The organism is Paraburkholderia polaris (assembly GCF_012927345.1).
In the GTDB taxonomy this organism is placed as follows: Bacteria; Pseudomonadota; Gammaproteobacteria; order Burkholderiales; family Burkholderiaceae; genus Paraburkholderia; species Paraburkholderia polaris.
Window position 1 is genome coordinate 1 of sequence record NZ_JABBGJ010000047.1, and the last position, 57,671, is coordinate 57,671.

Annotated in this window: 46 protein-coding genes and 8 pseudogenes (1 of these 54 running past the window's edge); 28 read left to right on the top strand and 26 right to left on the bottom strand. The window is 58.9% G+C overall.

Features of this window, described 5'->3' with window-relative positions; all coding sequences use genetic code 11:
* Positions 1–402 precede the first annotated feature (402 nt).
* Both HHL24_RS34360 and HHL24_RS34365 read right to left on the bottom strand, forming a co-directional pair.
* Positions 403–753, bottom strand: coding sequence for a hypothetical protein (locus tag HHL24_RS34360; RefSeq protein WP_169489743.1), 351 nt, complete (start codon positions 751–753; stop codon positions 403–405).
* Positions 754–779: 26 nt separating this feature from the next.
* Entirely contained in the window at positions 780–1,064 is a 285-nt protein-coding gene (locus HHL24_RS34365) for a hypothetical protein (protein WP_169489744.1), read from the bottom strand.
* Positions 1,065–1,940: 876 nt separating this feature from the next.
* Between HHL24_RS34365 and HHL24_RS34370 the strand changes: the two genes are divergently transcribed.
* The 7 genes from HHL24_RS34370 to HHL24_RS34400 all read left to right on the top strand — a co-directional run bounded on the left by HHL24_RS34370 (position 1,941) and on the right by HHL24_RS34400 (position 11,467).
* Positions 1,941–3,314: an MFS transporter gene (locus tag HHL24_RS34370; protein WP_169489745.1), complete on the top strand. Its 1,374-nt coding sequence runs from the start codon at positions 1,941–1,943 to the stop codon at positions 3,312–3,314.
* Positions 3,315–3,702: 388 nt separating this feature from the next.
* Positions 3,703–4,686 (top strand): LysR substrate-binding domain-containing protein, encoded by a 984-nt coding sequence (locus tag HHL24_RS34375; RefSeq protein WP_169489746.1) that lies wholly within the window; start codon positions 3,703–3,705, stop codon positions 4,684–4,686.
* Positions 4,687–6,436: 1,750 nt separating this feature from the next.
* Entirely contained in the window at positions 6,437–6,859 is a 423-nt protein-coding gene (locus HHL24_RS34380; protein WP_169489747.1) for a MarR family winged helix-turn-helix transcriptional regulator, read from the top strand.
* A gap of 107 nt (positions 6,860–6,966) precedes the next feature.
* Entirely contained in the window at positions 6,967–8,346 is a 1,380-nt protein-coding gene (locus HHL24_RS34385; RefSeq protein WP_169489748.1) for a chloride channel protein, read from the top strand.
* An 86-nt stretch (positions 8,347–8,432) separates the two neighbouring features.
* A complete protein-coding gene (locus HHL24_RS34390; protein WP_169489749.1) occupies positions 8,433–8,666 on the top strand; it encodes a hypothetical protein in 234 nt (77 codons plus the stop codon).
* 586 nt (positions 8,667–9,252) lie between these two features.
* Positions 9,253–11,229 carry a chloride channel protein gene (locus tag HHL24_RS34395; RefSeq protein ID WP_230417680.1) on the top strand — a complete coding sequence of 659 codons (1,977 nt, stop codon included), beginning with the start codon at positions 9,253–9,255 and terminating at the stop codon, positions 11,227–11,229.
* The gene (locus HHL24_RS34400; RefSeq protein ID WP_169489750.1) at positions 11,213–11,467 is read left to right on the top strand and encodes a hypothetical protein; all 255 of its coding nucleotides are present in this window, start codon (positions 11,213–11,215) and stop codon (positions 11,465–11,467) included. Before HHL24_RS34395 ends, HHL24_RS34400 begins: the two co-directional genes overlap by 17 nt.
* A gap of 79 nt (positions 11,468–11,546) precedes the next feature.
* Here HHL24_RS34400 and HHL24_RS34405 read toward each other — a convergent pair.
* Positions 11,547–11,795: pseudogene (locus HHL24_RS34405) on the bottom strand (OmpA family protein); the annotation flags it as partial.
* Between the two features lie 621 nt (positions 11,796–12,416).
* Positions 12,417–12,863, bottom strand: coding sequence for a type II toxin-antitoxin system HicB family antitoxin (locus tag HHL24_RS34410; RefSeq protein ID WP_169489751.1), 447 nt, complete (start codon positions 12,861–12,863; stop codon positions 12,417–12,419).
* Positions 12,864–13,087: 224 nt separating this feature from the next.
* Between HHL24_RS34410 and HHL24_RS34415 the strand changes: the two genes are divergently transcribed.
* Positions 13,088–13,675: a BPSL1445 family SYLF domain-containing lipoprotein gene (locus HHL24_RS34415; RefSeq protein WP_169489752.1), complete on the top strand. Its 588-nt coding sequence runs from the start codon at positions 13,088–13,090 to the stop codon at positions 13,673–13,675.
* A 469-nt stretch (positions 13,676–14,144) separates the two neighbouring features.
* On the opposite strand, the gene ftsH is transcribed toward HHL24_RS34415, so the two are convergent.
* Complete coding sequence (gene ftsH / locus HHL24_RS34420; protein WP_329606784.1) at positions 14,145–16,010, bottom strand: ATP-dependent zinc metalloprotease FtsH; 1,866 nt, start codon at positions 16,008–16,010, stop codon at positions 14,145–14,147.
* A 432-nt stretch (positions 16,011–16,442) separates the two neighbouring features.
* Here ftsH and HHL24_RS34425 point away from each other — a divergent pair, with 432 nt between their 5' ends.
* A complete protein-coding gene (locus HHL24_RS34425; protein ID WP_169489753.1) occupies positions 16,443–17,369 on the top strand; it encodes a PRC-barrel domain-containing protein in 927 nt (308 codons plus the stop codon).
* A gap of 218 nt (positions 17,370–17,587) precedes the next feature.
* Here the strand turns inward: HHL24_RS34425 and HHL24_RS34430 are convergent, their stop codons facing one another.
* Entirely contained in the window at positions 17,588–18,868 is a 1,281-nt protein-coding gene (locus HHL24_RS34430; protein WP_169489754.1) for an Nramp family divalent metal transporter, read from the bottom strand.
* A 334-nt stretch (positions 18,869–19,202) separates the two neighbouring features.
* Positions 19,203–19,361 carry a DUF3309 family protein gene (locus HHL24_RS34435; protein WP_169489755.1) on the bottom strand — a complete coding sequence of 53 codons (159 nt, stop codon included), beginning with the start codon at positions 19,359–19,361 and terminating at the stop codon, positions 19,203–19,205.
* Positions 19,362–20,097: 736 nt separating this feature from the next.
* On the opposite strand from HHL24_RS34435, the gene HHL24_RS34440 reads away from it, so the two are divergent.
* Together HHL24_RS34440 and HHL24_RS34445 are read left to right on the top strand one after the other, a co-directional pair.
* Positions 20,098–20,478 carry a response regulator gene (locus tag HHL24_RS34440; protein WP_329606788.1) on the top strand — a complete coding sequence of 127 codons (381 nt, stop codon included), beginning with the start codon at positions 20,098–20,100 and terminating at the stop codon, positions 20,476–20,478.
* A gap of 339 nt (positions 20,479–20,817) precedes the next feature.
* Positions 20,818–21,813 carry an SDR family oxidoreductase gene (locus HHL24_RS34445; RefSeq protein ID WP_169489756.1) on the top strand — a complete coding sequence of 332 codons (996 nt, stop codon included), beginning with the start codon at positions 20,818–20,820 and terminating at the stop codon, positions 21,811–21,813.
* An 86-nt stretch (positions 21,814–21,899) separates the two neighbouring features.
* Here the strand turns inward: HHL24_RS34445 and HHL24_RS34450 are convergent, their stop codons facing one another.
* From HHL24_RS34450 to HHL24_RS45160, 8 genes and pseudogenes are all read right to left on the bottom strand, one after another.
* A complete protein-coding gene (locus tag HHL24_RS34450) occupies positions 21,900–23,246 on the bottom strand; it encodes a c-type cytochrome (RefSeq protein ID WP_407947539.1) in 1,347 nt (448 codons plus the stop codon).
* 5 nt (positions 23,247–23,251) lie between these two features.
* Positions 23,252–23,752, bottom strand: coding sequence for a hypothetical protein (locus HHL24_RS34455; RefSeq protein ID WP_169489758.1), 501 nt, complete (start codon positions 23,750–23,752; stop codon positions 23,252–23,254).
* A gap of 10 nt (positions 23,753–23,762) precedes the next feature.
* Positions 23,763–24,362 carry a cytochrome c oxidase subunit 3 gene (locus tag HHL24_RS34460; RefSeq protein WP_169489759.1) on the bottom strand — a complete coding sequence of 200 codons (600 nt, stop codon included), beginning with the start codon at positions 24,360–24,362 and terminating at the stop codon, positions 23,763–23,765.
* Positions 24,355–26,346, bottom strand: a complete 1,992-nt coding sequence (gene ctaD / locus HHL24_RS34465; protein WP_169489760.1) for a cytochrome c oxidase subunit I — start codon at positions 26,344–26,346, stop codon at positions 24,355–24,357. Before ctaD ends, HHL24_RS34460 begins: the two co-directional genes overlap by 8 nt.
* Positions 26,347–26,372: 26 nt before the next feature.
* Positions 26,373–27,398, bottom strand: coding sequence for a cytochrome c oxidase subunit II (locus tag HHL24_RS34470; RefSeq protein ID WP_169489761.1), 1,026 nt, complete (start codon positions 27,396–27,398; stop codon positions 26,373–26,375).
* A pseudogene (locus HHL24_RS34475) lies at positions 27,383–27,595 on the bottom strand (GMC family oxidoreductase); the annotation flags it as partial. The pseudogene HHL24_RS34475 and the gene HHL24_RS34470, both read right to left, overlap by 16 nt.
* A 460-nt stretch (positions 27,596–28,055) precedes the next feature.
* Entirely contained in the window at positions 28,056–28,775 is a 720-nt protein-coding gene (locus tag HHL24_RS34480) for a Crp/Fnr family transcriptional regulator (RefSeq protein WP_169489762.1), read from the bottom strand.
* A 346-nt stretch (positions 28,776–29,121) separates the two neighbouring features.
* Complete coding sequence (locus HHL24_RS45160; protein WP_169489763.1) at positions 29,122–29,400, bottom strand: sensor histidine kinase; 279 nt, start codon at positions 29,398–29,400, stop codon at positions 29,122–29,124.
* A gap of 224 nt (positions 29,401–29,624) precedes the next feature.
* Between HHL24_RS45160 and HHL24_RS44670 the strand changes: the two are divergent.
* From HHL24_RS44670 to HHL24_RS45165, 4 genes and pseudogenes are all read left to right on the top strand, one after another.
* Positions 29,625–30,181 (top strand): annotated as a pseudogene (locus tag HHL24_RS44670) (MFS transporter).
* A 10-nt stretch (positions 30,182–30,191) separates the two neighbouring features.
* A complete protein-coding gene (locus HHL24_RS44680) occupies positions 30,192–30,776 on the top strand; it encodes an MFS transporter (RefSeq protein WP_407947540.1) in 585 nt (194 codons plus the stop codon).
* Between the two features lie 43 nt (positions 30,777–30,819).
* Complete coding sequence (locus HHL24_RS34495; protein ID WP_169489764.1) at positions 30,820–32,019, top strand: chloride channel protein; 1,200 nt, start codon at positions 30,820–30,822, stop codon at positions 32,017–32,019.
* Complete coding sequence (locus HHL24_RS45165; protein WP_407947542.1) at positions 32,000–32,167, top strand: hypothetical protein; 168 nt, start codon at positions 32,000–32,002, stop codon at positions 32,165–32,167. The genes HHL24_RS34495 and HHL24_RS45165 overlap by 20 nt, the downstream gene beginning before the upstream one ends.
* Positions 32,168–32,203: 36 nt before the next feature.
* Here HHL24_RS45165 and HHL24_RS34505 read toward each other — a convergent pair whose 3' ends face one another.
* The gene (locus HHL24_RS34505) at positions 32,204–34,420 is read right to left on the bottom strand and encodes an amylo-alpha-1,6-glucosidase (RefSeq protein ID WP_169489766.1); all 2,217 of its coding nucleotides are present in this window, start codon (positions 34,418–34,420) and stop codon (positions 32,204–32,206) included.
* 412 nt (positions 34,421–34,832) lie between these two features.
* On the opposite strand from HHL24_RS34505, the gene HHL24_RS34510 reads away from it, so the two are divergent.
* A complete protein-coding gene (locus HHL24_RS34510) occupies positions 34,833–35,366 on the top strand; it encodes a PRC-barrel domain-containing protein (RefSeq protein ID WP_169489767.1) in 534 nt (177 codons plus the stop codon).
* Positions 35,367–35,368: 2 nt separating this feature from the next.
* Here HHL24_RS34510 and HHL24_RS34515 read toward each other — a convergent pair whose 3' ends face one another.
* Positions 35,369–35,809, bottom strand: a complete 441-nt coding sequence (locus HHL24_RS34515) for an HdeA/HdeB family chaperone (protein WP_169489768.1) — start codon at positions 35,807–35,809, stop codon at positions 35,369–35,371.
* A 394-nt stretch (positions 35,810–36,203) separates the two neighbouring features.
* Positions 36,204–37,994, bottom strand: coding sequence for a glycoside hydrolase family 15 protein (locus tag HHL24_RS34520; RefSeq protein WP_169489769.1), 1,791 nt, complete (start codon positions 37,992–37,994; stop codon positions 36,204–36,206).
* 512 nt (positions 37,995–38,506) lie between these two features.
* On the opposite strand from HHL24_RS34520, the gene HHL24_RS34525 reads away from it, so the two are divergent.
* Genes HHL24_RS34525 through HHL24_RS34540 form a run of 4 tightly spaced genes read left to right on the top strand, consistent with a single transcriptional unit; the run spans position 38,507 to position 42,525 of the window.
* Positions 38,507–40,534: a GMC oxidoreductase gene (locus tag HHL24_RS34525; protein ID WP_230417681.1), complete on the top strand. Its 2,028-nt coding sequence runs from the start codon at positions 38,507–38,509 to the stop codon at positions 40,532–40,534.
* A gap of 12 nt (positions 40,535–40,546) precedes the next feature.
* Complete coding sequence (locus HHL24_RS34530) at positions 40,547–41,008, top strand: DoxX family protein (RefSeq protein ID WP_169489770.1); 462 nt, start codon at positions 40,547–40,549, stop codon at positions 41,006–41,008.
* Positions 41,009–41,068: 60 nt separating this feature from the next.
* Positions 41,069–41,557: a cupin domain-containing protein gene (locus tag HHL24_RS34535; protein WP_169489771.1), complete on the top strand. Its 489-nt coding sequence runs from the start codon at positions 41,069–41,071 to the stop codon at positions 41,555–41,557.
* 38 nt (positions 41,558–41,595) lie between these two features.
* Complete coding sequence (locus HHL24_RS34540) at positions 41,596–42,525, top strand: VOC family protein (RefSeq protein WP_169489772.1); 930 nt, start codon at positions 41,596–41,598, stop codon at positions 42,523–42,525.
* Between the two features lie 743 nt (positions 42,526–43,268).
* On the opposite strand, the gene HHL24_RS34545 is transcribed toward HHL24_RS34540, so the two are convergent.
* A complete protein-coding gene (locus HHL24_RS34545) occupies positions 43,269–43,439 on the bottom strand; it encodes a CsbD family protein (RefSeq protein ID WP_169489773.1) in 171 nt (56 codons plus the stop codon).
* 120 nt (positions 43,440–43,559) lie between these two features.
* Positions 43,560–43,715 carry a DUF3309 family protein gene (locus HHL24_RS34550; protein WP_169489774.1) on the bottom strand — a complete coding sequence of 52 codons (156 nt, stop codon included), beginning with the start codon at positions 43,713–43,715 and terminating at the stop codon, positions 43,560–43,562.
* A 770-nt stretch (positions 43,716–44,485) separates the two neighbouring features.
* On the opposite strand from HHL24_RS34550, the pseudogene HHL24_RS44245 reads away from it, so the two are divergent.
* Positions 44,486–44,662, top strand: a pseudogene (locus HHL24_RS44245) (PRC-barrel domain-containing protein); the annotation flags it as partial.
* A gap of 18 nt (positions 44,663–44,680) precedes the next feature.
* Here HHL24_RS44245 and HHL24_RS34555 read toward each other — a convergent pair.
* Positions 44,681–45,397, bottom strand: a pseudogene (locus HHL24_RS34555) (AAA family ATPase); the annotation flags it as partial.
* Between the two features lie 480 nt (positions 45,398–45,877).
* On the opposite strand from HHL24_RS34555, the gene HHL24_RS34560 reads away from it, so the two are divergent.
* Entirely contained in the window at positions 45,878–46,942 is a 1,065-nt protein-coding gene (locus tag HHL24_RS34560; protein ID WP_169489775.1) for a glycosyltransferase family 4 protein, read from the top strand.
* 566 nt (positions 46,943–47,508) lie between these two features.
* On the opposite strand, the gene HHL24_RS34565 is transcribed toward HHL24_RS34560, so the two are convergent.
* From HHL24_RS34565 to HHL24_RS34575, 3 genes are all read right to left on the bottom strand, one after another.
* The gene (locus tag HHL24_RS34565; RefSeq protein ID WP_169489776.1) at positions 47,509–47,970 is read right to left on the bottom strand and encodes a hypothetical protein; all 462 of its coding nucleotides are present in this window, start codon (positions 47,968–47,970) and stop codon (positions 47,509–47,511) included.
* Positions 47,971–48,454: 484 nt separating this feature from the next.
* Positions 48,455–49,327 carry a slipin family protein gene (locus HHL24_RS34570; RefSeq protein ID WP_169489777.1) on the bottom strand — a complete coding sequence of 291 codons (873 nt, stop codon included), beginning with the start codon at positions 49,325–49,327 and terminating at the stop codon, positions 48,455–48,457.
* Between the two features lie 220 nt (positions 49,328–49,547).
* Entirely contained in the window at positions 49,548–50,372 is an 825-nt protein-coding gene (locus HHL24_RS34575) for a PRC-barrel domain-containing protein (RefSeq protein ID WP_169489778.1), read from the bottom strand.
* Between the two features lie 757 nt (positions 50,373–51,129).
* On the opposite strand from HHL24_RS34575, the gene HHL24_RS34580 reads away from it, so the two are divergent.
* Both HHL24_RS34580 and HHL24_RS34585 read left to right on the top strand, forming a co-directional pair.
* On the top strand, positions 51,130–52,326 hold the full coding sequence (locus HHL24_RS34580; protein WP_169489779.1) for a DesA family fatty acid desaturase: 1,197 nt from the start codon (positions 51,130–51,132) through the stop codon (positions 52,324–52,326).
* A gap of 109 nt (positions 52,327–52,435) precedes the next feature.
* Positions 52,436–53,155 carry a Crp/Fnr family transcriptional regulator gene (locus HHL24_RS34585; RefSeq protein ID WP_169489780.1) on the top strand — a complete coding sequence of 240 codons (720 nt, stop codon included), beginning with the start codon at positions 52,436–52,438 and terminating at the stop codon, positions 53,153–53,155.
* 815 nt (positions 53,156–53,970) lie between these two features.
* On the opposite strand, the gene HHL24_RS44685 is transcribed toward HHL24_RS34585, so the two are convergent.
* Complete coding sequence (locus HHL24_RS44685; protein WP_268966761.1) at positions 53,971–54,105, bottom strand: hypothetical protein; 135 nt, start codon at positions 54,103–54,105, stop codon at positions 53,971–53,973.
* A gap of 545 nt (positions 54,106–54,650) precedes the next feature.
* Here HHL24_RS44685 and HHL24_RS34590 point away from each other — a divergent pair.
* The 4 genes and pseudogenes from HHL24_RS34590 to HHL24_RS34605 all read left to right on the top strand — a co-directional run.
* Positions 54,651–55,618, top strand: a pseudogene (locus HHL24_RS34590) (IS3 family transposase); the annotation flags it as partial.
* A 213-nt stretch (positions 55,619–55,831) separates the two neighbouring features.
* The gene (locus HHL24_RS34595; protein WP_169489781.1) at positions 55,832–56,881 is read left to right on the top strand and encodes an IS110 family RNA-guided transposase; all 1,050 of its coding nucleotides are present in this window, start codon (positions 55,832–55,834) and stop codon (positions 56,879–56,881) included.
* Positions 56,882–56,893: 12 nt separating this feature from the next.
* Positions 56,894–57,100, top strand: a pseudogene (locus HHL24_RS34600) (IS3 family transposase); the annotation flags it as partial.
* Positions 57,101–57,141: 41 nt separating this feature from the next.
* Positions 57,142–57,574 (top strand): annotated as a pseudogene (locus tag HHL24_RS34605) (alpha/beta hydrolase); the annotation flags it as partial.
* 40 nt (positions 57,575–57,614) lie between these two features.
* Here the strand turns inward: HHL24_RS34605 and HHL24_RS34610 are convergent.
* Positions 57,615–57,671: the final stretch of a GlxA family transcriptional regulator gene (locus HHL24_RS34610; RefSeq protein WP_169489782.1), read on the bottom strand. The gene runs 999 nt beyond the window's last position; only the last 57 of its 1,056 coding nucleotides appear in the window; its start codon lies off the right edge, out of view; it ends in the stop codon at positions 57,615–57,617.

A 57,671-nucleotide genomic window follows, 5' to 3' on the forward strand; every position in this document is an offset into this window, starting at 1 on the left:
GAGAATGGCGTGCCCCCAGATGGAGTATCCCTTGTAAATTTCAGCTTGCATGTATTCCGTGCATGAATGAGCAGAGGTTTTCTCAGACGCCTGTGGGCCCGCTACACCTGCGCCAGATTTTGGCAACGACGGTACTAGCATAGTTGACTGTCATCACGTCAGTGAAAAGTTGCTCGGGGCGCGCAGCATCCGTGTCCTTCAATTCTGATTCAAGGACAGCTTTCGCGATTACATGGGCCTCAGTTGAAATCGTCAGGCGCGCAAGCCATATACGCGCCGACTCTACAAGACAATCCGGTATAAGCCAGCGTCCGTCCAATGCATAAGCCGCGAGGTCGCTAACCGCAAGATAGCAGCGCGACGATGCGTCCTGCTCCTTTGTCAGCGGATGGACTTCTTCCATCAACGCACCACCTCGACTGGCACTCCGCCATTGTTCACCCACAGCACATTACCCTCGGGCGTCATGATTCTAGGGATGCTCGTCGGTTGCGGCGTCATAGGTTTCGGAAGGCTGGCTGCCGCGCGTGCACCTGGAAGCGACGTCGCAACGGGGTCTGCCACCCTGCGTGGCGTCACTTTCGGCGTACGGCGCGCGAGGATTGACGCCTTGCCAGGCTTGGGCTTGCCGCTAACCGGCGGCTTCACCTGTCGCGCTTCAGGCGGATTCCAGATTTCAACGTAGTGTTCGCCCGCGACGCCCGTCGAAGCAACTGCAAGCAGGATTACGCCCACACTCAAAAATCGAAACATGTCCTCTCCGTATGCTTTCGTGCCGTTCACGCCCGGCACGATTTCGCGCTGCCCACACATGAACCGTCGCAGCCAGCACAGTAGTGACGGTCGCGTACCGCCCCATCAACACGCCAGACGTTGGTTTGCGCGGCCGTAGGAGTGCCAGCAGTGCGGCCATTTTCGCACGCGTAAAACGTCGGCTCCCCCGCCTTGCTGCGGCGGATCGCTTCATCGATTTCCCGCGCGCCAAACACCGCTTTCATGTCCGCAACAAACGCCGCAATTTCCGGCATCGGACGGCTGACCGGCAAGCGAACGCGTATCTCCATCTCGCCTCCCCCTAAAAAAGTGCCTGTTCACCGCTACGAGTTTCCGTGTACGATACTGTATATCCGTACAGGTATTTTCGCAATTCAATGACCGCTCCGCCATCCATTCGGGAAGCAATACACCCGTCCTTGTGGACCTATACCCTAACGATGCATAGTTTGTGGCTTGCGAGCATGCACGCGTTGCGCGACATGGCTTTCGCGTAACTCCTCATTCGATGTATGTCTACATCGAAATACATCGTTTTGAGCGGGCCTCGGTAGTTTCGTGAAAGATCCGTTTTGGGAAAAGGATGGTTGGGTTCGGCTAGTTTTAGTCATTCGACGTCGTCACCGGGAACGTTGACAATCGATGGCTTAGCCCGAGCTTTGCTCAGCGAGTCGCATCAATCTGACTCTAGGCGGGGGACTACCGGATGATCCTCGCTCCTAGCCTGTTTGTACTTGAGCGGATTCCTGGGGGCAAATCCGGGAACTCCATAAGTAATCAGCTCTTGATCTATTCGAACTGGTGATTGGAATGACAAGGAACACGTCTGTCGTACTTTACGTTGTGGTGTTGATAGCCGTTGTCGTTAGCGTAGATTTATTGTTCTTCAAGAATCGATTCTGGGAGCGGCTGATAGTGAACATCGGCATTGTCCTGGTGTTTGCAGCCTTCTATTTGAGATTCTTAAAGAGCCCGTAAGCTAAGTGCCGCGGCACCGACGGGTTGCCGGATAACCGCATCGAGTCCGACGGCATCGGCGGCCTGCCGAGACGCAACATGCCTGTCGTCGTGACGCGTTCCTTGCCGGCGGCACCTTGCCGCCGCCGGAACCACTCATCGCGAAAATTGTCTATACAGTATGTCGCCCTTTTTGTGGGGGATGTCAAATGGCTGCCACGCACTCGGGGGGGGTGCTGCCCCTCTCCGATGAGGACTCCCGCCGCCAGTTGCGCCGTGCCATCATCGCCAGCACGGTTGGTACCACGATCGAGTGGTATGACTTCTTCCTCTACAGTATTGTCACCGGCCTGGTTTTCGCGAAGCTGTATTTCCCAGGCTCGGACCCACTCGTCGGCACACTGCAGGCTTTTCTGATCTATGCAGTCGGCTTCATGGCGAGGCCGGTTGGTGCCGCCATTTTTGACCATTACGGTGATCGCATCGGTCGCAAGGCCACGCTGATCGTGACGCTATTGCTGATGGGATTGGCCACGTTTGCAGTGGCCTTTGTTCCGACCTATGCGACGATCGGCGTCTGGGGCGCCGTCGCGCTTACGGTGCTGCGCTTCATCCAGGGGGTGGGTGTCGGCGGCGAATGGGGTGGTTCGGTCCTGATGTCGATGGAATGGGCGCGTACCAACGCGCATCGCGGCTTCGTCGCCTCCTGGCCGCAGTTCGGGGTGCCGGCGGGACTGTCCCTGGCCAACCTGGCCGTGCTGGCCATGAGTCAGATCTCCGGCAGCGGTTTCCTCACGTGGGGCTGGCGCGTACCGTTCTTCCTCAGCATCATACTGGTCGCGATTGGCCTCTACATCCGCCTGAATATTCTCGAGACGCCGATCTTCGCGCGGCTCCTGGCTGAGCACAAAATCGAGAAGACGCCGATGCTCGAGGTGTTGCGCCGCCAGCCGAAAGATATCCTTCTCTCGGCCTTTTCACGCATGGCCGAACAGGCACCTTTCTATATTTTCACGGCGTTCGTCTTCACCTATGGCGTCACGACCCTGGGCGTGTCACGCAACCTGTTGCTGATGGCGGTGCTGGCGGCTTCCGTGCTGGAATTCTTCACCATCCCGTTCTTTGGCCACGTGTCCGATCTGATCGGGCGCCGGCGGATGTATATGATCGGCGCGGCCGTCGTGGGCGTATTCGGCTTCCTCTATTTTGCAATGGTCGATACCAGGGATCCGATGTGGATCTTCGCCGCCATCGTGCTCTCGCTGGTACCGCATTCGATGTTGTACGGTCCCCAAGCCGCTTTGATCGCTGAATCCTTCACGGGACGGCTGCGTTACAGCGGTGCATCAATGGGCTACCAGTTGGCTTCGGTCATTGCCGGCGGTCCTGCACCGCTGATTGCGACCGCGCTCTTCGCCTACTACCATTCGGGCTATGCAATCGCGGTCTATATTCTGGCGTGTGCGGCACTCAGCCTTATCGCCGCATCGATGCTTGGTGATTACACGAACAAGGACATCTCGCGCGAATACGACGATGCTCGGGCCATGGGCGATAGGGAAAACGCGAGGCCAGCCGCATGATCGACCCGTTTGCCTCCGCGTACGTCTGAACGCCGAGGTAAGTGGGTGAGGCCGGGTTCAACACACCCGCGTGGTGGCGTTGACGCGGCGGCCCACAAGCATGGCCTTGTTGTGCACGCTGGCGAAGAGATCGGACTCCGCCACGATGTTGTGCGGTCGGATCGTTCTCCGCAAACGCTGGGCTGTGCGCGACTCAATTCACAAAACCATCATACTTACTGTCCTCGTTCCCATCACGCTGGTACCCGCTATCCCTAGTCGGAATAAGGTCACCCATCCCACACCATTATGAACAGACTGGTGGTGCAAGCGTACCCTCGAATTAGCGGCACCGGATGGCCGGCGCAAATACCGGAGATATCCCGAGCCGCACACACTGCTGCGGCCCATGGGCGATCTGGTCGTTACCGGACCCAACATGTTTGGGCGGATGCACGTGCTTCCTGTCGTCACGAGTTTTCTCGCCGCGTACCCGGATGTGTCGGTCGGCCTCATGCTAACGGACAAGGTTACGCATTTTCTGGACGATCAAATCGATGTGGCACTACGAATCGGTTATCTTCCTGACAGCGAGCTGGTTGCTGTCCGATTAGGGGCTGTGCGACGCGTTATCTGTGCAAGCCCCTCGTATCTTTCCACGCGGGGAACACCCGCTACTCCCGACGAGCTTCCTGAGCACAGCGTTGTCTCCTTCGAAAGTGTGTCGTCGACGAGCAACTGGAAATTCTGGTCGGGCGGATCAGATTTCAATGTACCGTTCCGCTCGAGACTAAGCGTGAACACGATTGAAGCTGCGATTGATGCGGGGCTTGCCGGCTCGGGGTTGATTCGCACCATGTCCTATCAGATTGCAGAGTACGTCCGTCGAGGCGACCTGCAGATTGTGTTGAGTGAATTCGAACCGCCAGTTCGGCCGGTCCATCTGGTTTACGATAAGAAAAATCGGCTGCCTCTCAAGTTACGGGCGTTCATCGACTTCGTAGTGCCTCGATTGCGCGATCTATTACATTCGACAACCACACTGATTGAGCACTATCGTCGGTATCCGACGCAGCCGGTGTTGACGGGCCGGGGGACGCTGAGATTTTGTTGTTATCGCGGCACGGTTGCTGGATTGTTTCAATTACAGTGCCAGAAGCGACGATGCACGTCCGCGACGGCAAGTCACGATGCGTTCATTTCGAAAACAGGCGGGGCAATGGACCTTGAGATAGAAGCAATTTGTGGCGACTTTGAGCGTGGGACACATTGCGGCATTTCTCTCGACCTGTACGGGTTCGCTCGATTCTCGCCAGTCACCATCTATCGCAACGACCAGCGGCTCGACACACCGGTGTCCTCGCGATGTTCTTCTGACATAATCCCGCGCTAACGGAGTTCGAGCCAGGAGCTCGTCAATCGTCTCCAACAGGTGTGAAAGCGGGGGAATCGTGATCAAACTTCTGGGACTTTTCGCACGAGTAGTCGGCCTTGCCGGCTGCATCGCCATTTTGCCGCATGGATCCGACTCCGCGTTTGACGACTCGTCTTCATTTGCAGTCGGCTACAAGGCGGCACCCGCAATCGGGATCGGACCTGAGCGCAATGGGCAACGCTGGCACCCCTGACATGTCCTGCCGCGTACCTCAGTTCATGTCATGCCGTGACTAAAACTGAGATCCAGCAACAGATATGGGCTTGAACCATTCCAATCCCGGCGTCGTTCCGCGTAGCGGGGCGCTTTCATGCCAACGAGAACAATGGACAATCGTGCAACGCCGTCAGTGACATATTTGCCACTTGACACGATGAAAGAGGTTGCGCGAGACGTCTGGGTCGTGGACGGTCGAGCGATCCGTTTCGGCGTGCCGTGTTTCAGGATGGCGTTTCCGACCAGGATGACAATTGTGCGGACTGCTGGCCGGAAACTGTTCATTCATTCGCCCACCCGGCTCACGGCTTGCCTCCAAGCCGCGGTTGCGCAGGTTGGCAACCCGCGCTGGCTCATCGGCCCTAATCGATTGCACTCCCGGTGGCTTCAGGATTGGGCAAAGGCGTATCCAGACGCACTGGTATATGCGGCCCCGCTGGCGAGGAGAATATGTGGCGCCCGGGCGTCACCCATCGTCTGCCATTGAACGGAGTCACCGACTACGGATGGGAGCCAGATCTTGCCACCTTGCCGGTTGCAGGTCGCCACTTTACGGAAATCGTGTTCTTTCATCGCATCTCGCGGACCTTGATCCTGACCGACCTGATAGAGAACTTCGAAGTGGAGAGACTTGACTCTCCTGTTGCGCGTGTCTTGACCCTCGTCGGGGGCGTGTGACATCCTGACGGGCAGATGCCGCGCGATATGCGGCTCCTGTTCGCGCTTCAACCGAACAGAAATGCTCTCAAACTCGCCGTGGAAAAGATGATCGGGTGGGACCCGGAGCGTGTCATTCTGGCGCACGGTCACTGGTATGACACAGAAGGTGCAGTTGAGCTGAAACGAGCTTTCCGGTGGCTAATCCGTCAAGCATGAGGATTCACGGTCGCGCCTGGACTGACCATGGCTATCGCGGTTTCACGCTCCAGCCAGTGCCGAAACCGTATCCCTGTAGTCGCTGGTGATCCTGCAACTGCTGGCGTTCGTAGCGTCGCAACGCGGGGAAATAGGTAGGACCGTTGATAACAGTGGGCGAGCGGTATCGTCCCGGACTCACGGCGATGTTTTCAATGTTGCGCCGGCTGGGGGGTGATTCAACTGGAACGCCCCCCGGACCACGAGACTCCAGCATTGCAACCCGCACGGCACGATGCGCGCCTGCGACGGCCGCAACCGGCAGGACTGTTGCCGATGCGACAACGAACGCGCATGCAAAGTAACGAATCATCTACTGCTCCCACACGGACGGGATGTTGAAACTGCCCGAACAGACAAACCGGGCAGCACGTTGACACCAGCCTCCTCGGGTTCAGACGTTTTAAAATTCTGTAAATGCCGGCGGCATACGGGCACAGCAAACGGTTGCTGATTGCCGCATTGGCTGCCGCACGGCAGTACCTCGCGCACCGTATCCGGGCGCGTGAATGTCATCTTAAATTTTAGGCACAAGGTGACATATTTTCAACGGGTTGTCGAATTTTATGGAGGTGGGATGAACCCCCGCAAAGGCGCTATCGTCAAGATACCGGGCAAGCAGGATCTGGAGGCGATGTCCGAATTCCGTTACCAGCTACGGCAGTTTCTCCGGTTCTCGGAGGAGATCACACACGCAGAAGGCGTAACGCCGTTGCAATACCAGCTCCTGCTCCACGTCAGAGGGTTTCCGGAGCGTCAATGGGCAACAGTCGGCGAACTCGCCGAACGCCTACAGGCCGCCCCGAATGGAACTGCGGCACTTGTCTCGCGCTGCGAAGCGGCCGGCCTCGTGATTCGCAAGCCAGACCGGATCGATCGTCGTCAGGTTCAGGTGCATCTCACAGCGAAGGGCGAGCGCTGTCTGCTGAAGCTGGCGGCATTGCATAAGTCAGAGATGGAGTCGTTCGGTTGGGTGTTCCGCGGAGCAGACAGGCAGTAAACACCCTCCTTTACACCGGCGCCGGTAGCTGAGCCGCCGCAACTGCCCGGTTCCACATATGTCACAGTGTGCCAGATCGCTTATACTTTCACATTTGCGGCGGAAGAATGCGTATAGCGGCATTGATTGACAGACGCGCAATACAGCACGGACGGCGGCTGTGGTTGCATTACGGCGTATTCTGGCTGGGTGCCATCGCAACCGGGCTGGTCGCCGTTTTCTACGCGAAACTGATTGATATCGGCTATGACGCCTTCCTGCGCTATGCGACGCGGTACTGGTGGCTCCCGCTTCCCGTCACCCCGGCAATCGGCGCTCTGGGTGTGTGGCTTACCAGGCGCTACTTTCCTGGCTCAGAAGGCAGCGGCATCCCTCAGGTCATTGCCACACTCCATGACAGTGGCGATCTTGCGCCGCGTCTGCTGAGTATCAGGATCCTCGTCGGCAAGATTGTGATCTCGTTCCTCTCAATACTCGGCGGATTCACGATCGGCCGGGAGGGACCGACGATCCACGTGGGTGCCGCGCTCATGTTCAACCTGCGACGCTTTTATCCACAGCGATTCCGGGCCATCCGGGGCATCGAACTGGAACGGCGGCTAGCGCTCGCCGGTGCCGCGGCGGGTCTGTCGGCGGCGTTCAATGCGCCGCTCGCAGGCGTGGTGTTCGCGATCGAAGAGTTGACCCGCAGCTTCGAGCAGCGTACGAGCGGCGTGCTGATTACTGCGATCATCTTCGCCGGTATCGTTTCGCTGGGCTTGCAAGGGAACTATACGTATTTCGGAACGATCGACGTCGGCAGCCGCTTTCCAGATCTGCTGGCGGCAGCGGTGGTGTTGATCGGCGCGGTGTCCGGCGTTGCCGGCGGTGTGTTCTGCTGGCTGTTGCTGAACACCAAGCGCTGGATGCCCACGTCGGTGAGCGTCTGGCGCAGTAACCAGCCGGTGGCATTTGGTGCCGCGTGTGGCCTGGTCATCGCCATGATCGGCGTGGCGTCGGGCGGCCACACGTTCGGTAGCGGCTATGCCGAAGCGCGCGCGATGCTGGAAGGACGCGCGCAACTGGGCGCTGCATACCCGGTGCTCAAGATGGCCTCGATGGTCGGATCGTATCTGCCCGGCGCGCCGGGTGGCCTGTTTGCGCCATCGCTCGCGATCGGCGCCGGTATTGGCAACGCATTGCACCTGCTGTTTGGCCAGATGCAGTTGCCCATGCTGATCGCCCTTGGCATGGTGGGCTACCTCGCGGCGGTGACGCAAAGCCCGATTACTGCTTTTGTGATTGTGATCGAGATGATCAATGGGCACGCGCTCGTTATTTCGCTGATGGCCACTGCATTGATAGCCAGCCAGGTTTCGAAACTGTTTGCGCCTGCTCTTTACGAGGCGCTGTCGGAGCGCTACAGCAAGCCCCACGTCGCACCCGATGTCGTGCCATCCCCCCCAGCCGGGGAGAGTTCACCCGGGAAGCTGCCCGGTCAGTTCTGACCAACCGGGTTTGTTTCTATTGTGTTTCAGAGTCTGGTGCTGTTGTGCGCCCTGGTGTTGTCCACACGGCGCACCGGGAATGACAGATGAGTGATCAGAAGTTCGGTGATCTCCTGATACAGGTTCAGGCGGCCGAGATCGAAATCACCCGATGTGATGCGACGATCCGCACGTTATGGACTGAGCTCAGACGGCTCGCGCGCCTTGGAATTGCCGCCTCGACGGAATATCAACACCTGATCGAAGTTGAAAACGAGCGACAGCGCCGGATATCGCTACGTGAGCGTATCCGCGCGACGCTCGCCAGCGCAAGCAAATAGTAGGTATCGGCCAGACGGGTCGACCGAGTGGACATGCCTCACGAGCCCGTCTCCTGCGCGCCACGCAGAAGCACTCCATCGGCCATTTCGCCTTTGGGGTGGACTGGCTTCGGAGCAAACACATTCCTGTTTTCGCTGGCTGCGACCAGTCTCGTGCTCTATGCGGTGTACTACCATGGTATTGCACGCACGCCTGCGAGCCGGTTCGGCTGTAAGAACATCGCGTGGCTGTTGCCGTAGTCTGGCGGATTCTGGGTGCTGTCAATCGCCTGGCAACATCGGAGCTGGCCGGAACGTGATCGGTTTTGGCCGGGATATCCTGCTGGTAGTCAGTTCGAGCACAGTCTTCATGTTGCTTGCAATGAGGGACGTGCTGGGCCCGGACGAAACGACGGCGATGGTGGAACGGACGGATCGCACCAGTTGAGTGGATACTCAATCAGGATAAGGCGAGACACGCAGCACCGGATGGCCGGCAGTCTGCTTTTCTGGATCGCAGTGAAGCTGGGCACGATGTCCCGAAGGGCCGGTCAGACATGCATGACATCAGCAGGTTTACATGTAGTCCTTCTGGGGACGACAAGCCATGACGGGCGAACCTCACCGGCCTGACCAGGCAACAGGTAGCGATACACACCACGTGAAAGTCGCGCCGGTACAGCCGCGCGCGGTCGCCCATGTCGATGACGATTCCGTCATGCCGGTCGCCCTGTACTGGCTATGCTTCCTCGCGTTCGTCGTCGGTATCGTGACTGGCCTGGGCGCGGTAGTGTTCCGGGGACTGATTGGACTGGTGCACAACGTGTTCTTCCTCGGGCGTCTTTCGTTTGCATACGACGCCAGCCACTTCACGCCCGCTGCGCCGTGGGGCATGTTTGTCATTCTCGTGCCTGTTGTGGGCGGACTCGCGGTCACCTGGATCGTGAGTACGTTTGCACCAGAAGCGAAGGGACACGGCGTGCCGGAGGTGATGGACGCGATTTACTACAAACGCGGCGTAATCCGCCCCGTGGTGGCCATTGTGAAATCAATCGCGTCGGCACTGGCGATCGGCTCCGGTGCAGCCGTGGGGCGCGAAGGGCCGATCATCCAGATCGGCTCGGCGCTCGGTTCGACGCTCGGTCAGCTGGTGACGATGACGGCCGGTCAGCGTATCACGCTGGTTGCAGCGGGAGCCGGTGCCGGCATTGCCGCAACCTTCAATACGCCGATCGGCGGCGTGCTGTTCGCCACCGAACTGATGATGCCGGAAATCAGCGTGAACACCTTTTTGCCGGTGGCGATTGCAACAGGCACGGCGACCTTTCTGGGTCGGTTGTTCTTCGGTGACGCGCCTGCGTTCTTTGTCCCCGCGCAGCTGGGTGCAATTCCGAACCAGCCGGGCAGCGCCCTGACGCTGATTCTCTATGCGTTACTCGGCGCCGTGACGGGAGCGGCTGCCGCACTGCTGATCCGTGCGCTGCATTGGGCTGAAGATGGATTCGACAGGGTACCGGGACGTTACGGGCGTCACGCCTTCGGGATGCTGATTGTAGGCGTGACGATGTATCTGCTATGGCGCTATGCGGGCCACTACTACGTCGAAGGGGTCGGTTACGCGACCATTCAGGCCACGCTGTACGGGCAGCTGCAGGGTGGTGCCTTCCTGCTGTTGCTGGCGCTGTGCAAGACGCTGGCTACATCGGTCAGTCTGGGTTCGGGTTCGTCGGGTGGCGTTTTTTCCCCATCGCTTTTTATCGGTGCGACGCTGGGGGCGTCGTTTGCGTCCGTGGTTGCCATGGTGTTGCCCGGGGCGCCCGTCAGCGCGCCCGCCTTTGCGATGGTGGGCATGGGCGCAATGGTGGGTGGCGGCACCGGTGCCGCGATGACCGCCGTCGCGATGATCTTCGAGATGACACGAGACTACGACATCGTGCTGCCCATGATAATCGCGGTGGCCTTCAGCCTGGGCGCACGCCGGCTACTGTCGCCCGAAAGCATCTACACACTCAAGTTGGTACGGCGCGGACACCCGATTCCCAACGCCCTTCATGCCAACATGTTCCTTGTACAGAGTGCGGCACAGGTCATGGAAACCGATGTCTTCGTGCTCGATGAGGACGTGCCATTTCACGACGTGCTTGCCCGTACGGAAGGCGCCGCTTTCCGGCATGTGGTGGTCACCAGGGCACATGAGATTTACGGGGTTCTGCGCATCAATACCGGGCTGCGCCGCGCTGTGAGCCAAGGCGCTCCGGAGATCATGCTCGGCACACTCGCGCAGCGCAATTTCATCGTCGTCCAGGAAAACGACGTCGCGTTCGGGGTCATTACCCGGCTGTGGAAGCAGCACGCGGCGATGGCGGTCGTGGTGGGGCGACAGGAAGGACGCGGCCCCGTTCGTGTGCTCGGGGTGATTGCCAAGGAGCACATTGCGGATGCTGTTGCGATGAGCATCAGGATATTTCCGGGGCAAGCCGAAAGTCGACCCCGTCGAGGCGCGATGCGGTCGTTTAACAGAAAAGGAAAAAAGAAAAAGACCGACGGCGACGCCAAAGGAGCTGGCAATGAAACTGACACATGATTTGGACGGCCTTCGCAGGCGTATCGGCAAGGCTCTTCATCTCGACTACCTGAAACAGGTTTCAGGAGGGATGGGAGTGGGAAAGCCGGAACCGGCGCCAGAATGGGTGATCGTTTACCGCACGGCGCACGGCTTCTGCTGCGTCTATCACGGCGAACCCGTCGAATTGCACGAAATGCTCGACGTCCAGATCTGGGCTGAGGAGATGGATGTCGAGACTTGGTTCATCGGTCTTTGACCGCGGGTTATGTTCCGTTTCCGGACACGCATAGCCAGACCCGCACGCGACAGTGCCCTTACGAACGGGGCTTGCCCCACTAGCGGTAAACCAGGTCCGCGCGCCGGTCCTGTGCCCAGGACGCCTCATCATGGCCCATCGCCAGAGGTTTTTCCTTGCCGAGACTGACCGCTTCCAGTTGCGAGTCGGGTACACCCAGGGTCTCGAGTTCATGGAGCACCGCTTCGGAGCGTCGTTCGCCGAGCGCCAGGTTGTATTCCGTCGTTCCCCGTTCGTCGGTATTACCCTGGATCAGTACGTGCCGGTTTGGGTGGTTTCTGAGATATTGGGGTATTCGTCCTTTTCGTGCTTGTATGGACCCGCCGCCTTTTGCAAGCTTCTTGTTCGTGATGTCGAAACGGTCTGCATGCATGTATCCGGCTTGCAATTGGAAGACAGCCGAAGCACGCCCGCAGCCTTCATGAGATCCGCGCACCCTGTCCTTAGCAAAATCGCGGCTTGCCTGAAAGAGCAGGTCTGGCCGACCCGAGGGGATGCTGCTCGCGCACGATCTCGTGTTTATACCGGTAGAGCGAAACGCCGAACATCAGCGCCATCCCGATTACGATTCCCCACATTGCATACGTCATATCGTACCCTTCGGCTAATCCCCGATTCACATCTCCGCAATCGGATACTACGTGGCAGAGAGGAAGGCGCTCTACGCTGGCATATCGACAAGCGTGAGGCGTACGCATGCTCGTTTGGTTATTGCCAACCCAGCGGCGCATCGGCTACGCGCTCACTTAATGTCTGGGCACCCTATGCCTCTGTCTAAGTCCGACGCGTACCGTCGATATAATCACGACCGACATCATGGCCGCCATTCCCGCTGTGAAAGCGAGTAGTGATTGGCCCATCGTATCTTCCTATTAGTTCGGAGCCGTGTTGACACGCGAACGGATGCGCGCTAAGTCGAGTCGGCTAGCATCGTTGCGAACTCCGGCGGCGCGCCCGCGACCTCCGCATTCTCAAGTTCATGTATGCAAGCGAGGGTGATGAACGCCGAGCGGGTCATGTGGCACTGTTGCGCCGCCGCATCGACATCCTGCAGAGCGCTCTTACTCAGGCTAAGTTGAATGCGCACTGCGCGCGAAATGACCCGAGCCATGTCGATCTCGACGAACAGCCATAAGCCCTCGCCGTCGTCCATGTCCAGCGCCTGCAATGCGGATGTATCACTCGTGGGTGCTGGAATCAGGTCCTCGCTCCCGTCATATACCCGCTGCACAACGTCCAGCGCGTTGTGTTTCAACTCTTCGAGCGAGTTTCCGCACGCGTGGGCACCGGGAAAGTCCGGAAAGCTGCCGCGATAGCGCAAATCGTCATTCCGATGAACATATAGCGGGTATTGCATGAGTGACTCCGAAGTCGCACGAGGAGAGCTGTCAGCAAACTATGCGGCCAACTTCGCTACGCGTCTGTACGCTGAACGACTTTCGTCGCCTTCGATTGATGGAAACTCTCCATCAGATAGAAAATGAAGAGGGGGCCGAAATCGGGAGATCTGTACGCTGACGTACCGCGTCTGCATCCGCGCTGATGTAGCGTCGGAAATCATTGGGTATCAAGGAGCAGATCGTGCTCAGACGAACATTCATATGGAGTACGCCAGCGTCCATCCTTGCGCTTGGCCTCGCGATCTCCGGTTGCACCACAACCAGCCCGTCCGACACCAGCGGTCAACAGATAGACAAACGTCACACGATCGACGCAGGCGTCGACTCTACGCTTGCGCGCCTTTACGGCGCGGCAAAAGGTTCGCGTGAACTCGTGAGCAAGGCACACGGTGTGCTGACGTTTCCGTCTGTGATCGACGCCGGTTTCGTTGTCGGCGGCCAGTATGGCGAAGGCTCGCTGCGCGTCGGCGGCCGTACGGCCGGGTACTACAGCATGGTAACCGGTTCGATAGGATGGCAGATCGGCGCGCAATCTCGCGCGATCGTCTTTCTGTTCATGACGGACGAATCTCTGAACCGGTTCCGCAGCACCGATGGTTGGTCGGCGGGGGGCGACGCGTCAGTCGCGGTGCTGAAAGTCGGCGCGAACGGTGATGTCGACACCAGCACCGCAACCGGCCAGGTGGACGCGTTTGTACTAACGAACAGCGGGTTGATGGCAGGTGTGTCGCTTGACGGTACGAAAGTTACGCGGCTCAAATCGCTGTAACAAGCAAGACGGACCGGCAATTCATGTCGCAAGATGCGGAAATGCAAAAGAGGAAACTGCTCAATCGCAGTCTCCGGGCATCGCGCAGCCATCGTCAGTCACGCCGTGCTCTGGTGTCTCCGTTTGCAACTGGGTCTGCGCGATATAGATGAGTTGTTTTGTGAACGCGGTGCAATCGCCAGCGACGAGTCAATTTGGTGTGGGTGCAGGTTCGGTTCGAGCTTCGCTCATCGCGTGAAGTCTGCGCGGTGAATTCTATCTGTTGCGGCGAGCGGTCTGCCAGCGCATTGGTCGAACTCGAAATGCTGCTACAGAAGCGCCTGCGCACGGCTGTTGCGAAGCGGCACGTCGAGCGCGTCCCGGCCCCTTGTCATGATGGGATCATCGGGTGATGAAGCCCTTTCTGTCGTGTCGGTCGCGCGTCATAGCAGCTTCAGTTCGCGCGGAGGGAAAATGCTTTAACGCGAACCTATAAATGTTCCCGAGAATTGCCCTGCAGCAGCATCCGGATCTCATCTCCTGAGAGAGTCTCGCGCTCGAGCAACGCTTGCGCGAACCGCCTGAGTTGGCCCATATGGGCGCTCAGGATCTCGTGCGCCTTCGCCTGCCCGCCTTCAGTGAGACGCCGGATTTCCTTGTCGATGGCAAGGGCGGTGGCTGGCGAAACGTCGACAGACGGACTTGCTAAACTCTCGCGCCCGCTCTCGCAATACACAGGCCCAAGCGTGTCACTGAAACCAAACTCCGTCACCATACGACGGGCCAGCATGGTCGCCTGCCGGATGTCGTCGCTGGCCCCCGTCGTGACTTCATCCCTCCCATAGATCAACTCCTCGGCAACACGGCCGCCGAACATCATCGCGACCTTCGATTCGAGTTCCTTCCTGGAGAAGGAGTACCGGTCCCGCTCCGGCAGGGACATGGTGACGCCGAGCGCCCGGCCCCGAGGGACGATGCTCACCTTGTGCAGCGGATCATGACCCGGCGAATAGAACGCGACCAGCGCATGGCCCGCTTCGTGATAGGCCGTCATCTCCCGCTCTTCGTTTGTCATCATCAGTGAGCGCCGCTCTGCACCCATTAAAACCCTGTCCCTCGCCTGCTCGAAGTCTGTGCTCGTCACATGCGCGTGATCGCAGCGAGCGGCCAACAGCGCAGCTTCATTGACAAGATGGGCAAGATCAGCGCCCGAGAATCCTGGTGTCCCGCGCGCGAGCGTCATGGCAGCAACATCGGGCCCGAGGGGGACCTTGCGCATGTGCACCTGAAGGATCTTTTCGCGCCCCAGTACGTCTGGATACGAAACCATCACCTGACGGTCGAATCGACCCGGCCGCAGCAGCGCGGAGTCCAGCACATCGGGCCGGTTCGTCGCGGCGATCACGATGACGTCTTCGTTCGCGTCAAAGCCATCCATTTCGACGAGAAGCTGGTTCACTGTCTGTTCGCGCTCGTCGTTACCAGGTCCCACGCCCCGGTGCCGGCCAACGGCGTCAATTTCGTCGATGAAAATGATGCAAGGTGCTTTCTTCCTGGCCTCGCTGAACATATCGCGCACCCTTGCCGCTCCGACGCCGACGAACATTTCGACGAAATTCGACCCAGATATCGTAAAGAATGGAACCCCGGCTTCACCTGCGATAGCGCGTGCCAACAGCGTCTTGCCCGTGCCGGGCGGCCCCACGAGCAGCACGCCCTTGGGCACCTTTGCACCAAGGCGTTGGAACTTCGGTGGATCTTTGAGATACTGGACGATCTCCGCAAGCTCCTCCTCCGCCTCTTCGATACCCGCAACATCCGCGAAGGTGACGCAGCGCGAGCTCTCCGTCAGCAACTGCGCCCGAGAATGGCCGAAGGTCGTCGCACCGCTGCGAGCCGGACCACGGCGCATTACGAAGATCGTGAGCGCAATCAGCAGTGCCATAGGCAACCAGGTCGTCGGAAGTCCGTTCGGAGTAGACCATCCGTCATCCGCCGCGACTGCCACTCGCACGTGATGCCGCAGCAGGTTTGCGATTATGTCGGGGTCTTCGGGAACAGTCGTGCGAAATTTTGTGCCATCCTTAAGCTCACCAGAGACATCATGGCCCGCGACCGTGACATCGAACACGTCGCTCCTGTCTATGTCTGAGACAAAATCGGAATAGACCATTGGATTGACTGCTTCGCTTCGTACTGTTGCTGCATAGGCTGCAGCGTGTTTCGGCGTCACGATGGCCGCGTTCGCCGCTGCGGCATCGCTCGAATCTGGCTGCGCTTGCGCCATGCCGCCAAGTATCGATGTCGCAGCAATTGCCGCGACAGCAAGTATCCTGCAGAAACAGCGTTGGCGCATGATTGTCGCTCCTTCCCCGCACGGCACTGTAAATCTCCAGGCCAGCATGTATACGCTGAGCGCAACCGGCGTATACGTCGGTACGGTGACGTACGGCGCACAGGATGGCCGCCGACGCGTCCACACGGCGGCACCGGGTGAATATCCGTCTGGTTCATCGATGCCTCGTCGTAAATGCCAGCGCGCCCGCTGCAAGCAGTTGACCGCTACCGTACAGACCCGTTCAGGTCGCTTGTGAGAATGTTGTGTTCCAGCCCGCCCATACGCTGGGTCCACGCCCGAAGTTCCTGTCTAACGAACCGCGCTCGCTTTGACGTCAAGAAAAGCGACATGGCCGTTACATAGGCAGTCTGTTTCCTGATGTCGATTTCCGCGTTATCGATACAGGCAATCCGGCCAACCCCGGTCGAAAGGCAACAAGGAGATAACATCATGAAATGCAAAAAGGAAACGAGGGCCATGCATCACCCGGCCTTTGCCGCTTCACTAACAGCTTGCCTTTGCCTGGGTCTTGCAACCCCGCTACTCGCGGCTCAGTCAACAAATACCGGTACGGTACACAACCCATCTGGTACCGCGAATTCGATGTCCAATGAGAAGCCCGCGCAAAAATGCCTGACTGATCTTCGCGCCTTCGAGAACCAGATGCAGAAAGGCGGCTACTGGCTACACGGTTCTGGCAACGGATACGGTTATCCGATGTACGGCTACAGCGTCAATGAGCCAGATACGCTGCCTCCGAGCCGCACCACTGGCACCGCCGCCGCCGCCGGCACCCCGGTATCGGCCGAATATGGACAAGCGAGACCGGGATACGAGATCCGTACACTCATCGCCTCTGCCAACATTCTGGCGCAACACGGACAGCAACAGGCCTGTGAATCATTGCTGACTGAGACCCGCGGTATGTACAAGAGTTACGCAGCAAATCTGCGCAATGGTGATGTACGCAAGTCGGACATGCCGGGCTGGCGGAGCAAGGAGGTTTCCAACGCGCAGCCGGTCACAGGTAACGGCAATGCCTTCCGGTCCGATCAGTTGGTTGGCACAGACGTCGTCAACCCGAAACAGGAGGATCTTGGCAGCGTCAACGATATTGTCATGAGTCCGCAGACGGGCAAGATCGCTTACCTGGTGATCGGCCGCGGAGGAGTGTTTGGCATAGATGAGAAATACGTCCCGGTTCCCTGGGCGGATTTCAAGGCAACCTCTGGCGCCACCTTGCTGGTACTCGACACGACCAAGGTCAATATGGCGGCGGCGCCGGAGGTGAAGGACGATCAGTTTTCGTCGCATGGTGGCTTCGACCAGCAGAGCCAGAAAGTGGACGACTACTGGAAGACCCACCTTTCGAATTAACCGCACCGGATGGCGCAGCACTACTGACTTCGCAGTTCGAAAATCCAGGCACGACTCATCCAGAGCCCATCGCGCCAAACCGTGTTGACATTGCACGAGGCGCATGAATACCAGAGCAAACGCGACGAAGGAAGCGACCTAGTCAACAAGCCCTGTTGTCACGGGCGATGCAGCGGAACCGGCTGGCGCAGGGGGCCGCCGGCCAATATCCGCTGCATTCATCTTCCCCACGTTGCCACCATTGCGAGGACCGCGAGCGCCATCGCGCCGGTCGCAATCCAGCCGACGGCTTTCAGCCAATGTCCGATAACGAACTGACCCATTACATCGCGCCTCACCGACATGAGCATGATCACCACCATGATCGGGACCGCAATGACACCGTTGATGACGGCGCTCCAGAAGAGTGCCTTGATCGGGTCGATGGGTGTGAAGTTGAGCGCCACGCCAAGAAGCGTGGCAACCGTCAGGATCATGTAGAAGCCTCTCGCCTTCAGGAGCTGCCGTCCGAGACCGATTTTCCATTGAAACGTCTCGGCGACGGCGTAAGCCGCCGAGCCCGCGAGAACCGGTACGGCAAGCAGTCCACAACCAACGATACCGGCAGAAAATAGCAGGAAAGCAAATTCGCCGGCCAACGGCCGGAGCGCCTGTGCGGCCTGAGCCGAGGTCTGGATATCTGTGACTCCATGCATGTGCAGGGTTGCCGCGGCAGTCAGCATGATGAAGAAGGCGACCAGGTTCGAAAACCCCATGCCGACATAAGTATCTATCTGGATACGATGCAAACTCCGACTGGCTTGCTGCGGCGCTGCCGTCAGTGGCTCCTCTCCCGTCACCGCCCGTTGCTGCTCGACCTCCTGTGAGGCCTGCCAGAAAAATAGGTATGGGCTGATAGTGGTACCGAATACGGCGACCACCCCGATTGCATAGTGCACGTTAAAGGACACGGACGGAATGATGGTCTCGTACAGAACATGCCCCCAAGGTACCTTGACGACAAATACAGTGCCCACGTACGCAAAGAGCGCCAGCGTCAGCGCCTTCAGGATCGGAGAATAGCGGGGAAACGGTACGAAAATCTGCAGTACCAGTGACGCCACGCCGAAGGCTATCGCGTACCAGTGCGCGGGGCCACCGATAAGCAGCTTCAGCGCGGCCCCCATCGCACCGATGTCAGCGGCTATATTGATCGTGTTTGCCACGAGAAGCAGCACGACGAGTCCGTAAAGTAGCCACGGAGGATAATGCTTACGGATATTGGCGGCGATTCCATCGCCTGTGACCCGCCCGATACGGGCGCTCACGACCTGGATGCCGATCATGAGCGGAAATGTGACGATCGCCGTCCATAGCATTCCATACCCGAACGCCGCACCAACCTGGGAGTACGTGGCAATGCCGCTCGGATCATCGTCTGCCGCACCAGTTATGAGACCGGGCCCCAACTTTTCCAGCAGCGACTGGTTTTCCGAAAGTGCGGTTTTGTATTTTTTCACGGATGCCGGCGCATGACGTCTGATTGATGGGCCGATAGATCACTTACGCCAACATCAATACCACTTGGGCGCCCCCCCTTTCTTGATCATCACAGACAGGCCTTCAGGCGTCACCCTTCTTCCACGCATGCTCCTCTTCAACCGCCAGGATTCGGTCCTGCAGGAGCCGTGTTTCAGGATTCCGATCCCCGACGTACCGATGGCATTAGCTGTCGATGAGAATTCGTTAGCGACGTGCCTGCCATCGTATCTAGCGTGAAGCAGCTACCTTTCCAGCCAGATCTCTTGACCATGCGACGTATGTAATGTCAACAGACGAGCAGGGCCACGCAAATCACAACCGTCCCATCACCAACAGGACAACCACTACGACTAGCACCAATCCCAGAATCCCGCTCGGACCATAACCCCACCCATTGCTATATCCCCAGGTTGGGACTGCTCCGACCAGTAACAGGAGTACAACAACTAAAAGCACGATTCCCAATGACATTTCGCTCTCCTCGTTCCACGAACTACCCTTGACGCACAATCTGCTGAAGAAGATGCCGGCGGTTCAGCGGCATTGCTCTACCGCTCATCCTGATCATGTCGACCGAGTGCTCCACTGTCGAATGTGCTTACCTGAACTTGCTACGCAAGCGGCCTTGGAACCAACAAAGGCTTTCCGCTTCGCCGTGGTTGATTTCACCAGTTCCGGATCGTTGGGATAAATTTCTGTCAGCTGCCGAAGTACAGGAAAACTCGCTACACCTGGCTACGAACATAACCCTCAAACGAATGACGGTCGGTCCGGTGACGTACGGAGTTGCACGAGTCTGAAAAGCGTTTGAGCGCGCTGGCGCGCGAATGGAACGAGTCTTGGCAACGGACAGGAACGTCAACTCTGCTACCGCGTTGAAACCGGGATCGACAGCGCAAACGAATCAGGCGCATGCTGTCGCGCCGAAATGTGAGATCGACCACGGCTGGCGTCGCATCTCGTACGCTGCCGTACCGCATACGCGTTCGCGATGACGTGCCGTTACTTTTGCCACACGACGTCGGCGACGCGGTGCTCGTGTCGCTTCGGGCCAGCCATAGACACTGATCTAACGCCGGCCACCGCAACGTCAGACTCCGTACGTCCCCCTCCGATCGGGACTCTCCGGCATCCCGCCGCACGATGGCCCGCTGTGAAGTCTGATAAGGAGAATCGGATGTTTACCGCCTAGACCGCGCGGCTGCTCATCGCCGACTACGATCCCGATTTATTAGCCGCGTACGAACTCTTCTTTTGTGTCTATGGCTTTGACGTTCGGACCGCCGGGGACGGTGAGGATGCACTCGCCGAATACTGCGCGTGGCATCCGGCTGTCGCATTGCTCGATATCGACATGCCGCGTCTCGACGGGCGCGCGGTGGCGAGAATGATCCGCCGTGTCCAGACGACACCGTCGCCGCTACTGGTGGACGCGACCGGTCTAACCTCACCGTCGGAATACGAGGAGTCGACGCGCTCCGGTTTCAATCACCATTTCGTGAAGCCCGTTCTGATGCCAGTAATCCTCGCAGCGATTGCCCTTGGGCTCGAAAATCAAAACGGGATGCGCGGACCAAGAATTGGATAGTCCAGGTCAGGTCGTCTAACGTCGCCTACGGAATACGGTTATCGCAATAGGCCTTCGGCGACGCCCGCAGACGCGAGTTGACCACTAACAGAGTCGGCGACAGCGTGAAAACCTAAGCGCACTTGTACTGGACCAGCGGGCCACGCGAGGTCGATCGTTCAGGTATGCAGATTGCTACTTATCCTTCGGTTGGAGGCATCCAGTCTGGAACGGAAGCCGATTAGCCTGCCGGCTTGCGCCTGACACTAGGCGATGGCGTCCCAAACCCGAAGGATGGCTCCGTCCAACCGATGAAGCCTAACGCGCGGCAGGTTTTTTGCTCTGTCGAAAGGAATGAAGATGTCGAGGATCGTGGTCGTGACGGGAGCTGGCGCTGGGGTTGGACGAGCCGTTGTCGAAGAGTTTGCCATGCAGGGCTATGACGTCGGGCTTCTGTCGCGCGACAAGGACAGGATCGAGCGGGCTGCAGCTGACTTAAGGTCGAGATACGGCGTGCGCGCCGTAGCGATTTCTACAGATGTCGCGGACGCCGACGCGGTTGAGACCGCTGCGTCAGCGGTAGAAGACAAACTAGGACCGATCGACGTATGGGTAAACGTGGCAATGGCGACGGTCTTCGCGCCCGTATCAAAGCTGACCGCACAGGAGTTCGAGCGCGGAACTAAAGTGACGTACCTGGGCCAGGTACACGGGACGATGGCTGCACTCTCACGTATGCGGATTCGCAACCGCGGCACGATCGTCAATGTAGGTTCCGCGCTAGGCTACCGCTCGGTGCCGCTGCAATCGATTTATTGCGGCGCCAAATTTGCGGTTCGAGGCTTCACGGACTCCCTGCGCTCGGAGATCCTCCATGACAAACTCAACATTCATCTCACGATGGTGGATTTGCCGGCGGTGAACACGCCCCAGTTCGACTGGGCATTGAACAAGATGGGAAAAAAAGCCCAGCCCGTTGCACCAATTTACGAACCGGAGGTGCCGGCGCGTGCCATATTCTTCGCCGCCACGCACAAGCGCCGGCAGGTCTGGGTAGGATGGCCGACCGTCAAGGCGATCCTTGCCAATCGCATCGCACCCGGTCTCATCGATAGGTACCTGGCGACGGCGGGCTACAAGGGCCAACTGACTGACGAGCCGCTCCCCGACGACGCGCCGGCCAATCTGTTCGAACCCGTGCCAGGCGCCTACGGCGCGCACGGCCGCTTTGACAGCCGTTCGAAAGCTGGGAGCTGGGAGATGTTCACCGATCGTCACCGCGCCGCGTTCTGGACGCTGGCGGCCATCGGTGTGATAGGTTGCGTTCGCCTACTCGCAAAAAAAAACAAGGTGTAGCGAGAGGCGCTGCGGCGAAAAGTGCGTCCTACATCCGTTGAGGCAGCTAGCCAAGTATTTCCGGCTGTTCCGGAGTTCGAGTTCGCTCACTTCTTGAGCTTACCGCGCAATACAGCGACGTCGCGCTTCGCAACCGGCCGCGCTTCATTGCCCCAGCTAGTGCGTACGAAGGTCAGCACGCTGGCGATCTCGGCGTCGGTGAACTGGTTCGCGAACGCCGGCATTTTGCGGGTTGGGGGGCCGTTCAGCGTCTGCGGGCTGGCGCCGCCTTCGATAACGAGCCGGAGCAGCGATGTTGTGTCCAGCGCGAGCACTGTCGGATTGCCAGCCAGTGCGGGAAATTTCTGCAGCACGCCGCGTCCATCGGTCTGGTGACACTTCGCACAGAACGCCAGGTACAGCCCGGCCCCCGGGTGTTCGACATCGCCGGTCTTGAGCGAAACAGCCATCTCCTGCGCTTTCTGGGACTGCGGGTTGTAAGCCCCCGAAGGTTCGCGCGCGGGAAGACTCTTCAGGTAGTGCGCGATTGCATTCAGATCGTCGTCGGTGAAGTACTGGGCACTGTCTTCGACCACCTGCACCATGCTGCCAAACGTGACAATGTGCACAGCGGCACCGTGGCCAGACTTGAGAAACGCAGCGATGTCGTGCGGCGATAGCCGCCCGAGTCCCGAGCCCAGGTCGCCGGTCAGGTTCGGTGCGAACCAGTTGTCGTTGGCGCCGCCTGTCAGATAGAGCCTCGACGATTCGTCGTAGCCACGCTCCTCAAAACCGGCCCCACGCGGCGTGTGACACGCACCGCAATGGCCGAGAGACTGCACGAGGTAGGCGCCCCGGTTCCATTGCGCGTCGCGTTTGTCATCCTGCTTGAAGCGCTCGTGCCGCACGAATGCGGTATCCCAGAAGAACAGCCCCCAGCGCTGGCTAAACGGAAACGGTAGCATCGTCTCAGGCGGCCGGTTGCTGACCGGCAGCACGCCGTGCATGAAGTACGCGTACAGGGCCAGCATGTCCGCATCGCTGATCTTCGTGAACGACGCATAGGGCATCGCCGGATAGAGTCGCTTGCCGCCAGGCGCCACACCGTCACGCAGTGCGCGCTCGAACTCGGCATAACTGTAGTGGCCGATGCCGGTTTGGCGATCTGGTGTGATGTTCGTCGAATAGATGGTACCGAAAGGCGAACCCATGGCAAGACCGCCGGCGAACGGTGCGCCCTGCTTTGGCGCGGTATGGCAACCGGCGCAGTCTCCAAGCTTCGCGAGATATTCACCGCGCGAGATCAGCGTCGGGTCCATTATTGCCACTGCCTTATCGGTGGTAGGGGCTGTCGCCTGCGCGTGAACAGAGGTAAGCACCCGCGTGCATAGCACGGCCCCCATCGTCGTCGCGATGATCAGGAAGTAAGCGGCACGCCGAGCGAAGCGGTTCATGACAATCATCGCCACGCGCTGCAAGGCGACACGAGCAGCACGGCGAACCCGCTTGCGACCAACCCTACCAGAAAGAGCAGGCTGAGCATCAGGCCCGCCGTTGCAAGAAAGCGGATGCGTCCTCTGCTTGTGTCCGCGACCGAGTGAGCGGAACCCGAACGCTCCTCCCGCGCCATGCGCCAGTTGCGCCATGCGATGGCCGCCCCACCCAGGCCGATTAACAGTGCACCGATGCTCACCGCGCCTAGCGTCGGCATCAGCCACGGCCATTGAGGCGCTGCCAGTGGCGCACGGTGCGAGTAACATGCCTGGGCCGCGAGCGTCTCGCCGATCTCGGTCTGCAAAACCCACACCGCAGCCGCGCCGAAGAGTCCGAACAGCATCGTCAGCCAACCACCGCCTCCGTGACGCAGCGCGCCGCGCCGGTGCTTGCCGTCGGCGGTCCGGCCGCCTTCCGGCGGCTTCGCGCGGCCGGGGCGCTGCTGATGGGTCGCTATGGCTAACATCGTCGCTCTCCTAGAAGATAAAGGGCGTGACGTACAGCGTCGTGAAGATGAAGAGCCACACGACATCGACGAAATGCCAGTACAGGCTGCCAATTTTCAGCGCGGCGCAACGCCGTTCGTCGAAATAGCCCAGTGCCGTCCAGGCCAGCAGGAACGCGAGCACGACGAGTCCGACCGCCACGTGAATCATGTGAAAGCCAGTGATCGTGAAATACAGCGATCCGTACAGATTCGACGCTATGCCGTAAGGGTGGTCGTGCCATTCCTTCAACTGAATGCCGGCGAAAACGATCCCGAGCACGATCGCGAAAGCCATCGACGCGACAGCCCATCTGATCCTGCGCCGCCGCACGAGGCGCTCGCACAGCCACACAAACACGCTGCTCGACAGCAGGACACCCGTGTTGAGCGCGCCGATATCGATCCTCGGCAGTCCCTCCGGCGGCCAGTGCTGCGCGGTCTGCGATGCGAGGTAAAGGTATGAAAAAATCAGGTAGCCGAATAGCGACGCTTCGGTCACGATCGTCGCCATCATGCCCCACCAGCCGCTCGACAACTGGCCGGCGCTGCCCACGGGCAAGAGGTCGCCGTGGCTGGTCAGATCACTCATGGCTGGCTCCCGCGTCTTCCACCGGCTGCGGTTCGCGCTGGATCAGCAACCGCTCCGGCCACAGCCATACGACCATCGATACGCCGCACGCCGCCACCATGGCTGCGGTGGCGATCCATGCATGCAGCAGCATCGCCACGAACAGCAGCGCGCTGGACACGCCGAGCAGGAACGGCGCATAAGAATCCGCAGGCATCCTGAGGATGATGTCGGGTCTGGCGTCGAGCGACGTCGTGCCCAGCGCCTCGCGCCCATGGTCAAGCAGAAAGCCTTCGTCGAGTCTTGAATGGGCGCCCTCCTCGATCCGGTCTTCCCAGAGTGGATTCCGGCTCGCGATGACCGGCACGACGGCGAAGTTGTACGACGGCGGCGGCGAGGACACCGACCATTCGAGCGACGCGGCGTCCCACGGGTTGTCGCCAGCCGGCTTGCCCCGCCGCAAGCTGATGGCAATGTCGACGAGAAAAACAAGAATCCCGATGGCCAGCACGAACGACCCTATCGAGGTAATCATGTTGGTGGTGTTCCATCCCATGTCCGCCGGATAGGTATAGATTCGCCGCGGCATGCCGAGCAACCCGGAAATATGCATTGGGAAGAAGCCAAGGTTAAAGCCGATAAAGCTGACCCAGAACGACAGCTTGCCGAGGGTCTCGTTGGTCATCTTGCCCGTGAACTTGGGGAACCAGTAATAGATGCCGCCGAGCACGGGAAAAACGTTGATCCCGAGCAGCACATAGTGAAGGTGCGCGACGACAAAGTAGGTGTCCGTGAGCTGCCAGTCGAAGGGTACCGCCGCCGTCATCACACCGGACACACCGCCGATGACAAAGAGCAGCACGAACCCTGCGAAAAAGAGGAACGGCACGCGATACACGGGCCGTCCGAGCCAGATCGTCGCGATCCACGCGAAGGTGGCAACCGCACTCGGGACCGAGATCAGTGTACTGGCAACACCGAAAAACGAGAGCGCGAGCGGCGCAATGCCCGTCGCAAACATGTGATGAATCCACACGACAAAACCAATTATCATCGTCGCGACGGTGGAGATCGCAACCGGCGTGTAGCCTACCAGCGGCCGGCGGCAGAGGGTCGGCAGCGCGTCGGAGACGATCCCCATCGCCGGCAGCACGACGACATACACCCACGGGTGTCCGAACATCCAGAATAGGTGTTGCCATAACATCGGCCGGCCAGCGTTGCCGACGTCGAAGAAATGGGTGCCGAACTGCCGGTCGAGCCACAACATGAGAAAAGCGAGACTGACCGACGGGATCGCCAGCAGGTTAGCCGCCGAGGCGGTGAGTGTGCCCCACACCAGAATCGGCAAGCGGTCGATCGACATGCCCGGTGCACGCATGCGCAATAGGGTGACCACGAAGTTGACCGATCCGACTGTGGTCGAAATGCCTAGCAGCACCATGCCGAGCGCGTAGACGTCGATGTTGGGGCCGGTGTCGTATTCGAGGCTCGCGAGCGGGACGTAATTGAACCAGCCGGCATCGGGCGCCTGACCGAGCGGAAAACTCGCGTAGAGAAAGAGCCCCGCGAACAGGAACACCCAGTAAGAGAGCGCATTGAGGCGCGGAAACGCCATGTCTCGCGCACCGAGCACGAGCGGCCACAGATAGTTGGAAAAGCCCGAAAGAACAGGCAGCGCATACAGGAAAATCATCGTGATGCCGTGCATCGTGAAGAGCTGATCGTATTGCTCCGGCGACAGCAGATGCGAGTTTGGCCGAGCAAGCTGAATACGCATGATGAGCGCCTCGACGCCGCCGACAATCAAGAAGAAGAAGGCGGTTACGATGTAGCGCAGCCCCACCCGCTTATGATCCACCGTCGACAGCCAGCCACGCCAGCCAGGGGCGCTTTCCCATAGTTCGCGCAGACGATGTTCACGCTCCGAACCCTGCGGCATGCGGCCGATTTCTGGCCGGCGCGCAAGCCGCAGGTCGGGAGAATTCGGTGCGAGGTCGGCCATGTTCTTCCTTGTCTGGGAGCGAAGCGCTAGCGGAGCGTCGCCAGATACGCGGACAGCGCAGCGGCGTCGTGCGGGTTCAGTGCGAAGCTGGGCATCAGGGCGTCCGGCTTGATCTGTTGCGCATGCTGGATCCAGTCAAGCAGGTGCGCGGGAGTATTGGTCAAGGTGCCCGCGGCGAGTTGCCGACGCGAGCCGACATGCGTGAGATCCGGGGCGAATACACCAGCGGCATCGCTGCCACGCACCGCGTGGCAGCCGGCGCAGCGGTCCATGAAAATTTTCTGGCCAGCACGCGCCGACTCGTCAGCGGGCGACACTGCGAGGTGCAGTTGCGCAGCGCGCCATGCAGCGAAGTCCGCCGCCGTCTGTGCGACGACTTCGAATGCCATGTGCGCATGCTGCGGGCCACAAAACTGGGAGCACTGGCCACGATAGACGCCGGGCGCGTCTGCCTGGATCCATTGCGTATTGACCTGCCCCGGGATCGTTTGAGTCTTGCCGGCCAGACGCGGCACCCAGAAGGCGTGGATGACGTCGGCGCTCTTGAGGTCGATCTTGACCGGCACGCCAACCGGAATATGAATTTCGTTGGCCGTAACAAAGCGCTGCGCCGGATCCGGGTCGTCAGCATAGTCGATCTTCCACCACCAGTCGTACGCGGTGACCGTGATCGTCAACGCCGGCGCGGGCGATGGCTGTGCGACCGCCTGGAGCGTAACAAGCGTGTAGAAAAGCGACGCCAGCAACGCCACAGTCGACAGGCCGACTCCAATATAGATCCATGCCATACCGCCGCCCTCCCTGCCCAGCGCACCCGGAGCGGCGGCCGGACGCCGCCGCACGAGCGCGCCGGCCAACAGGATGGCAATGATGGTGACGACTGCGACACACATTGCAGTCACGCCCCAGCCGAGATGCATCGTCGGCGAAGCAGCGGGGCCTGCGGCGTGCAGGAAATATTCGAGCGGCACATCGGCGTGCGCAGACGACGGCGACAGAAACGCCGGGACAAGCACAAGATTGAGCGTGCCCGGGATCAGCGCGGGCCGCACGACAACTCCCCACGCGCAGCGAGCGCTTCGATACGATCAGCCGTGCGGCAGGCAATCGCCTGAATCGTCAGTGACGGATTGACTCCACCTACGGTAGGGAACACCGAGCCGTCGCAGATCCACAGATTGGGGATGTCCCAGCAACGGCAGTCTGCGTTGACTACGCTCGTGCGTGAATCGTCGCGCATGCGCACTGTGCTGTGCTCAGACATCGTTCATCCCCAAGTCAGCGACTGGTCGACTCCGACGCGGACTCTCCGTCGCCGGCAAGTGAAGTGGACAATCTGACAGTCCAATGTACGTGCTTTTGCCCTCTCAGCATAGGCGATTCCCGACAGGTTTCCGAATGCAAACGAATAAGGCAACCCGGCCCGTCGTCATGCGCCACTATCGGCAATCTAACCATTTCAACACCTCCGGCAGCCACACTTCGGGACGCGAGAGACAATATAAACGCAAGAGCCTGAAGTGCCCCAAGGAACGTCTACGGTTACTCCAGTTTTGTCGAAGTGCAATCCGTGTCAACCGGTAACGTTCGAATGCTTCAGTCGCATTGCGATCTTCACGCTGCCCCTATGTCGGCGCTAAACAGCTTACCCCGGCCATTACCAGCCGGGGAATGCGCCCGCCCGTGCACGCGTAAAAGCGACGCTTTCCTTATAGCGCCGTCTGATCGGGTAACAGCCGGTCGAATTCCCGCTTCACCACGGCATAGCACTCACATACGCGTTTCTCGAGCCCAGGGCGATCCAGCACCTCGATATGGCCATGGCTGTAGCGAATCAACCCCGCGTCCTGCAATTTGAGCGCGGCCTCCGTTACACCGGATCGCCTGACGCCAAGCATGTTAGCGATCAGTTCCTGTGTCATCTCCAGCTTGTTCGAGGGTAGCCGGTCGATGCTCAGCAATAGCCATCGGCACAATTGCTGGTCGATCGAATGATGCCGGTTGCAGACGGCTGTCTGCGCCATCTGCGTGATGAGTGCCTGGGTATAGCGCAGCAACAGTCGCTGCACCGGACCTGCCCGATGAAACTCCTCTTTCATGATCCGGGCATCCAGCCTGTACGCCTGCCCTGCACTTTGCACGACCGCCCGACTCGGCGTCGTTTCACCGCCCATGAAAAGCGCAATGCCGACAAGTCCACCATTGCCCACGATCGCAATTTCTGCCGACGCACCGTCCTCCATCACGTACAGCAACGATACGATGCACGTAGTCGGAAAAAAGACGTGACTTTGGCGATCACCGGACTCATATACCACCTTCCCGAGTGGCATATCAACCAGCACCAGATGTGGGGCCACGCGCGCCCACTCTGGTGCGGGAAGAACTGCGAGAAGATGGTTCCCGATGAGATTCTGTTCATCTTTCATATGTCACTCCCACGGGCACATACCCAGAAACGACACGGTCTTCGTAGAATCGCGATTCACTATACGAGACGCCACGAGCAGTGGGGTGGACGCTTCAGATTTGCCGCTGCCTTGCAACGTGCTGCGGCATCCAGTGAACGCCCGGCTCACCTCGTCCTTAAAATTATAGGTCGCGGGCTTCAGTATCCTTGCCGTCCGCTGTCATCTCCGCGAACCGGCAATCGCGTCAGTAAACCGCTACTTGCGGCACCAGGAAAGTCACAATCGCACTGCGCCTTGTCGACTCGACTGAATTTAGAATCCTTGGCCGCATGCCCTACGGTCACATACCAGCCAGCATGCCGCCCTATTCCACGACGACCGGTAGCCGAAGCGTGAATTCGCTGCCAGCACTAAGAGCCCACACTGTCCCGCCATGCGATTCGGCAACAGCTTTCACGACCGCAAGGCCAATCCCTAACCCGTCCACGCTGCACGAAATCGTCCGGCTGCGGCGAGCGAAAAGATCGAAAACATACGGCAACAGCGTGTCCGAAATGCCTTGACCGTTGTCCCTTACAGATACGACGGGATTTTCCCGTCCGCACGAACGGTCACGTTGATACAGCCATTCTCCGGCGTGCATTTCACGGTGTTGCGCAGAACATTGCTGAAAGCCTGCATGAGCCGAACGGGGGCGCCTTGAAGACGAAGCGTCCTGTCGGGAGCATGTACGGTAACTGTCTGGTCGCGTTTGACGGCTGCCGCGGCAGGTCAAGGATCAGATCCTGGCCATGGTTGCGCATGAGTTGCGCGGTCCGCTGACGCCGCTATGGCGGCAATCGCCGGCGCGTATGGATGACCTGCGCGATGGCCGCGTTGGCCGACCTGCTGCTCGAGCTGGACATCGGGGTGATCGCCGACGCGTTGCCGTTTATCTCAAAGGACTTCCACGTGAGCGACCGCCTGCAGGAGTGGATCGTCAGTTCGATGATGGTCGGCGCAGCAATCGATGCACTGCTGGCCCGCTGGCTGTCATTCCGCTTCGGACGCGAGTATTCGCTTCTGCTCGCCGCCTCGACCTTCGTTGTCGGCGCGCTGGCGTGCGCGTTTGCGCCTAACCCGACGATCCCGGTCGTTGCGCGTCTCGTGCTTGGGGTTGCGGTCGGGATCGCAACTTTCACAGGTCCGCTGTACCTGTCGGAGATCGCCGCAGGCAACGTCCGCGGCGCCATGGTATCAACCTATCAGTTCATGATCACAGTTGGCATCCTTGCGGCGTTCCTGTCGCACCGGCGTTCTCGGCGAGCGGTGAGTGGCGATGGATGCTCGGCGTCGTTGCCGTGCCAGCGGGGATTTTTTTCGTGGGCGTGCTGACGCTGCCCGACAGCCAGCGCTGGTTAATGATGAAAGGTCCGCGACGATGAGGCTCGAACAGTGCTCAAAAGCCTGCGTAACGGGATGACTGTGGTGGATCAGGAGATGCGCGAGATTGCGCAGCAGTTGAAAGTGAAGGAACACGGCTCTGCGCTGCTGCGCAAAAGTCCCGATTTCCGTCGTTCGCTGACACTCGGTATCATGCTGCAGGTCGTCCAGCAACTCACCGGGATCAGTGTGGAGATGTACTACGCACCAAGAATCTTCGGCTGGCTGGATATAGCGGTCATCAGGCGCGGATGTGGGGGGGCCGTGATTGTGGGGGCGGTTAATGTGCTGGCGACGTTCGTCGCGATCGGACTGGTCGACCGCTGGGGAGGCCGCCCGATTCTGCTGACGGGCTTCACCGTGATGGCGGCGGGGACGGGAACACTCGGCGGTCTGCTTGCGCTCGGCATTTCGCCGTATCTCCATGCAAATCTACGCGGCACTGAATGCCAGTTTCATCGCCCTCACTTTCTTCTTTGTGCCGGAAACACGCGGTGTTCCGCTCGAACGGAACGAGCAGAACCTGATGGCTGGCAAGCGGCTGCGCGAGATTGGGCGTTAAGCGCCGACTCAGTCTCGGAACTTTGCATTTCCTGAAAAACTAGATGTCTGCGGTAGCCAACCGGAATGGTGACTCGGGATGGAGCGCACGGAAAACAGCGCATCGGTTCAAAACGCGGTACCCGTCACGCTTATGCAGCCTGGCGCTGCACGATTCTGGCTCGCGGTGCTGCTCACCGGCGTCGGCACCGGAGCAGGCGCCGCCGCATTGACCCGGCTGCTTGAACTCGTGCAGCATCTGCTGTGGCCGGGTCCGGGTGCCTCCCTGCTGGATGCGGCTGCGCAGGCGGGGGCCTGGCGGCACGTACTGGTGCTGCTAGGTGCGGGTGTCCTAACGGGCATCGGACAGATTGTGCTGGTGCGGTTGTCCAGCGCAAACGGCATCGACATCACTGAGGCAATCTGGTTTTCCGCCGGACGCTTGCCCGCCATTCGCACGCTCGGGAGCGCTGTCCTATCCGTCATCGTGGTCGGCATGGGGGTATCGCTCGGGAGAGAAGGCGCCCCCAAGCAGGCAGGCGCGGTGATCGCCAACGCGATTTCAGACACCGGGCATCTGCCTGACGGACAACGCCGTTTGCTGGTCGCCTGTGGTGCGGGCGCGGGTATGGCGGCAGCCTATGGCGTCCCACTGGGTGGCGCGCTATTCGCCCTCGAAGTACTGCGCGGCGCGCTATCGCTAAGAATGGTGCTGCCCGCTTTGCTGACGGCCCTGGTCGCCACCGCCGTCTCCTGGCTGGTGCTGCCCGACGCTCCCACCTATCTGATTCCCTCCTATCTCAACTCGACGTGCGTAACCGTCTGGGCGCTGGTGGCTGGTCCGATTGCCGGCCTTGTTTCGGTTGTCTATGTCCGCACGATCGCTTTCGCAGACCGCCATAAACCGCAAGGCTGGCGTCGGTTAATCGCCCCCCCGTTGACACTCGGCGTGCTCGGGGTCATTTCGATCCAGTTTCCACAATTGTTCGGCAATGGTAAGGACATCGCGCAATTGACGTTCGTGGGACAGGTCGCGCCCGCACTCCTGCTGTCGCTCCTGTTTCTGAAGCCGTTGGCAACCGCCCTCTGCATGGGATGCGGCACACCGGGTGGTCTGTTCACCCCATCTCTGGCTTTAGGGGCGCTGCTGGGCGCCGCATTGGGACACGCGTGGTCATGGCTGTGGCCCGGTGCGCCGCCGGGGCTGTTCGCCGTAATCGGTTGCGGCCGCGGTGCTCGCGGCCACAACTCAGGGACCGGTGTCAGCCGTGGTATTGATGATGGAACTAACGGGTCGTGACCGGTCGTTCATTGTACCGTTGCTTCTTGCTGTGGTGACGGCCACCCTCGTCGCACGTTCAATCGAGCCGCGCTCGATCTACGAAGCCAGGCTATCCGAAGACCAGGTTGAGGCGCGGCGCAAAGCGCGCGATCTGTCTCCGGGATGATGGAGGGATAACGCAACGATGGCGAGTCGGGACACCTCAATCGCAACCCGGTTGCCCAGCGAGAGTGGATACGGCATTGACTTCACGTTTCACCAAGTCGCTCCACACGGTCATGTCGCGGCGTGCAACTGCTGCAGGATTGCCCTTCAGCACGCTAAACTGCGTTTTCTCGTCGACCCGCCAGAAGCGGATATCAAAGGTCTGTTCGCCAAGGCGTAAGTCCCTGACCGTCAGATCGCCCAGCCATGACGGCAGGTCCGGATCGATGTAGAGCATCTCGTGGGGTGCATCCGGCTGCAAGCCGAGGATCGCTTGTAACAGCGAAAAGACCGCCCCTGCAGCCCACGCCTGCGGCACGTTAGCGCCTGGATATTGAACGGGGAAATTCGCGTCGTCCCGCTGCAGTCCGGCGTAGAGTTCGGGCAACTGATTCAATCTGAAAAAACTCGCTGCCTCGCACACGTCGAACGCGATCCGGGCCGCCTCTGCGGAATAGCCATAGCGCTTGAATCCGTGCGCAATAAGGCCATTGTCGTGTGGCCATACGGCCCCTTTCTGATATGAAAATGGGTTATAGGCCGGGTGACTGGCCGACAGCGTGCGTATGCCCCAACCGCTCCACATGTCCGGTTGCATGAGCCGCGCCACCACACGCCCGGCGCGTTCGGGCGGCACAATGCCCGACCACAGGCAATGACCCGGATTGGACGCGACACTCAACACCTGCTTCTTCTCGCCGTCGAGCGCGAAGGCATAGAAGCCGCTGTCTTCGTCCCAGAACGCCTCGTTGAACTGTGTGAATAGCGTAGCGGCTTTCGTCCGCAGCGCCCCTGCGCGGCCCGGGTCATCGAGCACATCGTAGATCTGCGCCATCCTCAACCACGCGTCGTAGACATAGCCCTGCAATTCGCAGAGTGCCTTCGGCCCGTTGACCAAGGTCCCGTCGGGGTACACCAGGGCGTCGCCGGAGTCCTTCCAGCTCTGGTTCTCGAGCCCGGCCGACGAACGCGTGGCGTACTCCTGAAAGCCATCACCGTCGCGGTCGCCGTACCTGTCGATCCATTCCAGGCAACGCTCGGCGGTCGGCAGATGACGCCTGAGCAGTTCGCGATCGCCGGTACAGCACCAGGTATCGTGTAGTGTGATCAGATAGAGGGGCGTTGCATCAGCTGTTCCGTAGTATGGCGTGTGAGGAATCAGCTTGAGTTTCGCCAGTTCCCCCAGACGGAGTTCATGCATGATTTTCCCTGGCTCGGCGTCGCGATAGTCGTCGATCTCGGTCGCCTGCGTAGCACCCAGCGCATCCAGCGTCCCCCGCGCAAAGTCGGAGTAGACGAGCGACGTCTGCATCGAGACGACCAGGCTGTCACGTCCGAACAACGCCACGAACCACGGCAGCCCGGCGGCCGCTACAAGTTGTGTCCGGTCAGGACGGGTGCCGAGGATCGGCAGGCGCAGCGCAAACATGTCGTCGATCGCCTGCTGAAACAGGTTCCTGAATTCATCGTTGCTGCTCTCAACCTTGAGCACAGCCTCGCGCCAGGCCGCGAGCCGTTTGCGGTTCTCCGACTGGTCTCCGGCCTGGTTCATACAACTTTCCGGCGCTGGATAACACACTTTACCGTCCAGCAGATCGTAGTTGAGGCAGGTGTGCCACGTGGCAGCGGGGGCCAGTTCGACATCGAACGTGATGCGGCCATTCGCATATCCCGCCGGCGCGTCGCCGTTACGGGCCGTAACCGCCACTTCACGGGAAAAATCGCCGTTACGGTACGCGGTCGTGAGACGCTGGTCTTCGCGGGCCCATTCCGTTGTAATGTTGCCGCGTCGAACGAAGTGCCCCGACTTGACCTCGAAAATGTCGGCGAAATCACAGCGCACCGAGATTTCGAAGTTGAAGCGCACTTTTGATGCGCCGTAGTTGGTGAGATCGATGTCTTCGTGCACGCCGCCTCCAATATGACGGCTGAGAACAAGCCCAATAGTATGCGATGCGATCGGGCCGGCCTCCGTGACGAGTGCGCGGTTGGCCAGAAAAATGCGCTCGCCAAAGGAGGTGGTTGCGCCACCGTTGAGCAGATCCCACGGCTCGCCGTTGGCGTAGACGGACCAACTGCTGATCATCCGGGTGTCATAGAAGTACAGACCTTTATGGCTCGGCCATTGGATCTGCCCGTCGGGGTCGCTGAGCAGGACCGAGTGCCCTTGGTGAATAGCGAGTTGTGCTGGACCAACCCTGATCTCAATTGACATGTTCATCCTTGCGCGCTGCTTCCTGGTTCGCCGTGCACGGTTACGTCAGCGCAGTCAACGTGACCGTACGATCCAGTTCCCTTATCGACCCCGGCACACAGCAGCACGGTGTACGCAATCGGCATGACTGTCTGTCCGCTGGCGTACCGGGCCGCAATCTGGCCTGAACGTGCCGAGCCGTTGGCATCAGCGATTCGGATTCTTCACTCCTGGCGATACCCTCACCTACCGAAGTTCGCTGAACGCTAGCGTACAGCCCTCTCCATGCGGTGTGTGGGAAGGTTATCTTTCATCCGGCTCGTGAGCCAGGTCCGAATCAGAATTGGCCGTGCAAGTAGCAAGCGTTGTCTTCAGGCGCGTAAATACCACCAGTTACTAGTCGGCACGGCCAGCGTACGAGGTGCGCACGCTCATGACCTCCGCCAACATTCTCGCGCGACGCGGTCAACACCAGGCGTGTGAGTCATCGCTTGCGACGAGCTGCGCTATCTACAAAGGCTACGCGCCAGATATGGGCAATGGCCATGACCCGAAAATTGAGGTGCAGGATTCGGATTGGCGGGCCCATCAAGTCGCCACCGCTGAGCCCGTCATCGGCGGCAACAGGTCCTTCCGGTCTGCACAGTTAATCGGCACAAGCGTGGTCAGCCCGCAAAGCGAGGATCTTGGCAGCGTCAGCGATATCGTTCTGAGTCCGCAAACAGGCAAGGTTGCTTATCTGGTGATTGGCCGCGGCGGCCTGTTCGAGATCGATGAAAAATATGTCCCGATGCCTTGGGCAGACTTCCAGGCGAACACAGGCGCCACCATGCTGGTGCTCGACACGACCAAGGGAAAATTGAACGCCGCCCCGGAGGTAAAGGAAGGCAAGTTCTCTTCGCATGGCGACTTCGCCCAGCAGAGTCAAAAGGTGGATAGCTACTGGAAGGCGCATTTCTTGAATTGACTTCACCGCGCGGCGAAGCCGTCTGAACTGGAAAACGCATGGTCACGTTCGCCAGAACGTGCGCCATAGTACGCGGTGCGCGCCTCGACGGGAAAAAGCCGGGCGCCCTGGTGATGATCGTCGTGGTCGACGACATTGAATCGTCCCGACCTGGCCAACTGCTTGATCTTGCCCATAAAGGGTACTTTTGGGGTTTTCTTGCATTCGTCAACGACTAACCCAACAGGGTTCGCGTTGTCGACAACAAGTTCATCGGTTTCTTTCACGCCAAGCTGGTCGACACCCGCAGCCCAATACACCAACGCGGGTTTGTAGTTGTCATCCAGCGCAACAAAATCTTCACATTTCATCTTTCCCGGCTGCACTTTCATGGGCGGTTGTGCGAACGCAATCTGTGACAGGCCTAAACCCACCATGAACGCCCTCATCAAAACGTTTCTCATGACATTTTCCTGACGATCGAATGATAACGAGTCCGTTAGACAATGCACCTTGGACGGCCGTCAGCGATAGCTGACTTTCCTTAGAGACGCGTTAACGCCACTGCTTGCGCCTGTGACACGAAATGCACACGCAGAAAGTGTGGCCCCTCATTTTCGCCTGATTGTCGGATGTGAGGCTCCGTCCAGACACACTCTTCCCGAATCGACCTCTTCACGAAGGAACAAGATGTGCGCTGCCGGGATCGATGTCTGTACGATGCAGTACTGGGATACGATCGACAGCGATGAACGTGTTCCACTCATCTAGCGTCATTCCGTCGAACGATGCGCGTTCCGTGTGGTGCCGCTGCTCACGATCACAACGGCCGCCGCTCGCGCTCACCTGTCTCAGCCGTCACACCTGCGCCGATCCGGCTCGCCGTCGTTCAAGCAGATTGAATGCCGTATCCACCAACGCCGTATGCGAAAACGCCTGTGGAAAGTTTCCGACCAGACGCTGCGCCTGCGCGTCGTATTCTTCCGAAAGCAGCCCCACGTCGTTTCGAAGTGCAAGCAGTTTGTCAAAAAGAGCCGCTGCTTCGTCATCACGCCCTTGCAGACTGAGGTTTTCGACAAGCCAGAAGCTGCAGGCGAGAAAGGTGCCCTCGCCAGCGGTCAAGCCGTCACGCATCGTTTCGGTTTTGTAGCGCATCACAAACCCATCGCTCATGAGCTCGCGCTGAATCGCGTCGACTGTTCCTCGTATCCGGGGATCGTCGGGCGGTAGAAAACCGATTATTGCCATCTGCAACAGGCTCGCGTCCAACGCATCGCCTCCATACTGCTGAACGAATGCATTACGATGCGCATTGAAGCCCCGAGTGCAGACATCGTGATGAATCGCGTCTCGCAGCGCTCGCCAACGATCCAACGGACCTTCAAGATTGAACTGCTCAGCGGACTGGATGACCCGATCCGCCGCAAGCCAGCACATGACCTTCGAAAAAGTGAACTGCTGTCGTCCTCCACGGGTTTCCCAAATTCCCTCATCAGGTTGCTCCCATATTTTTTCGACATGTCCGAGTAGCGCTACCTGTACTGCCCAGGTCTCGGCATCGTCTGGAAGGCCGCCAATTCGCGCTTCGTGCAATGCGTTCATCACCTCGCCGAACACGTCGAGCTGAAGCTGTCCAGCCGCAGCATTACCGATCCGAACGGGGCTCGATCCTTCGTATCCGGGTAGCCAATCGCACTCCCATTCCTGCAACCTCCGTTCGCCACCCAGCCCGTACATAATCTGCAGTTGCTCAGGTGCGCCCGCCACGGCGCGTACGAGCCAGTCGCGCCAGCGCCCCGCGTCCCCGTAATAGCCTCCCCGCATCAGCGCCCGCAATGTGAGCGTTGCGTCGCGTAACCAGCAATATCGATAATCCCAGTTTCGATTACCACCGAGTGTCTCGGGCAGTGAAGTCGTCAACGCGGCCACGATACCGCCCGTCGCCCGATATGCCATCGCCTTGAGCGTGATCAGGGAGCGCTGGATCGCTTCCTTGTACTTCCCGTGAGCCTTGCTGCGAGACGACCAGGCCTTCCAGTCCCTCTCGGTGTCGGTCAACATCTCGTGGGTCTTGCGGGCAACCGGCAGCGCCTCATAGGCGCGGCCGTAGCGCAGCGAAAACGCGACATCCTCTCCAGCATTCACGGTGAAGTCGCTTGACGTATGCAATGCCGTATCTGTCAGCTCGACGGGGGTTCTTAGCGCCACCATATCGGGGCCCACCACCGCCCTGATCCCGCTGCCGTCCTCGAGTCGGGTGATCCATGGGACCGAATTGCCGTAGCCAAACCGGACGACAAAGTCCATATGCATTCGCACCGTGCCCGACACACCACGCACTATGCGAACAAGCTCAGGAAAGTCATCGCACAAGGGCATAAAGTCGACGACCTCGACAATTCCATCCGGAGTATCAAACCGGGATTCCAGTATGAGCGTACCGTCCACGTAGTTCCGCGACGAGGCGACCTCCCCTGTCCCTGGCGCGATTCGCCAGAAGCCATTCTCGTCGGTTCCTAGCAGCGCGGCAAAGCAGGCGTCCGAATCGAAACGCGGCCAGCAGAGCCAATCGACCGAGCCGAAGCGCGAGATCAGGGCCGCCGAGCGGCCGTTACCGACAAATGCGTAATCTTCAATTTTCGATTGCATCGTGTGCCGTATCGCTCCAGAGTCGTGCCGCTTGCCTGCACGTGGAATCTAGCTATTTCATGACAGGTACGCGATCTAACCTGATCGCGTGCCCACCCTTCCCTACTTGCCATTGAAATTAGACATATCATGCCGCGCAAGCGTTCGAATACCCGGACATATCGATACCAGTACGGCCTCAACCTCAATCGTGGATAGACCGAGTTAGGATCGCCGGCAGCGCAACGCCTACCGCTTTGCTTCAGCCCCCCGCTCCCCGCCTGTGCATCATTCGATGACAATAAAAAAGCGCGCCGGCGGAACGCCAACAGGACGTAGTCTCTGAACTACATTAAACGCAGATGTGCCGGCTGTTGCCAGCCACCGCTCGGCAACAGCGAGCGGCAGGTCTCGCCGTTTAAGAACTGCCTAAGAATCACCACCTACGCTTGATAGCGTGGGCCATTGGCGTAGTCCGCCGTCTGCGTTCGTCCGTGTCCCGTTCGGTGTCCTTCGTACGGATCGGTTCGCTATTGAACGACGCTAAAGCGTTTCGGGGTCCCCATGCAGAACTCACCTTGGCTCAAAGCGATCTCGGTGCCCGTAACCACGTTTGCGGTGTTGCTGGCTGGATTGACCGCCCTCATCTTCATATTTGGCACGATTGTGCGATTGGTAAATTTTCTCTGAGCACTTCGGTCGTATTTGCCTGGAGATGGTTCGTAGGAGGGCGATGCCTGGCGGTAGCCCGGGTTGCCAGCACCACCTTCAAGGCTATGGACAAGCGGTTCGTCGTCAGACGACGCGTCTCGCTTACTAAAACCGTACGGGAGCGAAACTTGCTGACAGCAGGGTGTGTTGATCATCGCCGCCAGGTGCGCCGCTCGTTCGTTCCCGAATTTGCTCGTGTCATGAAGAAACGAGACGACACGCGGCCGGATTCCGATCTGACGTTCACCGACATACAAGGGGAATGCGCAGTCATGGAGCGTTATGATGTGATCGTGATCGGCAGCGGCCCTGGCGGCGCTTCTCTCGCACGCAAGCTTGCGTCGACTGGTAAGTCCATTCTGTTGCTGGAACGTGGTGACTATCTGAAACGTGAAATCGCCAACTGGGATCCGAAAACAGTTTTCGTCGAAGGGGCCTATCAAACGACCGAGACCTGGTACGGCGGCGATGGCCGCAAATTTCATCCGGGCCTGCATTATTACGTTGGTGGCAATTCAAAGGTCTATGGCGCCGCCCTCTTCCGGCTCAGAGAGCGCGATTTCGATGAACTTCAGCACAAGGACGGTATATCGCCAGCATGGCCGCTGAAGTATGCAGATTTTGAACCGTATTACGGTGAGGCGGAGCGGTTGTTTCACGTACACGGTCAACGTGGCGAGGATCCCACCGAGCCGCCGTCCAGCACGCCTTTCCCTTACCCAGCCGTTTCACATGAACCGCGTATCCAGGCATTGCACGACTCGCTTCGGCATGCTGGGCTTCATCCATTTCATCTGCCGCTCGGCATTCTCCTTGATGAGAAGGACGGCAAGGTCACGCCAACCAGCACCTGTATCCGCTGCGCAGCATTCGACGGGTTCCCTTGCCTGCTTAATGGCAAGGCTGACGCGCAAGTCGTGTGCGTTGATCCCGCGCTTGCCGCGTATCCGAATTTCTCCCTGCTGACGAACGCCTACGTCACCAGGCTCGAAACAGACCCCAGTGGCCACACCGTCACCGCCGTCCATGTGGTGCGCAAAGACGCACACGAACGCTATAGCGCCGATATTATCGTTGCCGCGTGTGGCGCGCTCTCATCCGCGTTACTTCTTCTACGCTCGGCGAGCGAGCGGCATCCGCATGGACTCGCGAACGGTTCCGATCAGGTCGGGCGCAATTACATGCGCCACAACCAGTCCATCCTGATGGCGCTCATGCGCGAGCCGAACGATACGATGTTCCAGAAGACGCTTGCAGTCAGCGACTTTTACTTCAACGCAGACGATTGGGCCTACCCGCTCGGCCTGATCCAGATGTGCGCCACTTCGCATGCGGACCAGATTCGCAGCGAGGCCCTGCCGGAATGGCTGAGCTGGCTTCCCGAGATGCCGTTCGAAGAGATGGCACGGCATTCGATGGACTTCTGGTTGTCCAGCGAAGATCTGCCGCGTGCGGAAAACCGGGTGAGGTACGACGGCGAGCGTGTGGTCCTGGATCTCGTGGAAGGCAACATGGAGGCTCACTGGCGCTTAAAGAAGAAACTCGAGCAGCTACTGGGTCTGGCTGGTGCCCATTCCGTGTTGATGGAGCGAAGTTTGTACCTAGGCAAGAATGTACCGATTGGCGGCACCGCGCATCAAGCGGGCACGGCACGTTTCGGAACGGACCCGGCTGATTCGGTGCTGGATCTGGATTGCAAGGCACACGAACTCGACAATCTCTACATCACGGACGCGAGCTTCTTCCCGTCGATCGGTGCGGTCAATCCGACCTTGACGATCGTCGCTAACGCATTACGCGTCGCGGATCGAATCGCCGAACGGCTTGGTGTGAAAGCCGCGGCAATGTGAGCGAGGGACGGCATGCACATACTCAATCCTGACGTCGCAGCACTCATCGCCCGCGTATGCCTCGTGGTGATGTTCCCGTTTAGCGGTCTGGACAAGGTCGTGCACTGGACCGATGCGCTAAAGCAGGCAAACTCGTCGTTCCTGCCCGGCGGACCAGTGCTACTTGTCATCGCGATCATGGTGGAACTCGCGACACCGGTCTGCATCGTCATCGGCTGGCATGACCGGCTTGCGGCTTCGGTTCTAGCAGCTTTCTGCGTGGTAACCGCTCTGCTCTATCACCCTTTCTGGAAATACTCACGCTTCTGGTCCGGGACCGGCGAGGGGCGCTCTCACTTCTGGGATTTCCTGAAGAACTTCGGCTTGGCTGGTGGTCTGCTGTTGCTGGTAATCGGCAGTCCTGCACCGGGCACCTCAGCCGTGCGTCTCGCGTCACATGCGACGGCACCGTACGCGGCGTCCGCAAAAACCTGATCAGACGGCGCGAGGAGGAATTTCAAATGGAATGCGCTTTTGATATAGAGGGAACCTTTCATGTCTAACACAGTTCGACCAGAGGTCGGCGCCTCCCGCCCACCTGATCCTGATCAGAGTCCACGGATTGGCTATTGGCATTTGTGGAGCGACGAACGCGGCGTGAGTCACCAGACGCGTTGTGAGCTTGATCGCTTCAAGCTGAAAGGCATCGGGAACGCCGCACCGCAGTGGAACAACTCGCAACCAACCACGGGTGCGACGGTTGTGTTCACTGTGCAGCCGGTCAGGTGGGTAGGCGAGTGGCACGAGAATCCCGCCCCTCAGTGGATTCTACCGATCTCAGGCCGCTGGTGGGTCGAATCGATGGACGGAACTCGCATTGAGATGGGTCCGGGTGACCTGTCGCTCGGCGAAGATCAGGGTTGTGTTGGGGACCGCGCGCATCGCAAGGGACATCGCTCAGGCACGATTGGCAACGAGCCAGCGATTCTGATGACCATTCAGCTTCACGCCGAACCAATCCGTCAGCCCGGGCATTTTCGCTGAGGCAGCCGCCTCGATCGCTTCGAGAGCACACAAACGCCATGACATCCGCTACGGTAAAGCAACTGGTACGCATCAGTCGTAACGTTTCAAATCTCCGACGCAGCGTCGCCTTTTATCACGAGCGCCTCGGCTTTAGGACGAGCAGCCCAAGCTTCACCATGAGCCCCGCACTCGCCCGCATGCTTGGATATCCCGACGGAATACCGACGATCCAACGTCTGAAGTTCGGCGCCCAGGAGCTTGAACTGATTGAAGCAGGTCCGGGTGTGCGCCGCTATCCTACTGACAGTACATCGGCCGATCTGTGGTTTCAGCACTTCGCCATACGATGCGTCGACATCGATACGGCATACCGACGCCTTTATCGCCCAGATTGCGTGTCGCCATCGCCCATTGCGATTTCCCAACGGGCAGGCAACGCACCGGCACCGATACGATTGCCGGCGCACAGTGGTGGCGCGAGCGCTTTCAAGTTCAGAGATCCCGATGGGCATCCGCTTGAACTGCTTCAACTGCCTGGATATCCCGACGCGCAACCCGGTGATCCGGATGGTATCGACCACTCTGCAATCAGTGTGGCCGATGCGCAGCGAAGTATTGCCTTCTACACGGGGATCCTGGGAATGACAGTCGTCAGCCGGCAAACCAACTACGGTGACGAGCAATGCCTGCTCGACAACTTGCAAGGTGATCAAGTGGATGTCGTCGCCTTGCAGCCTTCCGGGAAAGTGACGCCGCATATCGAACTGCTTGCCTACCGGTCACCGGTTGGAAGGTCGCTGACAACGTCATCGACACCGAGCGATATTGCAAGCGACAGACTTGTACTGGAGGTTTCAGACGTACGCGCTATCGTCGACTCGCTAGCGGTTCCACAACGAGGCGTCGTGAGCAACTGCTCCCAGGCGTCTACCGCGCTCCTTTCGGATCCCGATGGTCACCTTCTGTTGCTTGTCGAACATACCTAACCGATGCTGTGGAGACTTGATGGATGCGCGGTTCACGCGTTGCTGGAAAGTATATTGAGGCAGCGACGACTCCTATGTCAACGGCAACGTCGCGCAGATCGCGCCTCAACCGGTGCCTCGACGAGCATTCGTACGCATCAAACGTGTATGTGCCATCAGAGTGTCCGCCCGGCCTTCACCTCGCGGTCAATCGCTGTCCTCATATGGTCAAATGACGCATCGAATGCATTTTCCATGCTGCGGAAGCACCCGGCAGCGAGCCCCTCGAACCCAGGTGCGGCAGACGATCAATCACACGTCCTGCACGAGATGAAAGCGGTTGTTGCAGCGACGCTACTCCCCTCCCAGACCGCTCAAGCTCACCTCTCGATGAACAGCCATCGATAGTCAGAATACGCAGGTCAGCGGAAGCAATGGGCGGCCCCTCCGCTTTTGCTGCTTTATGTCTTTGCCATTTCGGATTTCATCTGGTTGTACTCGTCCAGCTTTATCTCTTCTCCTGCATGGTCTCGTTTGCGGATCGCCTTTCCGTTCGTGTGGTAATACCTAGTCGGACCGGTGACCTCGCGAGTGTCAGTCGGTGCCGGTCGCGCGTTGGGCGAGCTCGCGAGGAACATCCCCAGTGCGACGACACATTCACTTCGAAGATCGGTTCTCCACTAGACGATCGGACATTCGACGCCGCAACCCGAATCGCCAACCGCAAACTCCCGTCGCGGTGAACGATGGCGTAACCGAGGCCGTTACGTTTTGAGTGGCGCCTTCGCCTGACCATGTGTGGCTTGCGTCTTGCCGAGGGCCTTTTCGGTTTGGCGTTTCAACGTAATCGTTTCGTCTCCAATGGCCTTGCCGACTACCTCCTTCACTTTCCATTTTGCTTCCTCGCCGCAGCCTTTCATCCACTCTTCGGTCATGGTACTTCTCCCTGGAAATGACGTATGGCCTTGCTGATCGACACATGCCTGTCGCTTGCGTCCAGAAGAAACGCCCGACATGGGTCATCGTGATTCATTTATCAAAGCCGGGTCTCGTATTCATAGTCTTTGGAGAACCAACATTAGCAGTACCGTCAACATGAGGATGCCCAGCAAACCGCTCGGCATATACCCCCACGAACGGCTATATCGCCACGCAGGTATCGCACCCAGCAAGCCAAATCCCAGCACCGAAATCAACAGAATGGCTAACACCGCACTTCTCCGTTTTCAACTCTATGCTTTGACTGATTCATCGCCGCACTTCCGGACAGCGCGTAGAGTATCCGTGTCCCTGCTGAGCTATCGCGCCAAGGCTATCAACGCTGACGTCGCATTCGTAACGTTCGGCATGCAACCGCCCTACCCTCAGGCTGACATTCATTCGTGGCGTAGTCGGTACGGTGGCGGACGCCAGGACAGGCTGAGAACCGTCATATTTAGAGAGCACGGCTGCTGTGCACGCATCCTTGGTTGACCCAACCACGAACGTCGGTCGGCGTCAACGCATGGCCCACATGCATCCGGCTTGGGCACGGTAGTTGCCGGTAGAGCAGGATTCCTTCCAATAGCTCGACGGCGACCACATCCATCTTGAAGCCCAACTTGACGTCATGGAAACCTTCTGATGTATCACTGGCGACAGATGTAGGGATGAACGAGCCGTGCAACATTCCCTGGTTTCAGGGAGCAATGTCGATCACAACACCAAATACCCATGCCCTGCAACCGGCCGGTCACCGGTCGAGATCGTCTCCAGTTCCACCTTCATTCACCCAGATTTCGATACGATCCATTCCGGGCAGTGCGATTCTTTGCGAAGATCAAGTATGAGTCGGGCCTCAACTTTTCCTCCCTTCAGCGTCTGGAGGTCTTACGCTGTGCGACCTGAGAAGAGGCTGAGCGTGTGACTACGTCACATCGGCCACACAGTGAGGTTCACCACGAAACAATGCAAATACCCATTTTTTGTCGTCCTACTCGTAATGGCCTTAACGAGTGGGCCTGTTTGGGCTCAAGGGACACCGCAAACCATCAATGTGAAGCGAGTCGATGTGGTACAACTGGCGACCGGCTATCGCGCCTCGAAATTCGAAGGTTCTTCCGTATACAACAGCAACAAGGAAACGATCGGGACCATTGATGATCTGATCATCGGCCCAACCGATCCGGTACCGTAGTATGGCGTTACCGACCTTCAAGGTTTCGCCGAGAGCCTCCCGCGCCAGCAGCGTCTCCACCTCGATCTGCATCTGTCATCTGAGTTCACGGGCGCCGAACTGGGGCTGATAGCTCGTTTCGACCGCATATTCGACGACGGAGTCGTCAACCTCGACGATGAATTCGCGGCGCCGCCGCAGTGCGCACTACACGGTCGAGTTGGATCCGGACGATTTCGCGCATGTTTTCGAGCGTCAGTACATGAAATACAGTCACCTCATCGACGCGCTCAGGAATTCCGGCCTGAAGTGTTTTTTGAGTATCTGCAACAATCCTTCCCTGAGAACTTTCTCCCTCATGCGCGTGGACTCGGGTGGTCCCGGGTCGTCCGTGATCTTCGACGCACGCACGTTGCTCATCGCAATGATGACGGTATTCGAGAAATTGACGAAACGCGCCTTCCCGTCCGTCAGCGCCCATCGCCAAACTCCTGCAGCAGGACGTTACTCACGTCGGGACGTGCCTTCTCGATCTCCTCAAGCAGGATCACGCTGTAAGGCCGCCGCCTGACGCGCTCAGTCAGTTGGCCGCCCCCTTTGTACCCCCCACCTAACCCGGCGGCGCGCCGATCAGACGAGCGACAGCGTGACGCTCATATATTCAGACATGTCTATCCAGATAGTCGCCGGCTTGTCGCCGCACACCGTCTCGGGCAGCGTCTTGGCAAGCTCTGTCTGCCTACGTCAGGGTGCCCCACCATTTCCAGAATACCGTTCCAAAGGGAGACGGGTATGCGGTTCAGCTAGCCTTTTCTCCTGGAAGCCCTTGCCCGCTACCGTACAGACCTCTTGCTGGATATGTGGGATTGTCAAACGATGGCATATCACCCGCCATCTCGCTTCGACGGCCACTGGATATGAGAGGCAGGCGTGGATAAATCTGGCTTCACTCCGAGCCTCGTCTCGATTACCGAAGGGCTCTACAACCCTTAGGTTATCGCGTTTTGCCGTCGTTTAACGCCGCGCACTGTACTGGTTAAAGTCTTCGAGATTATGTCGAATCCTTCGCGAACGTCATCACATTTGCCCGTGTGTGGCTGATAGCTAGATGCCGGGGTTAGGAAGACCGTCACCGAAGCGCTGCCCTGCATCAAACGTGGAATTCTAGCTAGCAATACGCATCGTCTCAAATACTCACTTTCCCAAGGAGAGTAACCAATGAGAATCGCACAGATCGCGCCATTGCACGAGGCCGTTCCTCCCCGGTTCTACGGCGGCACCGAGCGCGTGGTTTCCTATCTCACCGACGCACTTGTCGACCTGGGTCACGACGTGACCCTGTTCGCAAGTGGGGACTCGGACACGAAGGCCACGCTCGAAGCAGTATGGCCGCATGCCTTGCGGCTCGACCCGTCGATCCGCGACGCCATCGCACCGCATATGGTGCTACTGGAAAGGGTCCGCCAGGTCGCCCATGAGTTCGATGTGCTTCACAGTCACCTCGACTATCTGCCGTTCTCGCTGTTCTCGCAACTCGACGTACCTTTCGTGACAACGCTTCATGGCCGCCTCGACCTGCCGGAGCTACAACCGGTGTTCGGCGTGTTCCCGAAGGCACCGGTCATTTCGATCTCCAACTCGCAACGGTTACCGTTGCCGCATGCGAACTGGCTAAACACGATTTATCACGGTCTGCCGGAAACTCCCCTGCTGCCGATGAGCCGGAAAGAGCCGGAATACCTCGCTTTCCTGGGACGTATCTGCCCTGAAAAGGGAGTCGACGCGGCCATCGTGATCGCAAGAGAAAGCGGTCTGCCGTTAAAGATCGCTGCCAAAGTGGACAAGGCCGACCTCGCGTACTTCAAGACTACCATCGAACCGCTTCTGTCCCTGCCCAACATTGAGTTCGTCGGTGAAATCACGGAGGCCCAGAAACCGGCGTTCCTGTCGGGTGCCAAAGCACTCCTTTTCCCGATTGCCTGGTCGGAGCCGTTTGGCCTGGTGATGATCGAAGCCATCGGCTGCGGTACACCGGTGATTGCGTTCAATCGTGGCTCTGTGCCTGAAGTAATTGATCACGGCCTGACTGGCTACATCTGCGAAGATGTACATGGCGCTGTTTGTGCGCTACGACGTCTTGATGAACTGTCGCGCACTGAAATCCGCGCTCAGTTCGAACGCCGATTCAGTGCGAAGGTGATGGCGCAGAACTACGTCGACGTTTATGCGACCCTGCTTCAGGGGGTAATGCACCCGGTTTTACGGCGTGCCGCTGCCGGTTGAGCCGCAGGCGGTTAGAGCCACTTTCCGTGAACCGACGCGGGCGTCGGGATCCGAGCCCGTTACGCTAGCGAATTTTAGTCCGGGAAGATCAAATAGATTGCGTCGGACGTTGGATGCCCGTCACGTCGGCATCGCTTAAGCACCTTTACAATGCCCGTTTTGCGTCGCAGCCGGTAGTCGGAGAACCTCTTCGAACCCGCTGAACTTTCCCGTTGCCATACGACCTGTTTTCCGCGACGGCGGCAGCCGCAGCGAGTTTGCGGCATGCAAGGTCCAGTTACCTTCTGGCGACGTTTCCGCGCCGCTGGATGCAGGCCGGGGCAAAGGCAACAGCCATTGCACAACGCGGCCCAACACGCCGGTTCGGCAGTGTGATAGTCCGGACCTTGCGGTGGAGTAACGACACGACAAGCTGGGCGCATGCGCGCTGCGCCGCCATAAAATTGATACGTTTCATACAGACCTCCAACCTACCGGTTGTTCGTAAGAATCGCACTGCCACACGATGTGGTTGCGATTCCGCGAATCGTCTTCCGTCCCGGGTGAACGGCCCCCGGGGCCTGCGTTCAATCTTCCTGCTCCAGATACGACTGGTTCAGGACGGGAACGGCCACCTGCGTGACGAGATCGGAGAGTGCCGCGGCCAGGGTGTTGCCTTTCGCGCGCTGTCCAGTCTCGGCTATCACCAGAAACGTTGAGTCACTGCACTCGCTGAATGCGAACACCGCAACGTGGCCGAGTTGACGCAACGCCCATTGGCAAAAGCGCGACTCAGGACAGGCCGTGCCTGCTTCCCCGATATACCCCGGCGTTCTCTTCGTCCGCGCGAGCGTTATACCCAATGTCTCTTCGCGCGACAATCGAACCACATGCCCTCGCCAGTCCATGGCCTCCTGCTGGGACTGGCCTCGAAACAGCACGGTGCCGTCCGGTGTCACGACGTCCCAGTCGTATGTTGCTCCCTCCTCCATCATCGTTTCGATACGGACGTTCAAACTCGGGCAAGGTTCTGGCGTAAAGGTGGACATGGGCAATTTCTCCTTGCTGAATCTGGTCAATCAACGCGCAGCGCTGCATCTTGAACGTCAGGAACGTTGGCTGCTCCCCGCGCGGCCACCACATAGAGTGGGACACCGCAACCCATTCGTTCGCCCGGCGGGAGGAACCGGACCGCCATTGGCGCTGGGTACTGCTGCGCTGCACGAAGGCGCGGCCCCAGGGCTTCAGCTATCCGTAACGAGTCGAGGGGCGCAACCCACGACGGTCTGAGTCGTGATGCCGGACGAAGTGACTTCGCAGCGGAACTGACCGCTTCGCGTCCGCACCTGCTGTCGATATGACTCAATCGATCTGCCCGTCGACGCATCAACGTCAATTAATTCGCAATCTGCGAGAACAGCGACCGGTTGAGCTGGATCCCTTCTCCCACGGCGACATTGAACGGGAATGTTTCTCCTCAAAGCGGACCGCTGATCGGACGAGGCCAACGTTATTCCTCGTCGTAGTGTGGGTCTACGCCGCGGTCTTGAACGGCGTCACCACCGGTGCCCCTGGCAGTTCATGTCCGGCAATTGCCACCGCCAGAGCAGGATTCAGACTGTCCACCATCGAAGTTGGCATGAGGATCGTCGCCCCGCGTTCCTTGGTTGTTTCGTAAATGATGTTCATCGCACGCAGTTGCAGCGCACCCGGCTGACTTTCGTAGACCCGCGCCGCTTCAACAAAATTGCAAGCGATCGCGGCTTCCGCCGATCCCAGAATCACGCGAGCCTGCTTTTCACGCTCTGCCTGCGCCTGGCGCGACATTGCGTCCTGCAGCGCTTCCGGAATCGCCACATCGCGAATTTCAACAGAACCGACAGCGATACCCCACTCCGCGGTCTTGCCGCCGATCTCGTCGCGCAGGTGCGCGTCCGCTGCGGTTCGATCCGAAAGTAGCGTGGACAGCATCGAAGATCCAATCAATTCGCGTAACGTAGTCTGGGCCACGCGATCAATTGCCTGACGGTAATCTGTAATGGCCAGCGCGGCCTTTTGCGCGTCGCACACATGCCAGAAGATAATCGCGTCAACATTGACCGGCACCGTATCCTTGGTCAGCGCCTGCTCTGCGTTGAAAGCCGTCGTCTGGATGCGTTCGTCGATGATTGCCACTACCGTATCCAAAACGGGGATGATCATGAAGAACCCCGCTCCCTTTACACTCTGCAGCTTACCGACGCGAAGGATGACGAATTTTTGCCAGACATTGGCAACCTTCACGGACATTGAAATAAGGACCGCGATGATAAAAAGAGGGATGGCCAGATAGAGGTTCACGAGCCCTGCGGCTGCGATGGCCGCCAGCATGAACACAGTGGAAAGAAGTAGTGTGATCGGATTCATGGTGATTGTGCCTCATGAAGCAGGAGGACGTTAATGCGAAACATCGGGCTTGATCATTCCGCGCGCGGCCATCGTGCGAACTCTGAAGGGGAAGAATCAGAGTATCGAAGAATACAATGCGCCCAATGGTGAGAGACGTCGGTACGCTGCCGTACTGGTCCCGCGACGTTCATCCCGCAGCAGCACTCAATCAAGGCGGGCGTATCCCGCTCGCCTTAACCTAAGAGGCGGTTTCGCCGATGTGAGCCAGCAGCGATTCCGTATCATCCTTAGACCAGTACGTGTCCTTTCCATAGAATCCGTGAAGTGCTTGTTCGTAGCTTTGGCTAAGCGGCACACTGTCGTCATACTCGGGACTATTCCTGATTGCTTCGCGGCTGAGTTCTGTTGAAACGGTGGAGTCGAACCAGTTGGTCTGGTTAATCCATTGCGTCGCAAGTAGGACTTCCCTGCCGCCTGGCCACCAGTTTCGCGTATCAACGCTCAGGTAACGGATAACCCACGCGACGTCGTCGAAAATGAAGCCGGAAACGTGGCCAATGCTGCCGTCCACGGCTTTGATGTGACACCCTTTCACCGCATTGGTACTGCGCAGATGAATATCCGCGGGTGATTCATCTGCATGCGGCTCGGGGTTCACCGGTGCCTCCGGGTCAAAACGTGGCGCCTCGGTCGAGCCGGGGAACGCAGGATAGGCGTCCAACCCCCATAAATTCGCGCTCCCCCAATACCTTGGATAGCCGTAGTAAAGGAGGTGGCTGGTTTCGTACTGGCGCGATACCGGCTTATGCGTATCAATATCCGGACTGTCCCTGACCTGTTGCCGCGTGAGGTCCACCTGCACGGTACCCGAACCCGGCTCCGAGTGTCTGATTGAATACGGCGATATCAATACTTGTCGCTTACTGATCCAGCTGCCCGTGTCGACCACGAGATAGCGCACGCCCCACGCCTCGTCGTCAAAATAGGCCTGGCCGACGGTTCCCATTTCACCATCGCGCGCAACAACAGCGCACCCATGAAGACTCTCTATGCTTCGCAACATGTTCGATACTCCTCATGTGTTTCACGACTTCACCACATCGTCTCGATCTCGCAATGCCTGTCTTCCGGCCATTGGTGCTGGTCGGCTCGGCTATCGTGGCGATCTGCCATGTCCCATCTGGCACGTGGACGAAAAATCTCTCATCGTCGCATGATGGGCCGATGCTGTATAGACACCTCTTGAGTGCTGATCAGCGTCGCCGATTAAGGACATCTCAGACGGGAGCGTGACGCGCGGCCAGCTTTACCGCACCCTATGGAGGCGACTTTTGAATTTGCCCCCCTTCTCAAAGACACTACGCGAACTACGCGATCAACTCGGTACGCTAGCAGTCACGGACATCACAATCGTTCGCTTGCAGGCCGACAGATACCTTTGGGGGCTCGATTGACGTTCATGCGGATGCTTTACAGTCCGGTACGGGACCGTACCGACATCCAGTGCAGTTGCGCAGATCGTATAAACGATTCCCCGTGCGCGACTTGACGAACTGGTGGATACACACAACGAATGAAGACGCCTGATTTCCCGGGCGCCATTGCTGCCGTCCTCACGAATGGACAACAAGCATGAGCCCACTCACGCTGTTTCTTCTCGCCGCATTTGTATTCGCGTTACTTGATTTCTGGCAATCGGTTCTGCCTAAACCGGTCGCTACATTGCTAATCACAGGAAGCTGGCACTTACATGACACAAGCGGGCCGTTGCCTCGCATCATCCTGGCAGGTTCCGCGCTATCGGTAGAAGGAAGGTCCATTTGTATATCGATTTCCTTGCGTTCTTCTCAAACGGTTTGCTTTCCCTGTCGTGGTGGCAGACTGTACTGGCCGTTCTGGTATTGACACACGTCACGATCATCACCGTGACGGTCTACCTCCACCGTTGTCAGGCACATCGTGCGCTTGACCTTCATCCAGTTGTTGCCCACTTCTTCCGCTTCTGGCTGTGGATGACGACAGGTATGCGCACAGGCTCGTGGGCGGCGGTTCACCGCAAACACCACGCAAGGTGCGAGACGGATGAAGATCCTCACAGTCCGCAGACCCGTGGCATCTGGAAGGTCCTGCTCGGCGGCGCTGAGCTCTATCGCATCGAAGCGCGGAACGAAGAGACGCTGCGCAAATTCGCTTACGGCACGCCGAACGACTGGATTGAACGGAACCTCTATGCAAAGTACCCAAACCTTGGCGTCAGCCTGTTGATCGTGATCGACGTTGCGTTGTTCGGTATCGTCGGCATGTCGGTATGGGCTGTGCAGATGATCTGGATTCCGTTCTGGGCCGGCGGCGTGGTCAACGGAATCGGCCATTTCCGGGGGTATCGCAACTTCGGCACCCCAGATGCGAGCACGAATGTGATGCCAATCGGCATTCTGATCGGCGGGGAAGAGCTTCATAACAACCACCATGCCTACGCAACCTCCGCCAGGATGTCGAACAAGTGGTATGAGTTCGACATCGGCTGGATGTACATTCGAACCCTTTCGGCACTAGGTTTGGCGAACATCAGGAAAGTGGCGCCGAAGCCGCGCCTGGTCAAAGGCAAGAAGGAGCTCGACGACGACTCGTTGCAGGCCGTGCTTCGCAATCGCAATGAGGTGATGGCACGCTATGCAAGAGTAGCCGAACGTGACTACCGGCAGGAACTGGTGCGTGTGGAGCACATCGGCCGCCGTGAGAAGGCGCTTCTCATGCAAAGCGTAAGGATCTGTTATCGCGAGGAGCAGCAAGGTCTAGACATTACGCGCCAACTACGGTTGAAGGAAATCCACGACCGCAACCCGAAACTGCGTACCTACATCGAGTTGCGCGCGGCTCTGGCAGCGATCTGGGAAAGGTCCAACGCCACGCGCGAACAGTTGCTGCTTCAGCTGCAGGATTGGTGTAATCGCGCCGAACAGAGTGGCATCAGCGCGATCGAGGAATTTTCGTTGCGCCTTCGTCGGTATGCCTGATGTAGGGTAACGCCGTTGCCGTCTCGAAATCGGGGGTACGGGCGAACTGCTTCGACACAATCCTGCACCGACGACGCCGTCCTTTTGATACGACTTCGAGGAGTGGCCCATGTCGAACGCACACCAGCCCAAAGACAACCACTTGCTGGCCGTGCTGGCGCCAGCGGATTGGCACCGCATAGCACATCAGCTTGCGCGGGTCGACATGCCACTAGGACAGGTTCTCTACGAATCAGGCGACCGACTCGATCATGTCTATTTCCCCTCCACGGCCATCGTCTCGCTGCTCTATGTGATGGAGAACGGTGCGTCGGCGGAGATTGCGGTCGTCGGCAACGAAGGGCTCGTCGGAATAGCACTCTTTATGGGGGGCGAGTCCACCGCGAGCCGTGCGATAGTTCAAAGCGCCGGGCGGGCCTACCGGCTGGATGCCCAAATCCTGAAAGATGAATTCGATCGGGGAGGCCCCATGCAGAGGCTGTTGCTGCGCTATACCCAGGCACTGATCTCACAGATGGTGCAGACCGCCGCCTGCAATCGGCATCATTCGATTGATCAGCAATTGTGCCGGTGGCTTCTGCTCAGCCTCGACCGCCTGCCGTCAAACGAACGGAGAATGACACAGGGACTGATCGCCAACATGCTTGGCGTGCGTAGATCCGGCGTAACGGAAGCTGCGCTGAAACTGCAGCGAGCCGGGCTGATCCGCTACAGTCAGGGGTATATCGAGGTGCTGGATCGCCCTGGGCTCGAAGGGCGGGTGTGCGAATGCTACCGTGTCGTCAAACGGGAGTCTGACCGGTTGTTGCCTGATTTGGAGGCGCTATAAGCACGTTTCAGTCGTGCAGAACGCCGATTGGTCTGCGGGCGGTGCCATTGGGTGTTGCGGGTCGATGCAGGTCACTTTGATCTGCCGGTATGCGCGTGTGCAGGTGCGTCTTCACAAGCTACGCAACACGAGAAGATCACGTGATGCTAATCAGAGAAATGATGAAAGAGCCGGTGCGTATTCAGTCCGCCGAAACCTTCGTCGCAGCCGCGCGCAAGCTGAAGCATGGCAATGGGGGAGCCTCCCGGTATGCCAGGACATGTGCGTTATCGCGATGATCACGGACCGGGACATCGCCATGCGAGGCCTCGCCGACGACTGGCGCGTCGATCAGGTGACCGTGTGGGAAGTGATGTCAGCCCAGATCATTCCTTGCTTTGAGGATGATTCCGTCGAATAGGCCGTTAACATCATGAGTCAAAGTCATGTGCTCGGTTTGGCGGTTCTGGACCGCGAGGACCAGCGCCTGATAGGGATCATCTCTGCAGCGGATTTAGCCGGCGCCTCCGAGGGGCGTCCCTGTGAAGTGATTTTTCATAGGACGTTCCGTGACCACTATGGTCACGCGCGTGAGCTCCCGGTTTCCTTCCTTCAAAATGACGCTCACGCCCAGTTCGAGTATCGCGGAGATCCACGCGCACCCATCGTTCCGAAAACTTCCAATCAGACCTCGCGAATGAAGTGACACAATGCCCGGGAAGAACCTGAGACCACACTCCCCATGTCCGCGTCGATAAGCATTCCGGCTTGGCGAAGGCCGTAGCGATCATGCATGGGTCGTCACGCGCGGCTTAAACCAGTTGCGCATAAATGCATCAGCGACAATCTTCCTGCGCCTGCAGGCCGCCACCGCCCGCCCCAGCCGCTTCGGACCGGTATTCATCCCGGTCGTAACACTTGTGGAGCTGCATCTCGTACATGCGGTTAAGCGGAATCGCATCGTCGTACACGGGGCTACTCCTGACGGCGTCGCGTGTAAGCGTTGTTGAGATGGTGAATCCAGCGGAATCGACCTGATCGATCCATCGAGTTGACAGAAGTACCATTTTCCCGCCCGTCCACCAGTTCCGCGTGTCGACCGTCAGGTAGCGTATAGCCCATGCATGATCGTCGAACACAAAGTCAGTAACGTGACCGATTTCGCCATCGGCGGCCTCTACTCTGACATCGGTCGGTCCGGTTCCACGCCAGTACCGTCTTCTGACCAGTATCCGTCTCTACCATAATGGTTATGGAGCGTCGCTTCATAGCGCCGGCCCAGAGGAAAGGCGTTGTCGTAAGGGGGACTGCTCTTGATCGCATCGCATGTGAGCCTGGTAGAAACGGTAGAGTCGACCCAATCGACCAGATTGATCCATTGCGTTGCCAGCAGCACCTCCTTGCCCCCGGGCCACCAGTTCCGCGTATCGACGATCAGGTAACGGATTGACCTTGCCCTCGAAAAACGTATCCGTTACTGAGAGTATGTAAAACTTCAGCAACGGAGGATTTAGCAATGGGTAACCCGAGGGCGCGGTACACGCTGGAATTCAAGATTGAAGCGGTGCGCATGGTGCGTAACGGCCAGAGCCAGGCGGCGACGGCGAAGATTCTGGGCATCAGTACGCAGACGCTGAATGCGTGGATCAAGGCCGACGATGCGGGCAAGCTCAATGGTGCGGGCAAACAGGTGTCAGCCGAACAGATGGAAATTGCCCGGCTGCGCGCCGAGCTGGCCCGCGTGAAGATGGAGCGCGATATCCTGGGAAAAGCGACGGCGTACTTTGCGAAGGGGTCGGTGTGAAGTACGCGTGGATCGAACGACATAGCCGGCAATGGCCGGTTTCTGTGGCCTGCCAGGCGCTGGGTGTCAGTCCCAGCGGTTATCACAACCGTAAAGCCTGTGACGTTGATTCTGAGCGACCGCGTCAGCGCATCAGCAACGACGCACTGCTGGTCCACATTCGCGCCGTACATGCTGAATCCAAATGCGAATACGGTTGGCCACGCGTGTGGAAAAAGCTTCTGGCTCAAGGCATCCGAGTGAGCAAGGACCGGGTTCAGCGGCTCATGAAGCTGCACGGCATCAAGGCGCGCACCAAGCGGCGATTCAAAGCCACGACCGACAGCAAGCACAATCTGCCGGTCGCGCCGAACCTGCTGCAACGTGACTTCTCGCCGGCGAAACCCGATCAGGTCTGGACGACAGACATCACCTATCTCTGGACCGACGAGGGCTGGCTGTATCTGACGGTCATCCTGGATCTGTTCAGTCGCCAGGTCGTGGGATGGTCGCTCAAGCCCCACATGCGCACGGAGCTGGTTTCTGACGCGTTGCGAATGGCGTGGTTCCGGCGTCGGCCCGAGGCCGGTCTGATCATGCATAGCGACCGTGGGAGTCAGTATTGCAGCGCCGAGTTCCAGGACCTGATCAAGAGTTATGGCATGCGCAGTTCGATGAGCCGCCGAGCAAATTGTTGGGACACTCAGTCTAAGATCGCTTCTGAACGTCGGTCCGATCTGACCCGTGCTGGGATTGGCCAAACTGCCTTTGCGTTGACCTGTCGATTGGGTTCCGGCGTTCCCCGAGCGTTGCCGGGCCCAGCGTCTGTGACCTAATAGGAGCTTTGTTCTGCACCGTGAGTGTCCTGTCCTGCGATTGGGGTTGGCGATGCGTCCACTACAACGGATACATGCATGAAACAAAACGAAGTGATTCTCGGGGTTGACACGCATCTGGATACGCATGTCGGGGCTGTGATCGGCGAGGCAGGCAGGCTTCTCGGAACGAGATCGGTATCGACCGACACGGCAGGGTATCTCGATCTGCTGACATGGGCGAATTCGTTCGGTCATTTGCGTCGCGCCGGAGTTGAAGGGACCGGCACCTATGGAGCGGGATTGGCCCGCGTGCTGCGCGATCATGAGATCGAGGTGCTTGAAGTCAATCGTCCCGATCGCGCGATGCGCCGATCCAAAGGGAAGTCCGATCCCACTGATGCGGAAAACGCCGCGCGTGCGGTCCTCTCCGGAAGGGCCACGGCTATTCCAAAGGAACAGTCCGGCGCCGCCGAGGCGATGCGCGCCGTCTCCGTTGCCAGGCGCAGCGCAGTCAAAGCAAAGACGCAGGCTATCAACCAGTTACGGGCTTTGCTCGTCAGTGCACCCCAGGACATCCGTGATCGCCTTCTGAAAGCGAAGACGACAGAATGCGTCGAGAGTTGTGCCCGTGTCCGCTCGTTGGGCAAAACGCTAATGCTGCAAACGCTGACGGCGACGCTTCGACTGCTGGCGAAGCGTTGGCTGACGTTGGCGGAGGAGCTCAAAGCACTAGACACCATGCTCGACAGCCTTACTACCCAGCACGCCAGGCGACTTCGCGAAAGATTCGGCGTTGGGCCGCAGACCGCTGCAGTGCTAGTTGCTGTGGCGGGTGACAATCCCGAACGCTTGAAAAGTGAAGCTGCGCTAGCGGCACTTTGCGGCACAAGTCCATTACAGGCCTCGTCCGGCAAGACGGTCCGGCATCGGTTGAACAGGGGCGGTGACAGGTCTGCAAACAACGCCCTTTGGACCATCGCCATGGTTCGAATGCGCAGCGATCCGCGCACCCGCGCCTATGTCGAACGCCGGACGAAGGAAGGCATGTCCAACAAGGAAATCCACCGCTGCTTGAAGCGCTATATCGTCCGAGAGTTGTACCCGCTCATTCTGGCCGATCTGGCCGATTCGACGGCTTCTGCTTGACATAGGAGCGTCAACGCGCCGACCGAGAGCCTGTGGGGATCGCTGAAGCAGGCGCGCATTCACGGTCAACGCTTTGCGACGCGTCGCGAAGCAATGGACGAGGTGATCGACTGGTTGAGCTTCTACAATCATGGGCGGCTGCACTCGACGTTGAATTACGTCAGTCCGATGCAATTTGAACAAAACTGGCACGCCGCACAGAGAAAGCAAGCGGCATAATAACGCTCGGTTAGCGGATACGAAATTCGCGGGCAACGTCACAGAGCATCAATCAGCACGTTGACGAAGCGGGTATCGAATTGTCTTGCGCAACCGTGCGGCAATTGATCGAAGCGCAGAACCGGCTCGGCATTCCGACTTCGAACATCTTTCTCGCGGGTTTTTCGCAAGGCGCGCGGGGATGACCTATTCGGCAGGACTGACGCACCCTGAGGCATTTGTCGGCTTGATCGCGTTGTCAGGTTATGTGCCGTCGCCGGGCTTAATTGACAGCCGCTTGAGCGCCGCGAGCCGTAGCACGACGAACTTTGCCGCACACGGCATATACGACGACGTGCTGCCGAGCGCGACTTTGCGATCACGCGAGGTTGCAAGGTCGACTGGAGCGCGCGTCGGATGCTGCATTCAGTGTGCGAGGAAGACATATTGGCGCTGCGCGCCTGGCTCGGCACGCTCCTCGCAGCATCGTCCTGAAGCGTCCCGCAGAGTGTCTTTTTGTAGAGAGGCAACTCGGCTACGGCGGTATCGCACCGTCTGCCGACTTCCGTTGAAACTCGCGCGGCGAGACGCC

Coding starts and splice junctions, on each gene's coding strand:
- HHL24_RS34495 (WP_169489764.1), top strand. CDS start 30,820: ATGGAGCGCACGGAAAACAGCGCATCGGTTCAAAACGCGGTACCCGTC.
- HHL24_RS34515 (WP_169489768.1), bottom strand. CDS start 35,809: ATGAGAAACGTTTTGATGAGGGCGTTCATGGTGGGTTTAGGCCTGTCA.
- HHL24_RS34560 (WP_169489775.1), top strand. CDS start 45,878: ATGAGAATCGCACAGATCGCGCCATTGCACGAGGCCGTTCCTCCCCGG.
- HHL24_RS34510 (WP_169489767.1), top strand. CDS start 34,833: ATGACCTCCGCCAACATTCTCGCGCGACGCGGTCAACACCAGGCGTGT.
- HHL24_RS34435 (WP_169489755.1), bottom strand. CDS start 19,361: ATGTCATTGGGAATCGTGCTTTTAGTTGTTGTACTCCTGTTACTGGTC.
- HHL24_RS34445 (WP_169489756.1), top strand. CDS start 20,818: ATGTCGAGGATCGTGGTCGTGACGGGAGCTGGCGCTGGGGTTGGACGA.
- HHL24_RS34575 (WP_169489778.1), bottom strand. CDS start 50,372: ATGTTGCGAAGCATAGAGAGTCTTCATGGGTGCGCTGTTGTTGCGCGC.
- HHL24_RS34505 (WP_169489766.1), bottom strand. CDS start 34,420: ATGTCAATTGAGATCAGGGTTGGTCCAGCACAACTCGCTATTCACCAA.
- HHL24_RS34385 (WP_169489748.1), top strand. CDS start 6,967: ATGCGTATAGCGGCATTGATTGACAGACGCGCAATACAGCACGGACGG.
- HHL24_RS34370 (WP_169489745.1), top strand. CDS start 1,941: ATGGCTGCCACGCACTCGGGGGGGGTGCTGCCCCTCTCCGATGAGGAC.
- ftsH (WP_329606784.1), bottom strand. CDS start 16,010: ATGCGCCAACGCTGTTTCTGCAGGATACTTGCTGTCGCGGCAATTGCT.
- HHL24_RS34535 (WP_169489771.1), top strand. CDS start 41,069: ATGTCTAACACAGTTCGACCAGAGGTCGGCGCCTCCCGCCCACCTGAT.
- HHL24_RS34400 (WP_169489750.1), top strand. CDS start 11,213: ATGAAACTGACACATGATTTGGACGGCCTTCGCAGGCGTATCGGCAAG.
- HHL24_RS34520 (WP_169489769.1), bottom strand. CDS start 37,994: ATGCAATCGAAAATTGAAGATTACGCATTTGTCGGTAACGGCCGCTCG.
- HHL24_RS34360 (WP_169489743.1), bottom strand. CDS start 753: ATGTTTCGATTTTTGAGTGTGGGCGTAATCCTGCTTGCAGTTGCTTCG.
- HHL24_RS34365 (WP_169489744.1), bottom strand. CDS start 1,064: ATGGAGATACGCGTTCGCTTGCCGGTCAGCCGTCCGATGCCGGAAATT.
- HHL24_RS34380 (WP_169489747.1), top strand. CDS start 6,437: ATGAACCCCCGCAAAGGCGCTATCGTCAAGATACCGGGCAAGCAGGAT.
- HHL24_RS34565 (WP_169489776.1), bottom strand. CDS start 47,970: ATGTCCACCTTTACGCCAGAACCTTGCCCGAGTTTGAACGTCCGTATC.
- HHL24_RS34545 (WP_169489773.1), bottom strand. CDS start 43,439: ATGACCGAAGAGTGGATGAAAGGCTGCGGCGAGGAAGCAAAATGGAAA.
- HHL24_RS34450 (WP_407947539.1), bottom strand. CDS start 23,246: ATGAACCGCTTCGCTCGGCGTGCCGCTTACTTCCTGATCATCGCGACG.
- HHL24_RS34540 (WP_169489772.1), top strand. CDS start 41,596: ATGACATCCGCTACGGTAAAGCAACTGGTACGCATCAGTCGTAACGTT.
- HHL24_RS34460 (WP_169489759.1), bottom strand. CDS start 24,362: ATGAGTGATCTGACCAGCCACGGCGACCTCTTGCCCGTGGGCAGCGCC.
- HHL24_RS34375 (WP_169489746.1), top strand. CDS start 3,703: ATGGGCGATCTGGTCGTTACCGGACCCAACATGTTTGGGCGGATGCAC.
- HHL24_RS45165 (WP_407947542.1), top strand. CDS start 32,000: ATGGAACTAACGGGTCGTGACCGGTCGTTCATTGTACCGTTGCTTCTT.
- HHL24_RS34425 (WP_169489753.1), top strand. CDS start 16,443: ATGAAATGCAAAAAGGAAACGAGGGCCATGCATCACCCGGCCTTTGCC.
- HHL24_RS34390 (WP_169489749.1), top strand. CDS start 8,433: ATGAGTGATCAGAAGTTCGGTGATCTCCTGATACAGGTTCAGGCGGCC.
- HHL24_RS45160 (WP_169489763.1), bottom strand. CDS start 29,400: ATGCACGCCGGAGAATGGCTGTATCAACGTGACCGTTCGTGCGGACGG.
- HHL24_RS34395 (WP_230417680.1), top strand. CDS start 9,253: ATGACGGGCGAACCTCACCGGCCTGACCAGGCAACAGGTAGCGATACA.
- HHL24_RS34530 (WP_169489770.1), top strand. CDS start 40,547: ATGCACATACTCAATCCTGACGTCGCAGCACTCATCGCCCGCGTATGC.
- HHL24_RS34595 (WP_169489781.1), top strand. CDS start 55,832: ATGAAACAAAACGAAGTGATTCTCGGGGTTGACACGCATCTGGATACG.
- HHL24_RS34570 (WP_169489777.1), bottom strand. CDS start 49,327: ATGAATCCGATCACACTACTTCTTTCCACTGTGTTCATGCTGGCGGCC.
- ctaD (WP_169489760.1), bottom strand. CDS start 26,346: ATGGCCGACCTCGCACCGAATTCTCCCGACCTGCGGCTTGCGCGCCGG.
- HHL24_RS34585 (WP_169489780.1), top strand. CDS start 52,436: ATGTCGAACGCACACCAGCCCAAAGACAACCACTTGCTGGCCGTGCTG.
- HHL24_RS34410 (WP_169489751.1), bottom strand. CDS start 12,863: ATGCAATACCCGCTATATGTTCATCGGAATGACGATTTGCGCTATCGC.
- HHL24_RS34480 (WP_169489762.1), bottom strand. CDS start 28,775: ATGAAAGATGAACAGAATCTCATCGGGAACCATCTTCTCGCAGTTCTT.
- HHL24_RS34455 (WP_169489758.1), bottom strand. CDS start 23,752: ATGTTAGCCATAGCGACCCATCAGCAGCGCCCCGGCCGCGCGAAGCCG.